52 protein-coding genes and 1 rRNA gene are annotated in these 57,671 nt (G+C 69.2%); 16 read left to right on the top strand and 37 right to left on the bottom strand.

The window, feature by feature from the left end:
* Positions 1-18: 18 nt before the first annotated feature.
* The 4 genes from ACWDV4_RS17420 to hrcA form a co-directional block, all read right to left on the bottom strand.
* On the bottom strand, positions 19-369 hold the full coding sequence (locus ACWDV4_RS17420; RefSeq protein ID WP_449979778.1) for a histidine triad nucleotide-binding protein: 351 nt from the start codon (positions 367-369) through the stop codon (positions 19-21).
* Between the two features lie 71 nt (positions 370-440).
* Positions 441-1,175: a 16S rRNA (uracil(1498)-N(3))-methyltransferase gene (locus ACWDV4_RS17415; protein WP_449979776.1), complete on the bottom strand. Its 735-nt coding sequence runs from the start codon at positions 1,173-1,175 to the stop codon at positions 441-443.
* A 6-nt stretch (positions 1,176-1,181) separates the two neighbouring features.
* On the bottom strand, positions 1,182-2,315 hold the full coding sequence (gene dnaJ / locus ACWDV4_RS17410; protein ID WP_449980071.1) for a molecular chaperone DnaJ: 1,134 nt from the start codon (positions 2,313-2,315) through the stop codon (positions 1,182-1,184).
* 87 nt (positions 2,316-2,402) lie between these two features.
* On the bottom strand, positions 2,403-3,428 hold the full coding sequence (gene hrcA / locus ACWDV4_RS17405; protein ID WP_449979774.1) for a heat-inducible transcriptional repressor HrcA: 1,026 nt from the start codon (positions 3,426-3,428) through the stop codon (positions 2,403-2,405).
* A 190-nt stretch (positions 3,429-3,618) separates the two neighbouring features.
* Between hrcA and ACWDV4_RS17400 the strand changes: the two genes are divergently transcribed.
* Positions 3,619-4,389, top strand: coding sequence for a DUF4870 domain-containing protein (locus ACWDV4_RS17400; protein WP_449979771.1), 771 nt, complete (start codon positions 3,619-3,621; stop codon positions 4,387-4,389).
* Between the two features lie 85 nt (positions 4,390-4,474).
* On the opposite strand, the gene hemW is transcribed toward ACWDV4_RS17400, so the two are convergent.
* The gene (gene hemW / locus ACWDV4_RS17395) at positions 4,475-5,698 is read right to left on the bottom strand and encodes a radical SAM family heme chaperone HemW (protein ID WP_449979768.1); all 1,224 of its coding nucleotides are present in this window, start codon (positions 5,696-5,698) and stop codon (positions 4,475-4,477) included.
* A gap of 18 nt (positions 5,699-5,716) precedes the next feature.
* Between hemW and ACWDV4_RS17390 the strand changes: the two genes are divergently transcribed.
* The 3 genes from ACWDV4_RS17390 to ACWDV4_RS17380 all read left to right on the top strand — a co-directional run bounded on the left by ACWDV4_RS17390 (position 5,717) and on the right by ACWDV4_RS17380 (position 8,637).
* Positions 5,717-6,514, top strand: coding sequence for an enoyl-CoA hydratase family protein (locus ACWDV4_RS17390; protein ID WP_449979765.1), 798 nt, complete (start codon positions 5,717-5,719; stop codon positions 6,512-6,514).
* Positions 6,515-6,654: 140 nt separating this feature from the next.
* A complete protein-coding gene (locus ACWDV4_RS17385; protein ID WP_449980069.1) occupies positions 6,655-7,518 on the top strand; it encodes a hypothetical protein in 864 nt (287 codons plus the stop codon).
* A gap of 216 nt (positions 7,519-7,734) precedes the next feature.
* The gene (locus ACWDV4_RS17380) at positions 7,735-8,637 is read left to right on the top strand and encodes a phytanoyl-CoA dioxygenase family protein (protein WP_449979762.1); all 903 of its coding nucleotides are present in this window, start codon (positions 7,735-7,737) and stop codon (positions 8,635-8,637) included.
* A gap of 131 nt (positions 8,638-8,768) precedes the next feature.
* Here ACWDV4_RS17380 and ACWDV4_RS17375 read toward each other — a convergent pair whose 3' ends face one another.
* From ACWDV4_RS17375 to ACWDV4_RS17360, 4 genes are all read right to left on the bottom strand, one after another.
* Positions 8,769-9,056, bottom strand: a complete 288-nt coding sequence (locus ACWDV4_RS17375) for a GlsB/YeaQ/YmgE family stress response membrane protein (RefSeq protein WP_449979760.1) — start codon at positions 9,054-9,056, stop codon at positions 8,769-8,771.
* A 103-nt stretch (positions 9,057-9,159) separates the two neighbouring features.
* The gene (locus ACWDV4_RS17370; protein ID WP_449979757.1) at positions 9,160-9,717 is read right to left on the bottom strand and encodes an NUDIX hydrolase; all 558 of its coding nucleotides are present in this window, start codon (positions 9,715-9,717) and stop codon (positions 9,160-9,162) included.
* A complete protein-coding gene (lepA, locus tag ACWDV4_RS17365) occupies positions 9,714-11,600 on the bottom strand; it encodes a translation elongation factor 4 (RefSeq protein WP_449979755.1) in 1,887 nt (628 codons plus the stop codon). Before lepA ends, ACWDV4_RS17370 begins: the two co-directional genes overlap by 4 nt.
* A gap of 93 nt (positions 11,601-11,693) precedes the next feature.
* On the bottom strand, positions 11,694-12,230 hold the full coding sequence (locus tag ACWDV4_RS17360) for a DUF4240 domain-containing protein (protein ID WP_449979752.1): 537 nt from the start codon (positions 12,228-12,230) through the stop codon (positions 11,694-11,696).
* Positions 12,231-12,317: 87 nt separating this feature from the next.
* On the opposite strand from ACWDV4_RS17360, the gene ACWDV4_RS17355 reads away from it, so the two are divergent.
* On the top strand, positions 12,318-13,304 hold the full coding sequence (locus ACWDV4_RS17355) for a phosphotransferase (RefSeq protein ID WP_449979750.1): 987 nt from the start codon (positions 12,318-12,320) through the stop codon (positions 13,302-13,304).
* Between the two features lie 147 nt (positions 13,305-13,451).
* Positions 13,452-13,718: a 30S ribosomal protein S20 gene (rpsT, locus tag ACWDV4_RS17350; RefSeq protein ID WP_449979747.1), complete on the top strand. Its 267-nt coding sequence runs from the start codon at positions 13,452-13,454 to the stop codon at positions 13,716-13,718.
* Positions 13,719-13,834: 116 nt separating this feature from the next.
* Here rpsT and ACWDV4_RS17345 read toward each other — a convergent pair whose 3' ends face one another.
* The 10 genes from ACWDV4_RS17345 to pepN all read right to left on the bottom strand — a co-directional run bounded on the left by ACWDV4_RS17345 (position 13,835) and on the right by pepN (position 25,507).
* Complete coding sequence (locus tag ACWDV4_RS17345; protein ID WP_449979744.1) at positions 13,835-14,623, bottom strand: hypothetical protein; 789 nt, start codon at positions 14,621-14,623, stop codon at positions 13,835-13,837.
* On the bottom strand, positions 14,623-15,594 hold the full coding sequence (holA, locus tag ACWDV4_RS17340) for a DNA polymerase III subunit delta (protein ID WP_449979742.1): 972 nt from the start codon (positions 15,592-15,594) through the stop codon (positions 14,623-14,625). The genes ACWDV4_RS17345 and holA overlap by 1 nt, the downstream gene beginning before the upstream one ends.
* A 200-nt stretch (positions 15,595-15,794) precedes the next feature.
* Complete coding sequence (locus tag ACWDV4_RS17335) at positions 15,795-16,493, bottom strand: hypothetical protein (protein ID WP_449979739.1); 699 nt, start codon at positions 16,491-16,493, stop codon at positions 15,795-15,797.
* A gap of 142 nt (positions 16,494-16,635) precedes the next feature.
* Positions 16,636-19,044 (bottom strand): ComEC/Rec2 family competence protein, encoded by a 2,409-nt coding sequence (locus tag ACWDV4_RS17330; RefSeq protein ID WP_449979738.1) that lies wholly within the window; start codon positions 19,042-19,044, stop codon positions 16,636-16,638.
* 71 nt (positions 19,045-19,115) lie between these two features.
* Positions 19,116-19,970: a helix-hairpin-helix domain-containing protein gene (locus tag ACWDV4_RS17325; protein WP_449979735.1), complete on the bottom strand. Its 855-nt coding sequence runs from the start codon at positions 19,968-19,970 to the stop codon at positions 19,116-19,118.
* 154 nt (positions 19,971-20,124) lie between these two features.
* Positions 20,125-20,976, bottom strand: coding sequence for a DegV family protein (locus tag ACWDV4_RS17320; protein WP_449979732.1), 852 nt, complete (start codon positions 20,974-20,976; stop codon positions 20,125-20,127).
* A 103-nt stretch (positions 20,977-21,079) separates the two neighbouring features.
* A complete protein-coding gene (locus ACWDV4_RS17315) occupies positions 21,080-21,709 on the bottom strand; it encodes a histidine phosphatase family protein (RefSeq protein WP_449979730.1) in 630 nt (209 codons plus the stop codon).
* The gene (rsfS, locus tag ACWDV4_RS17310) at positions 21,706-22,104 is read right to left on the bottom strand and encodes a ribosome silencing factor (protein ID WP_449979728.1); all 399 of its coding nucleotides are present in this window, start codon (positions 22,102-22,104) and stop codon (positions 21,706-21,708) included. Before rsfS ends, ACWDV4_RS17315 begins: the two co-directional genes overlap by 4 nt.
* 100 nt (positions 22,105-22,204) lie before the next feature.
* A complete protein-coding gene (nadD, locus tag ACWDV4_RS17305) occupies positions 22,205-22,801 on the bottom strand; it encodes a nicotinate-nucleotide adenylyltransferase (RefSeq protein ID WP_449979726.1) in 597 nt (198 codons plus the stop codon).
* Positions 22,802-22,918: 117 nt separating this feature from the next.
* Complete coding sequence (pepN, locus tag ACWDV4_RS17300) at positions 22,919-25,507, bottom strand: aminopeptidase N (protein WP_449979723.1); 2,589 nt, start codon at positions 25,505-25,507, stop codon at positions 22,919-22,921.
* A 71-nt stretch (positions 25,508-25,578) separates the two neighbouring features.
* On the opposite strand from pepN, the gene ACWDV4_RS17295 reads away from it, so the two are divergent.
* Positions 25,579-25,797: a DUF397 domain-containing protein gene (locus tag ACWDV4_RS17295; RefSeq protein WP_449980068.1), complete on the top strand. Its 219-nt coding sequence runs from the start codon at positions 25,579-25,581 to the stop codon at positions 25,795-25,797.
* Between the two features lie 99 nt (positions 25,798-25,896).
* Here ACWDV4_RS17295 and ACWDV4_RS17290 read toward each other — a convergent pair whose 3' ends face one another.
* On the bottom strand, positions 25,897-26,256 hold the full coding sequence (locus ACWDV4_RS17290; RefSeq protein WP_449979720.1) for a hypothetical protein: 360 nt from the start codon (positions 26,254-26,256) through the stop codon (positions 25,897-25,899).
* A gap of 162 nt (positions 26,257-26,418) precedes the next feature.
* Between ACWDV4_RS17290 and ACWDV4_RS17285 the strand changes: the two genes are divergently transcribed.
* Positions 26,419-27,264, top strand: a complete 846-nt coding sequence (locus ACWDV4_RS17285; protein WP_449979717.1) for a helix-turn-helix domain-containing protein — start codon at positions 26,419-26,421, stop codon at positions 27,262-27,264.
* Between the two features lie 199 nt (positions 27,265-27,463).
* Positions 27,464-28,474, top strand: a complete 1,011-nt coding sequence (gene trpS, locus ACWDV4_RS17280) for a tryptophan--tRNA ligase (protein ID WP_449979714.1) — start codon at positions 27,464-27,466, stop codon at positions 28,472-28,474.
* Positions 28,475-28,539: 65 nt separating this feature from the next.
* Here the strand turns inward: trpS and ACWDV4_RS17275 are convergent, their stop codons facing one another.
* From ACWDV4_RS17275 to ACWDV4_RS17235, 9 genes are all read right to left on the bottom strand, one after another.
* Positions 28,540-29,817 (bottom strand): Cmx/CmrA family chloramphenicol efflux MFS transporter, encoded by a 1,278-nt coding sequence (locus ACWDV4_RS17275; RefSeq protein WP_449979711.1) that lies wholly within the window; start codon positions 29,815-29,817, stop codon positions 28,540-28,542.
* Positions 29,818-29,967: 150 nt separating this feature from the next.
* Positions 29,968-30,525 (bottom strand): TetR/AcrR family transcriptional regulator, encoded by a 558-nt coding sequence (locus tag ACWDV4_RS17270; RefSeq protein ID WP_449979708.1) that lies wholly within the window; start codon positions 30,523-30,525, stop codon positions 29,968-29,970.
* 94 nt (positions 30,526-30,619) lie between these two features.
* Complete coding sequence (locus ACWDV4_RS17265) at positions 30,620-31,069, bottom strand: GNAT family N-acetyltransferase (protein ID WP_449979705.1); 450 nt, start codon at positions 31,067-31,069, stop codon at positions 30,620-30,622.
* Positions 31,070-31,177: 108 nt separating this feature from the next.
* Positions 31,178-32,677 (bottom strand): GTPase ObgE, encoded by a 1,500-nt coding sequence (gene obgE, locus ACWDV4_RS17260; RefSeq protein WP_449979702.1) that lies wholly within the window; start codon positions 32,675-32,677, stop codon positions 31,178-31,180.
* 150 nt (positions 32,678-32,827) lie between these two features.
* Complete coding sequence (rpmA, locus tag ACWDV4_RS17255; RefSeq protein ID WP_449979700.1) at positions 32,828-33,085, bottom strand: 50S ribosomal protein L27; 258 nt, start codon at positions 33,083-33,085, stop codon at positions 32,828-32,830.
* Positions 33,086-33,096: 11 nt separating this feature from the next.
* Positions 33,097-33,411 (bottom strand): 50S ribosomal protein L21, encoded by a 315-nt coding sequence (gene rplU, locus ACWDV4_RS17250; RefSeq protein ID WP_184536331.1) that lies wholly within the window; start codon positions 33,409-33,411, stop codon positions 33,097-33,099.
* 242 nt (positions 33,412-33,653) lie between these two features.
* Complete coding sequence (locus tag ACWDV4_RS17245) at positions 33,654-36,899, bottom strand: Rne/Rng family ribonuclease (protein WP_449979698.1); 3,246 nt, start codon at positions 36,897-36,899, stop codon at positions 33,654-33,656.
* A gap of 134 nt (positions 36,900-37,033) precedes the next feature.
* Entirely contained in the window at positions 37,034-37,768 is a 735-nt protein-coding gene (locus ACWDV4_RS17240; protein ID WP_449979695.1) for a TIGR03936 family radical SAM-associated protein, read from the bottom strand.
* A 212-nt stretch (positions 37,769-37,980) separates the two neighbouring features.
* Positions 37,981-39,969 carry a TIGR03960 family B12-binding radical SAM protein gene (locus ACWDV4_RS17235; protein WP_449979693.1) on the bottom strand — a complete coding sequence of 663 codons (1,989 nt, stop codon included), beginning with the start codon at positions 39,967-39,969 and terminating at the stop codon, positions 37,981-37,983.
* A 1,116-nt stretch (positions 39,970-41,085) separates the two neighbouring features.
* Here ACWDV4_RS17235 and ACWDV4_RS17230 point away from each other — a divergent pair.
* The 3 genes from ACWDV4_RS17230 (at position 41,086) to ACWDV4_RS17220 (ending at position 42,954) form a co-directional block, all read left to right on the top strand.
* Complete coding sequence (locus ACWDV4_RS17230; RefSeq protein WP_449979690.1) at positions 41,086-41,559, top strand: hypothetical protein; 474 nt, start codon at positions 41,086-41,088, stop codon at positions 41,557-41,559.
* An 85-nt stretch (positions 41,560-41,644) separates the two neighbouring features.
* Positions 41,645-42,739 carry a cryptochrome/photolyase family protein gene (locus ACWDV4_RS17225; RefSeq protein WP_449979687.1) on the top strand — a complete coding sequence of 365 codons (1,095 nt, stop codon included), beginning with the start codon at positions 41,645-41,647 and terminating at the stop codon, positions 42,737-42,739.
* Entirely contained in the window at positions 42,691-42,954 is a 264-nt protein-coding gene (locus ACWDV4_RS17220; RefSeq protein WP_449979685.1) for a hypothetical protein, read from the top strand. The genes ACWDV4_RS17225 and ACWDV4_RS17220 overlap by 49 nt, the downstream gene beginning before the upstream one ends.
* Positions 42,955-42,958: 4 nt before the next feature.
* On the opposite strand, the gene ACWDV4_RS17215 is transcribed toward ACWDV4_RS17220, so the two are convergent.
* Both ACWDV4_RS17215 and ileS read right to left on the bottom strand, forming a co-directional pair.
* The gene (locus ACWDV4_RS17215; protein ID WP_449979682.1) at positions 42,959-43,672 is read right to left on the bottom strand and encodes a lysophospholipid acyltransferase family protein; all 714 of its coding nucleotides are present in this window, start codon (positions 43,670-43,672) and stop codon (positions 42,959-42,961) included.
* Between the two features lie 233 nt (positions 43,673-43,905).
* Positions 43,906-47,088 (bottom strand): isoleucine--tRNA ligase, encoded by a 3,183-nt coding sequence (gene ileS, locus ACWDV4_RS17210; RefSeq protein WP_449979679.1) that lies wholly within the window; start codon positions 47,086-47,088, stop codon positions 43,906-43,908.
* 416 nt (positions 47,089-47,504) lie between these two features.
* Here ileS and ACWDV4_RS17205 point away from each other — a divergent pair, with 416 nt between their 5' ends.
* Complete coding sequence (locus ACWDV4_RS17205) at positions 47,505-47,948, top strand: carboxymuconolactone decarboxylase family protein (RefSeq protein ID WP_449979676.1); 444 nt, start codon at positions 47,505-47,507, stop codon at positions 47,946-47,948.
* A 158-nt stretch (positions 47,949-48,106) separates the two neighbouring features.
* Here the strand turns inward: ACWDV4_RS17205 and ndk are convergent, their stop codons facing one another.
* Positions 48,107-48,532 (bottom strand): nucleoside-diphosphate kinase, encoded by a 426-nt coding sequence (gene ndk / locus ACWDV4_RS17200; protein WP_449979673.1) that lies wholly within the window; start codon positions 48,530-48,532, stop codon positions 48,107-48,109.
* A 221-nt stretch (positions 48,533-48,753) separates the two neighbouring features.
* On the opposite strand from ndk, the gene ACWDV4_RS17195 reads away from it, so the two are divergent.
* Positions 48,754-50,310 carry a VOC family protein gene (locus ACWDV4_RS17195; protein WP_449979671.1) on the top strand — a complete coding sequence of 519 codons (1,557 nt, stop codon included), beginning with the start codon at positions 48,754-48,756 and terminating at the stop codon, positions 50,308-50,310.
* A gap of 7 nt (positions 50,311-50,317) precedes the next feature.
* Here the strand turns inward: ACWDV4_RS17195 and ACWDV4_RS17190 are convergent, their stop codons facing one another.
* Entirely contained in the window at positions 50,318-51,169 is an 852-nt protein-coding gene (locus tag ACWDV4_RS17190; RefSeq protein ID WP_449979669.1) for a helix-turn-helix transcriptional regulator, read from the bottom strand.
* Positions 51,170-51,271: 102 nt separating this feature from the next.
* On the opposite strand from ACWDV4_RS17190, the gene ACWDV4_RS17185 reads away from it, so the two are divergent.
* The gene (locus tag ACWDV4_RS17185; RefSeq protein WP_449979666.1) at positions 51,272-52,000 is read left to right on the top strand and encodes an SDR family oxidoreductase; all 729 of its coding nucleotides are present in this window, start codon (positions 51,272-51,274) and stop codon (positions 51,998-52,000) included.
* A gap of 188 nt (positions 52,001-52,188) precedes the next feature.
* Here ACWDV4_RS17185 and ACWDV4_RS17180 read toward each other — a convergent pair whose 3' ends face one another.
* The 3 genes from ACWDV4_RS17180 to ACWDV4_RS17170 form a co-directional block, all read right to left on the bottom strand.
* Positions 52,189-52,578 carry a DUF4233 domain-containing protein gene (locus tag ACWDV4_RS17180; RefSeq protein ID WP_449980066.1) on the bottom strand — a complete coding sequence of 130 codons (390 nt, stop codon included), beginning with the start codon at positions 52,576-52,578 and terminating at the stop codon, positions 52,189-52,191.
* Positions 52,579-52,661: 83 nt separating this feature from the next.
* Entirely contained in the window at positions 52,662-53,933 is a 1,272-nt protein-coding gene (locus ACWDV4_RS17175) for a bifunctional folylpolyglutamate synthase/dihydrofolate synthase (RefSeq protein ID WP_449980063.1), read from the bottom strand.
* A gap of 59 nt (positions 53,934-53,992) precedes the next feature.
* Positions 53,993-56,629: a valine--tRNA ligase gene (locus ACWDV4_RS17170; RefSeq protein WP_449979664.1), complete on the bottom strand. Its 2,637-nt coding sequence runs from the start codon at positions 56,627-56,629 to the stop codon at positions 53,993-53,995.
* A 69-nt stretch (positions 56,630-56,698) separates the two neighbouring features.
* Between ACWDV4_RS17170 and ACWDV4_RS17165 the strand changes: the two genes are divergently transcribed.
* Entirely contained in the window at positions 56,699-57,409 is a 711-nt protein-coding gene (locus tag ACWDV4_RS17165) for a hypothetical protein (protein ID WP_449979661.1), read from the top strand.
* Positions 57,410-57,581: 172 nt separating this feature from the next.
* Here ACWDV4_RS17165 and rrf read toward each other — a convergent pair.
* Positions 57,582-57,671: ribosomal RNA gene (gene rrf, locus ACWDV4_RS17160) — 5S ribosomal RNA — on the bottom strand; the annotation flags it as partial.

Genomic DNA, 57,671 nt, shown 5'->3' with positions numbered 1-57,671 from the left:
GGGGCCCTTCCTAACATCTCAGCCGGCCAGCATCGGGCCCAACGGCGCACCGCCGAGCACGTGGGCGTGCGCGTGCGGAACCTCTTGGCCGCCGTACTCGCCGGTGTTGAACATCAGCCGGAACCCGTCCACCAGTAGGCCCTCGTGTTCAGCCACGTTGGCAGCGGTCTCCAGCACCTCGCCGGCGAGCTTCGGATCCGCCTGGGCCAGGGTCGCCACGTCCACGTAGTGCTCCTTCGGAATCACCAGGACGTGTACCGGGGCCTTCGGGTTGATGTCACGAAAGGCGAGGGTCGTGTCGGTCTCCCGGACCACGGTCGCCGGGATCTCGCCGTTGACGATGCGACAGAACAGGCAGTCGGTCTTCATCCGTCGCATGGTATGCCGGTACGCCGCCGGACACCCGGCAGGAACTCACCCCGTCGGCGCGGTAGGTAGCGTCACCATCGGCCGAGGCGGGCGGACAGTACGGCCAGCGCGGCAACCCCGGCGGTGGAGGTACGTAGCACCTGCGCGCCGAGTCGTACCGGCACCCCGCCGGCGGCTTCCAGCGCGGCCAGCTCGGTCGGCGCGATCCCGCCCTCGGGCCCGACGACCAGCACGATGTCACCGGTCGCCGGCAGCGGCACGGTGGACAACGGGGTCGTTGCCTCCTCGTGCAGGACCAGACCGATCCCCGCCGCGCCGATCCGGCGGGCCACGGTGCTCGTCGACTCGTCCGGAGTGCCGGCGACCACCGGTAGCCAGGCGCGGCGGGCCTGTTTGGCCGCCTCTCGGACGGTTGCCACCCACTTGTCCCGGGACCGAGCACCCCGCTCGCCCCGCCACTGGGTCACCGAGCGGGCCGCCGACCAGGGCACGATCTCGTCGACCCCGACCTCGGTCATCGCCTGTACGGCCAGTTCCCCCCGGTCGCCCTTGGCGATCCCCTGTACGACGACGAGCCGAGGGTCGGCGGCGGCCACGTACTCCCGGGTGGTGATGGTCAGGTCGAGGGTGCCCCGGCCGACGGCGGTGACCACGGCGGAGGCGATGCCCCCCTGCCCGTCGGCGAGCAGCAGCTGCTCACCGACTCGGAGCCGCTGCACCGTCGCGGCGTGGTGCCCCTCCGGGCCGGCGAGGGTCGCCGTGTCACCGGCCGGCAACGCCTCGACCAAAAACAGTGGTTCGCTCACCGGGGATCAGTTGTGGCCGTTGAAGGCGTCCCGCATCCGGGAGAAGAAGCCGCCCTGCTTGCTGAGCTCGGCGACCTCCTCGCCCCGGGTCTTGGCGAACTCGCGCAACATCCGCTCCTGATCGGCGTCGAGCTTGGTGGGCGTACGCACGTCGAGGTGTACGAACAGGTCGCCGCGCCCGGTGCCGCGCAGGTGGGGTACGCCCCGAGCGCGCAGCCGCAGGGTGCTGCCGGGCTGGGTGCCGGCCTTGACGTCGACCGTCTCCTCGCTGTCCAGCGTCTTGATGGTCAGCCGGGTGCCGAGCGCCGCCGCGGTCATCGGCACGGTCACCCGGCAGTGCAGGTCGTCGCCCTTGCGAGAGTAGACGTCGTGGGGACGCTCGTGGATCTCGACGTAGAGGTCACCAGCCGTGCCGCCGCCCGGCCCCACCTCCCCCTGCTGGGCCAACCGGATCCGCATGCCGTCCTCGACCCCGGCAGGGATCTTGACGGTCAGCGACCGGCGAGTACGGACGCGGCCGTCACCGGCACAGGTGGGGCAGGGGCTCGGGATGGTCGTGCCGTGGCCCTGGCACACCGTGCACGGCCGGGCCGAGACGACCTGGCCAAGGAAGGTGCGCTGCACCGACTGCACCTCACCCCGACCACCGCAGGCGTCGCAGGTGGCCAGGTGGGTGCCGGCCGCCGTACCCGCGCCGGAGCAGGTGGTGCAGAGGATGGCGGTGTCGACGGTGATGGGCGCCTCGACCCCGAAGGCCGTCTCGTGTAGGTCGAGTTCGAGCCGGATTATGGCGTCGGAACCGGGCCGGGTCCGGGGCCGGGGCCCACGGCTCGCACCGCCGGCCGCCCCGAAGAAGGCGTCCATGATGTCCTGGAACCCGACGAACGGGCCCGCTCCGCCGGGGCCGGCACCTCCGCCGCCCGGAGCCAGGGGGTCGCCCCCCAGGTCGACGATCTGCCGCTTCTGATCGTCGGAGAGAACCTCGTAGGCGGCGTTGATTTCCTTGAACTTCTCGTGCGCCTCCGGGTCCGGATTGACGTCCGGGTGGTATTGGCGCGCGAGCTTACGGTAGGCACGCTTGATCTCGTCGTCGGAGGCGTCCCGGTTGACGCCGAGAATCCCGTAGTAGTCCTTGGCCACTGCGTTCCGTGTCCTCATGTCTGTCTCGCGTTGCCGTCCGCCGGTCGTCCCAGGTCGGTCGGAGTCGGGGTCAATGCGATTCTGTGGTCAATTCTGGGCCAACAGGTCGCCAACGTAGCGTGCCACGGCCCGCACGGTGGCGATCGTGCCGGGGTAGTCCATCCGGGTCGGGCCGAGTACGCCCAGGCCACCCACGATGGTGCTGCCCGGACCGTACCCGGTGCTGACCACCGAGGTCGAGCGTAGATTGTCGATCTCGTTCTCGTCACCGATCCGCACCCGTAGCGTGCTGCTGGGCTCGGCCTCTCCGATCAGTTTGAGCAGCACGACCTCCTCCTCGAGGGCTTCGAGGATCGGGCGTAGGGAGCCCTGGAAGTCGAGCAGGCCACCTCGGGTGAGGTTGGCCGTACCGGCCAGCGCGATCCGCTCCTCGTGCCGCTCGACGAGCGTCTCCAACAGCACGGTGGAGAGAATGGTCATGCCGCCACGCAGGTGCGGCGCCACCTCCTCGACCAGGGCCTGGACCAGCGGTGGGGTGTCGGCCAACCGACTACCCACCAGTTTCTCGTTGACCAGTCGACGCAGGTCGGTGACGTCGTCAACCGGCATCGGGGCGGGCAACTCGACCAGACGCTGCTCGACCCGTCCGGTGTCGGCGATCATGACGACCATGAGCCGGGTCGTGGAGATCGGCACCAGTTCCAGGTGCCGGACCGACGAGCGCGCCAGGCTCGGGTACTGCACGACGGCGACCTGACGGGTCAGCTGGGCGAGCAGCCGAACCGTACGGTGCACCACGTCGTCCAGATCGACCGCGCCTACCAGGAATCGTTCGATCGCCCGACGTTCGGCCGGGGTGAGCGGTTTGACCCGGGACAGCCGGTCGACGAACAGCCGGTAGCCCCGGTCGGTAGGCACCCGGCCGGCACTGGTGTGCGGCTGCCGGATGTAGCCCTCCTCCTCCAACACCGCCATGTCGTTACGTACGGTGGCTGGGGAGACCCCGAGCTGATGCCGCTCGACGAGTGCCTTGCTGCCGACCGGCTCCTGGGTCACGACGTAGTCCTCGACGATCGCCCGAAGTACGTCGAGCTTGCGGTCATCGAGACCCATCTGCACCTCCTGCCGGCTACGCCTCGTCGGCCGCCGATCCGGCGGCTTGGCACTCGACTCTAGCGAGTGCCAGTCTACGACCAAGTCCCACCGCCTCGCGATGATCACTTAGTGCTTTCTGGCCAGTTGTTCGAAAAACAGTCTGGTACCGGTCTAGTGGCCCTTGTAGCCGCCCCTTAGCGTGAGTTTCATGACAGAACCACCTCGCCCGTCCGACGGGAGCAACTCCGGAGCCCTGCCTCCGGACCCGACCGCGTCCCCCACTTCCCCCGCGTCCTACTCGATGCCGGGCGAGGCTCCCTCCCCCGGATCCACGCCACCGTCATTCGAGCCGCCGTCATCCGCACCGCCGTCGTTCGGAGCACCGTCATCCGCACCGCCGTCATCCGCGCCACCGTCGTCCGGAGCACCCGGGTACGGAGCCCCAACTGAACCGTCGCCGTACGCGTCGCCGTACCAGTCACCTGGCGACATCCCGCCGTCGGCGGACTACCCCGCTGGCGGATATCCCCCGCCCCAGGGCGGATACCCACCCCCTGCTGGCGGCTACCCGCCCCCCGGAGGCGGCTATCCGCCCGCGGGCGGTTACCCACCGCACGGCAGCCCGTACGGTGCGGCGGCTCCGGCTGGCTACGCCAACAGTGACGAGAAGACCTGGGCGCTGATCGCGCACTTCGGCGGCATCCTCGTGGGCTTCATCGCCCCGCTCGTGGCGATGCTGGCCAAGGGGAACGAGTCGCCGACCGTGCGGGCACACGCGGTCGAGGCGCTGAACTTCCAGATCACCTGGGGCATCGCCAACGTCGTCGCGGTCATCATCGCGGCCTGCAGCTTTGGCATCCTGTTCTTCCTGCCACTGATCACCTGGCTCATCTTGATCATTTTTTCGATCCTCGGCGGTGTCAAGGCCAACGAGGGCGTGCTGTACCACTACCCGATGAGCATCCGGATGGTGAAGTAGCTCCGAGACCGGCCGCGCCGGGCAGTCGACGAATCCCGTGTCGGCGGCCCGGGCACGGCCTGCCCCCGGGCGCAGGCCGGACCGGTCAGGGCAGCAGGTCGCGAACGACCGCGTCGGCGAGGAGCCGCCCGCGCAGGGTGAGCACCGCACGGCCGGCGGCGTACGCCGGTTCCTGGAGCAGCCCGTCGGCCATCGCCCGGCTCGCGGCGGCCCGGCCAGCGTCGTCGAGGGTGTCCAACGGCAGCCCGGTGGCCAGGCGCAGCCGCAGCATCACGTCCTCCATCCGCTGATCCGCCAGGGTCAGCGTCTCCCGCCCGTGTCCCGGGGACCTCCCCTCGGCGAGCCGAGCGGCGTACGTCGTCGGATGTTTGACATTCCACCAGCGCACCCCGCCGACGTGGCTGTGCGCCCCAGGGCCGAGCCCCCACCAGTCAGCGCCGGTCCAGTAGAGCAGGTTGTGTCGGCACTGGGCAGCCGGCGTACGGGCCCAGTTGGACACCTCGTACCAGGAGAAGCCGGCGGCGGTCAGCGCGGCCTCGGCGGCCAGGTAGCGGTCCGCGGCCACGTCGTCGCTCGGGTACGGCAACTCGCCCCGACGCATCCGGGCGGCCAGCCGGGTGCCGTCCTCCACGATCAGGGCGTACGCGCTGACGTGGTCGACCCCGGCGGCGGTCGCCTCGGCCAACGAGGCGGCGAAGTCCTCGGCGCTCTCCCCCGGCGTGCCGTAGATCAGGTCCAGGTTGACGTGGTCGAACCCGGCCTCGCGGGCCTCCGCGACGGCGGCCGTGGCCCGGCCGGCGGTGTGCCGGCGGTCGAGTACCGCGAGCACCCCGGCGGCGGCCGACTGCATGCCCAGCGAGATCCGGGTGTAGCCGGCCGCCCGCAGCGCCTTGAGTGACTCCGGAGTCACCGATTCGGGGTTGGCCTCGGTGGTCACCTCGACGTCGCCGGCCAGGCCCCAGGTGCGGTCGATGCCGTCCAGGATGCGGGCGAGGTCGTCGGCGGGCAGCAGGGTGGGGGTGCCACCCCCGACGAAGACGGTGTCCACCCGGGGCGGCGGCTGATCGGCCAGCACTCGACGGGCCAGGGCCAACTCGGCCAGGACCGTGTCGGCGTACCCGTCTCGACTGGCCCCGCCGCCCAACTCACTGGCGGTGTAGGTGTTGAAGTCGCAGTAGCCACACCGGCTGGCGCAGAACGGGACATGGACATAGACCCCGAAACCACGCGCGCCGACCTGGGCGAGCGCGGTGGACGGCAGCATCCCGTCGCCGGGTACGGGTTCACCTTCTGGGAGCACAGCGGGCATGCCACTAGTGTGCGCCGCATGACCGCAGAGCTGACCACTGAGCCCGACCCACTGGTCCGGGTATCGACCGCGCATGGCGTGACCACGCTCACGCTGGACAGCCCGCGCAACCGCAACGCGCTCTCCACCACGCTGATGACCCAACTGCTCGCCGCGCTGGCCACGGCCGTCGCGGACGACACCGTCCGTACGGTGGTGCTCTCCCACACCGGGCCGGTGTTCTGCTCCGGCGCCGATCTGAAGGAGACCGCGGCGGCGTTCGACAGCGGCACCGTTCCGGCCGCCATGCTCGGCGACGTACTGACCGCCATCTGGGAGTGCCCGAAGCCGGTGGTGGCCCGGGTGGCCGGCCCGGCCCGGGCCGGCGGCCTGGGGCTGATCGCGGCGGCCGACATCGCGGTCTGTGCCACCGAGGCGACCTTCGCCTTCACCGAGGTGCGCATCGGGGTGATCCCGGCGGTCATCTCGGCCACCGTGCTGCCCCGGCTGCACCCACGCGCCGCTGCCGAGCTGTACCTGACCGGTGAGGTCTTCGACGGCCGGCGGGCCGAACGGATCGGGCTGGTGACGGTCGCGACGCCGGCCGAAGAGTTGGACGCGACCGTGGCCGCCTACTGCGCCGCGCTGGTCCGGGGAGCACCGGGGGCGCTGGCCGGCGCGAAGGAGCTGCTGCGTCGCCCCACCCCCACCGACTTCCAGACCGACGTGGCCGACCTGACCGACCGGTCCACCCGATTCTTCCGCTCGGCGGAGGGACGGGAAGGAATTCTCGCCCTCCGTGAGAAACGGCCCGCCCGCTGGGTACCAAAGACCTAAGTGGACACAGCAGCGGGCCGGTTTGCCCACCGACAGTTCCGCGCCGACCAGCCGATCGGTGCGGACGGTACGACCAGGTGCTCGGCAACCCGGTCGGTGGCGGCTGGACGCACGTACGATTGCACGCAGTCGAGCAGGGGGTGCCGGTGCGAATTCGGGCAGTGGTGATTGGGGCCGTAGTGCTCGTGCTGATCGTCGGGATTGGCGCATATGTCAGCCTCGGCCCACTCCGGCACCAACTTCCACTACCGTCCCTGATCCAGCGTTGCACGGTGCAGGCTGATGGTCGGGTCCACCTCAACCCGGAACAGATGGCCAACGCGGCCACGATCGCGGCGATCGGGATTCGCCGCAAGATGCCGGAGCAGGCGGTCGTGGTGGCACTCGCCACCGCGTTCCAGGAGTCCGGGTTGGAAAACCTGGCCGGCGGCGACCGGGATTCGATCGGGCTCTTCCAACAGCGTCCGAGCCAGGGCTGGGGTACACCCGAGCAGATCGGTGACCCCCGCTACGCGGCGACCCGCTTCTACACCGCGCTGAAGAAGGTGAAGGGCTGGGAGCGGATGCGGGTCACCGACGCCGCCCAGGCGGTACAGCGCTCGGCCTTCCCCGAGGCGTACGAGAAGTGGGCCGACGAGTCGGCAGTGCTCGCCCGGGCCCTGGTGGGCAACGCGACCGGCGCGGTGAACTGCGTCGTCGGACGGGAGCCGGCGATGCGGGGCAGCGCGGCAGCGGCCGCGCTGGTCGACGGCCTACGGCTGGACTGGGGCCAACTGAAGACGACCACCCCGACCGACCTCATCGGTCTGACGGTGGCAGCCGCCGATGCCCAGGCCGGGTGGCGTTACGCGCACTGGCTGGTCGCCCACGCGGGTGACCACGGCGTGAAGCGGGTGCGCTTCGGTGATCTGCAATGGACGGCGGAGAAGGGGGTCTGGTCCCAGGTAGACGACGGCACCCCCAGCGCCAAGCTGGTTGTCGTCGAGGTGTTCGCCGACCTGTAGCACCCCCTGTTACGAGGCTTTGTCGCTGTTACGACGGGCCGGTCGCACCCTACGGATTCTCACTTTCCGCTACGACACTGTCCCCCTTCGTACCCGGCTGCCCGACTCGATGTCGACTGACCGGAACGCCTGTCTTCGTAGTCGACTGCAAGGAGTTAACATCGGCAGGTTGTGTGGGCCTAGCAACGGGCTCCACCTATGGGGAGGTTGGACACGGTGTTCGATTACGGTGGCCGGACCGGGTACGAACCGATCAGTGATACTGACCGCAAGGAGTTTCACGAGCAGGGCTTCCTGCTTCTGCGCAACGTCCTGACCGAGGACCACCGCGCGGCCCTGGAGGCGGCGGTCGACCGCGTCTACGCGGAGGAGCTGGCGGCTGGTCGTACCACCAAGGACGGCACCCTGCACCTGCTGGGCTTCCTGGAGCGCGACGAACTCTTCGGCGAGCTGCTCACCCATCCGATCGCGTTCCCCTACATGTGGGGGCTGGCCGGATGGAACATCTACACGCACCACAACCACCTGGACGTGACCCCGCCGGCGGCCGAGCCGGAGAAGCCGTACTGGGGTTGGCACCAGGATGGGTACCGGCAGAACTCCGACCCGGAGACGATGGACCCCAACCTGCCGCGTCCGATGTTCTCGCTGAAGGTGGCCTACGTCCTCTCCGACCTCTCGGAGACCGGGCGGGGTGCCACGAAGGTGATTCCGGGCAGCCACCTGTGGAACTCGCTGGACCGGCCGGACGACCTCACCGTGCACAACCCGGACCCGGAGGGCACGGTCGAGATCACGGCCAACCCGGGTGACGCGTTCATCTTCGACCGTCGGCAGTGGCACTCCCGGTCGACGAACCTGTCGACCGTCACCCGCAAGATGCTCTTCGTCGGCTACACCTACCGGTGGATCCGCCCGCTCGATGAACTGCACATCGACAAGGACGGCGAGTGGTGGGCCAACCGCAACCCGGTGCAGCGCCAGCTCTGCGGTGAGGGTACGCACACCGCGAACTACTGGGGCATCAACTGGGACGGCTACATCGACAACGAGATCCCGCTCCGCAAGGAACTCAAGGAACGCGATCTGCTCGATCGCAACATTCCCTGGCTCCGCTGACATTCGCCTTCCGCGGACACGCGTATGCGGGATCTTTTCGCCCATCGGTTCCGGGTTGACGAAAAGATCCCGCAACAACGGCGGGACGCCGGATCAATCGATCCGGCGTCCCGATCAGCGTCACTGTCGAATCAGTAACGACTCACGCTGCGCCGTCCACCGACACCCGCCACCAGGGCCACGGCCAGGGCGGCCAGGACTACCTGGACGAGCAGTTCGGTCCAGTCGATGCCAGCGGTCTGGGTGGCGATACCCATGGCCCGCGCCAGCACCGTACCGAGTAGTGCCGCGCCGACACCGATGAGCATATGCAGCCACATCGGCATGTTCTGCCGGCCCGGAACGATCAGGCGACCAATCGCGCCAACGATCAGCCCGACGATGAGTGCGGTAATGATACCGAGAACGGTGAGTTCCACGACGGTCCTCCTCCGGGGGTGTGCCTCGCTGTTGGTGACGATTAAGTTCCCGACCCCCGTAAATCTCAAACCGGGTCAATAACAGCGAGATACCGGATCGTGATCAGTCGCCGAATCGACGGGCGGTGTCCCGGACCGCCTGATCCATCGTGGAGAAGGCCAGCGGGGGCGGCTCCGCGAGCTGGAACCACTTCATGTCGGACGACTCGCTGGGGTTCAACCTGATCTCCCCGGTGGCGATCCTCGCCAGGAAGAACACATCGAGTACGGGCAGCGTCTCGCCCTGGAAGTCGTAGCCGCCAAGGTACATGCCGACGAGGTCACCCAGCTCGACCTCGACACCCAACTCCTCCCGGGCCTCCCGGACCGCCGCGTCGGATGGGTGCTCCCAGCCGTCGCAGAAGCCGCCGGGAAGTTCCCAGCGCCCCGCCTGCGGCTGCGCTGTCCGCTTCAATGCCAGGAACCGCAGGTCACCCGGATGGCCGTCGAGCACGATCACGCCCCCGGTGGGGCGGGCGTTGAGGAACAACTGGTAGCCGCAGGCGGCACAGCTGGTCGGCGGGGTGGCCGACAGCTGTGCCGCACAGCGGGGGCAGAACGATGCGGTGGGCCCGTACGCCCGCGGGGCCACTGCCGCAGGCCCGTACGCCCCCGGGATCACTTCTTTCCGCCGCCCTTGCCGCCGGCGTCGCCGGAGTCGGAGGTGGAGAGCGCGGCGATGAAGGCCTCCTGGGGGACCTCGACCCGGCCCACCATCTTCATCCGCTTCTTGCCTTCCTTCTGCTTCTCCAACAGCTTGCGCTTCCGGGTGATGTCACCGCCGTAGCACTTGGCCAGCACGTCCTTGCGGATCGCCCGGATGGTCTCCCGGGCGATCACCCGGTTGCCGATCGCCGCCTGGATCGGCACCTCGAACTGCTGGCGCGGGATCAACGTACGAAGCTTGGCGGCGATCGTGACGCCGTAGTTGTATGCCTTGTCCTTGTGCACGATGGCGCTGAACGCGTCCACCGGCTCGCCGTGCAGCAGGATGTCCACCTTGACCAGGTCGGACGACTGCTCGTCGGTGGGCTCGTAGTCCAGCGACGCATAGCCCTTGGTGCGGCTCTTGAGCTGGTCGAAGAAGTCGAAGATGATTTCGGCCAGGGGCAGCGTGTAGCGCAGCTCGACCCGGTCGGCGGAGAGGTAGTCCATTCCCTGCAACGAGCCCCGACGGCCCTGGCACAGCTCCATCACCGCGCCGACGTAGTCGTTGGGGGTCAGCACCGTGGCCCGGACGACCGGCTCGTAGACCTCGGCCACCTTGCCGGTCGGGTACTCGCTGGGGTTGGTGACGACGATCTCGTTGCCGTCCTCCAGGATGGCCCGGTAGACCACGTTCGGCGCGGTGGAGATGAGGTCCAGCCCGAACTCGCGCTCCAGCCGTTCCCGGATGATCTCCAGGTGGAGCAGACCGAGGAAGCCGCACCGGAAGCCGAAGCCGAGCGCGCCTGAGGTCTCCGGCTCGTAGCTGAGCGCGGCGTCGTTGAGCTTGAGCTTGTCGAGCGCCTCCCGCAGGTCCGGGTAGTCGGAGCCGTCGATCGGGTAGAGCCCGGAGTAGACCATCGGCTTCGGGTCCTTGTAGCCGCCCAGCGCCTCACTGGCCGGCCGGGCGTTGATGGTGACCGTGTCACCGACCCGGGACTGCCGGACGTCCTTCACACCGGTGATGAGGTAGCCGACCTCGCCGACACCGAGCGCCCCGGCCTTCTCCATCTCCGGGGAGATGACGCCGATCTCCAGCAGTTCGTGCACCGCGCCGGTGGACATCATCTTGATCTTGTCGCGCGCCTCGATCCGCCCGTCGATGACCCGGACGTAGGTGACCACGCCCCGGTAGACGTCATACACGGAGTCGAAGATCATCGCGCGGGCCGGGGCCGAAGCATCCCCGACCGGCGGCTTGAACTGCCGCACGATCTCGTCGAGCAGGTACGGCACGCCGTCGCCGGTCTTGCCGGAGACCCGAATGCAGTCACTCGGCTCGCAGCCGATCAGGTGCGCCAACTCCTCGGCGTACTTGTCCGGCTGCGCCGCCGGCAGGTCGATCTTGTTGAGCACCGGAATGACGTGCAGGTCGTTCTCCAGCGCCAGGTAGAGGTTGGCCAGCGTCTGGGCCTCGATCCCCTGCGCCGCGTCGACCAGCAGCACCGCCCCCTCGCAGGCGGCCAGTGAACGGGACACCTCGTAGGTGAAGTCCACGTGCCCCGGGGTGTCGATCATGTTCAGGACGGCATGTTCGCCCTGCTGGGCGCCCTCCCGTACGGTCCACGGCATGCGGACCGCCTGACTCTTGATCGTGATACCGCGCTCGCGCTCGATGTCCATCCGGTCGAGATACTGCGCACGCATCTGCCGGGGATCGACCACACCGGTGAGCTGCAACATCCGGTCGGCCAGGGTCGACTTACCGTGGTCGATGTGGGCGATGATGCAGAAGTTCCGGATGCGGCCAGGGTCGGTGGCACCAGGAGCGTTCGCGCCGGGGTCGAGCGTCGGGGGCACAGCGGTCCGTTCTGATCGACTGAGGAGGACGGGTAACGGCCGGCAGGGCACCGGCTGCCTCTATGCTCCCACGCCGGCGGGAGCAAGGTCGGATCACTCCTGGGGCGGTTCCAGGAACAGTGCCGCCAACCGGGGTAACCGCCGTTGCATCTCGTCCTCGTCATCGAAGTCCCAGAACTCGCCAATCTCCGGGTACGCCGCCTGATCCGGGTCCGCCGGCAGGTCGGTGGCGGTCGCGGTGCGGTAGGCCCGCTGGGCGACGCCGAGCATCTCCTCGGCCTCGAACTCCTCACCGGTCATCGCCGCCTGGCGGATCGGCGGCAACTCGGCCAGCGAGTCGGGCTCGGCCACCGCCTTGGCGAAGGTTGCCCGGCCCTGCGTCATCAGCCAGCCGCGAAAGTACTCGAACCCGTCGTCGGAGCAGCCGCCGTTGATCAGGTACGCCGCAGCCCACAGGTCCGCTCGGTAGGAGGCCGCCAGCACCTTACGCACATGGCGGGCGAACCCCACGATGTCGGCGACATCCCGGGCAGCCAGCAGTTCCGTCGCCCGCGCCGCGATCGCCCCGACGTTCCCGTCGGCGCCGGTCCGGGCCTGGTCGATCAAGCTCCAGAAGTCGTCCGTCCGCATAACGGGGCAGTCTGACAGACGACCAGCGGTGGAGACGCGCCGCGCTCTGCGGATGCCGCCGGTGTCCCCGGCGGGCAGGATGGGGAGATGTCCGCGCTCCCGCTACCGGCCGTGCCGTACGACCAGACCGCGATCCGCCCCGACTGGACCGACCTGCCACCGGATCTGCGCGCGCGCATCGAGGGCCGGTTGGGCACCCCGGTCACCGGTGCCCGTACCGCCGGGGGTGGCTTCACCCGGGGCTTCGCCGCCGTACTCGACACCGCCGCCGGGGAGCCGGTCTTCGTCAAGGCCGCAACCCTGGCTGGCCAGCCAGACCTCTGCCACTGGTACGCCCGGGAGGCCGCCGTCACCGCCACCCTGCCGTCCGGGCTTCGGGTGCCCCGCCCTCGCTGGACGCTCACCACGGCCGATCACTTCGTCATCTGCCTCGACGCCGTCGACGGCGGTCGAATGCCCACGCTGCCCTGGGTGCCCGCCGAGTTGGAGGCCACCCTCACGGCGTACGCGGCGGTGGCAGACGCGCTCCGGGAGCCCCCCGCCGAGTTGGTCGCGCTCGGCCTGTCCGGGCTGGCCGGGGTCGCCTACACCGACCTGTCCTGGTGGCGGGAGATCGCCGCCGGCCGGGAACCGGTGCCCGCCGTACCGGCCGGCACCCTGGACCGACTGCCGGAGCTGGTACGCCTGGAGGCGCTGCTGCCCGGATACGCCGCGACCGACACGGTCATCCACAACGATCTGCGGCTGGACAACGTACTCCTCGATCGGGCCGGGGAAGCCTGGTTCTGCGACTGGAACTGGGTGTGTTTCGGGCCCGCCTGGTTCGACCTGGCGGGTCTGCTCGTCACCGTGTACGCGAGTGGCCTGGACGCCGACCGGATCTTCGCCACGCATCCCGCCACCGCCGACGCGCCATCCGACGCCCTGGATGCCACGCTCGCAGCAATGTCCGGATACTGGTTGTGCCGGGCAGCGTCCGGGCCGACCGGGGCGTCCCCACACGTACGCACACACGAACAGTGGAGCGGGGAGATGGCGCTGGCCTGGTTGGCACATCGCCTCGGCTGGCGCTGAACCCGCCGAGCAAGCCGGCATGCCGTTGACCGTGCTTTTGGCCTGGCCTCGGTGACCTGGTAACCTGACTCTTCGCGTAGTGGTGACGCCTTGTTGTCGCCTGCGCGTCAACTAGACCAACCCGAGCTACCAAGACGAGGCTGTCGCGTGGCGAACATCAAGTCCCAGATCAAGCGCAACCGGCAGAACGAAAAGCGCCGGCTGCGTAACAAGTCGGTCAAGTCGTCGCTGAAGACTGCCGTCCGCAAGTTCAACGAGGCCGCCGAGGCTGGCGAGGCCGAGAAGGCCGTTGAACTGATGCGCGATGCCTCGCGCAAGCTGGACCAGGCCGTCAGCAAGGGCGTGATCCACAGCAACCAGGCAGCGAACCGCAAGTCAGCGATCGCCAAGCGCCTGCAGTCGCTCTCCGCCTGAGGGTTCGACTCAAGACTTCGACGGGCACCCACCGAGTTGTACGACTGACTCGGGAGGTGCCCGTCATGCTGTCCTGACCGCTGCCAAGTGGTGCCGTTCACCGCTGTGCGGCCGGCCTATTCGTAGCGGTGTTCGGCCGATTGGTGGGCCAGCCGGTGCCGAAAATCGGGCTGCTCCCACCGCCCGGCCCACTGTCGGATCGGCCGCAGTTTCTCCCGTACCCGGGGCAGCCGGTCGGCCGTGTTCCAGATCAGCGCAGCCCGATGCCAGCTCAGCCCGCCCCGTACCAAATCACTTCGGTCCCCTGCTGCCCCTCGGGCCCCCTTCCGCAACCGGTCGGACACCACGGGTGACACGGCGACGTCGGTGAGGTCGACGGTCCGGCTGCCGACCGGGCCCGATCCGGCGGGACGAAGGTCGGGCGACGGCTGGAAAACAGTCCGACCGGGCACGGCAGCCCGACCGACCACCGGCGTGATCTCCCGGCGGAACCGGTCCTGCTCGGTTTCCGGCACCCGGGCTGCCGCCCGGGCTATCGCCGCCACCGCCGCATCATTGACCTTCACCATCAGGGCGACCACGGCGGGCAGGGCCAGCACGCCCCACCAGCTCACCAACTCGGCCAGACCGAGCAGCACACCAAGGAAGATGGCCCCCTCGAAGTAGGCGAACCGCAGCAGCCCACCCGGGCGGACGTGCCGCAGGCCGAGCACCCGGCAGTACAGCGGACGATACCGGGCGGGATCGGTGGCCTTGCCTACTGTTCGCCGTCCGGGAATCGACACCACCCGCTGCGGCGTCTGCTGCCTCCGCCGCATCGCCTGCAGCCTGTTCGGCGCCGTCCGCTGCACCGGTCGCCGGTCGAGCGAGATCTCGGCCCACCCGGTCGACCTGCCCGAGGTCATCAGCTGCTGCCTCCCTGCCGGGCCGCGGCGAGGGCGAAGACCGCCCGCTCGAGCGCGTACCCCCGATCGTCAGCGCCCCCCTTGACCGCAGCGTTGCACTCGGCGGCAGCCTGCATCGCGTCGACCAGCCCCTCGGGGGTCCAGCCCCGCCCCTGCCGCTGAGCGCGCTCGATCTTCCACGCCGGCATGCCGAGGCTGCTCGCCAACTGATAGGCGCTGCCCCGCCCAGCTGACGCCACCCGAGCGACGGTACGTACCCCGTCGGCGATGGCATCGGCGATTGGCACCGGGTCGACCCCCACGTGCAGCGCCCACCGCAACGCCTCCAGGGCACCGGGTACATCCCCAACCATGGCCGCGTCGGCGACCGTGAAGCCGCTCACCTCGGCCCGGCCCCGGTAGTAACGGGCGACCGTGTCCGCTCCGATCCGACCGTCGGTGTCGGCCATCAGCTGCGCACAGGCGGACGCCAGCTCACGCAGGTCGTTACCGACGGCACCGAGCAGCGCCTCGGCGGCGTCCTCGGTGCACTTACCCCCGGCTCGCCGGATCTCCTCGCGGACGAAACCGACCCGGTCCCGGTGTCCCTTGAGCTTGCCAGCGGGGACCACCATCGCCCCCGCCTGCCGAAGCCCATCGGCGAAGGCCTTGCCCTTGGCCCCACCGGCATGTGTCACCAGCAGGTGGACATCCGGGTCGGGATTCTTCACGTACGCCAGCAGGGCCGCCGCCAGGTCCTTGCGCGCGTCCTGGCCGGCCCGCACGATCAGCACCCGCCGACCGCCGAAAAGGGAAGGGCTGAGCATCTCGGCGATCTCGCCTGGAGTCAACGAACCCGCTTCGTACTCTCGTACGTCCGCCCCCGGGTCGGCCTCCCGCGCCTGGGCAATCGTCGTGGAGATCGCACGGGTGACGAGCAACTCCTCATCACCGAGGACGAGTAGGACAGGTGCCAGGCTGGTGGGGGTCACGCCGTCATACTCGCACGCTGGGCGGCAGGCACCAGACCTGCTCACCCAGCTCCCCGCAGCTGACCCCGCACTTAGCGCAAATCCAGACATTTACCTTAAGTTAGAGCACATTGTCCGACGGCTGCCACCTGCTTCGTTCTCCCGCCTTCAGCCCCTGGTGCCGCTTGGTCGTCTGGTCATGTCCAAGGTGGCGGTGTCGCTCAGACGTTCGCCGGGGTGGCCGGTGCCGTCGGCACGCTCGCTGACGCCGACTGCCGGTCCTGACGGGTCTTGGTCGCCACCAGCGAGGTCAGCAGAATCAGTTCGAAGAGGTTGGTCATGGCGCCGGTGGGCAACGGGAGCGGCACCGCGCTGGCGACGATCATGAGCGCTGCGCCGACCATGAACCACGGCCAGCGCTGCTTGCGGAAGACAATCACCGAGGCGATCAGCTGCACGAGGGCAATCGTCAGCACCATGATCGGGGGACCGTCGGACTCTGCTGGCGTGTACCGCAGGGTGCCGTACTCGAGGGTCGGTTCCAGGGTCAGCTTCGCAAGCTCGGTGACCAGCTCGATAGCTACCAGGGCGAGGGTGAGCAGGATGGCACCGGCCGCCGCGATCCGGGTGCCCGCCCAGCGCACGCCCGCGCGCCGGACCGCGTCCCACGCGAAGATCGTCAACAGCGGGGTAAGCAGTGCGTGCGACCAGAAACGGACCAGGTTGAGGTTCTCCAGCAGGGGCCCCTCCCCGACGACCGCGCCCAGCGCGATCAGGCCGTTGTCGTAGAGCAGTCCGGCGACCACCGGTAGCACCACGACCGAGGGCGTAGCAAAACCGTGGCGCGTGCCGAGCCGGATCAGCCAGGCGAGCAGAACGACGTAGGCGAGCGCGTAGAACGCGAAGAGGAAGACGTCCACCTGAGCGCTACTCCAATCATCGCGTGTCGATGCGCTCAGGGTGCCATCGGCGCACTGCGATTGGTAGGGCAGGTTTCCGCGAAGGTCAACTCCGCATGGAGTCCGGTCCCCGTTCCGAGGTCGAGAGCGGCTGCCGGGGCTGTCACCTGCTGCCCTCTCCCGGCTCCAGCCCCCGTACGGCCACCGCCAATCCTCCGTCGGGCCGGACGACCACGGCCAGGTCACCGTCGGTGTCCGTACGCAGCACCCGAGCCCCGCCCCGGGCCAGTCGAGCGAGAATCGAAGCGTTCGGGTGGCCGTACCCGTTGTCAACTCCCACCGGGACCAGGGCCACCGTCGGTGCCACCGCGTCGAGGAAACCCGCGTCCTGGTAGGCCGAACCGTGGTGGGCGACCTTCAGCACGTCCGCTCGCAAACCACCTGGGGGTGGCTGGTCAAGCAACGCCCGTTGCTGCTCGCTCTCGGCATCCCCGGCCAACAGGATGCGCACGCCCCGCACTCGGGCCGACAGAACGACCGAGTTGTTGTTCGGGTCGGATCGCGTGCCACGCAGTTGCTGTGGCGGCCCGACCGACGTCAGCGCCACCTGTCCGGCCAGGTATGACCAGCCGGCACCAACCGCCGTCACCGGCGTTCCGCCCCGGACGGCAGCCGCCTCGACCGCTTCCCGGCCGGCCGCTGGCTCGGGCCACTGTGGCGTCACCACCGCCGCTACCCGGCGTCCCCGGAAGACGCCGTCCACCCCACCGGCGTGATCCGCGTGGAAATGGCTGACGACCAGCAGGGACACCGTTCGTATCCCGAGCCGACGCAGACACCGGTCGACCGCCACCGGATCTGGGCCAGTGTCGACGAGAACCGCCTGCCCCGACCCCACCGGCAGCACCACAGCGTCCCCCTGGCCGACCGCGCAGACCACCACCACCCAACCCTCCGGCGGCCAACCGTTGGCCACCATCCGGACCGGAAGCGCGCCGACCACCACCGCAGCCGTGACCACTGCCACCAGTCGGCGCACCAGGGGATGCCGAGCGGCCACCAACAGGGCCACGGTGAGCGCGGCCAGCGTCAGGCCGCCGGCCACCCCGTCCAGCCAGGGCAGGGTGCCAGCGGGGAGCCGGGCACCGTACCGGGCCACGGTCACCAGCCACCAGGCCGGCCAACTGCCCAGCCAGGCGGCGAACTCGGCACCCGCCGGCCAGACCGGGGACACCACGGCCGCCACCACCCCGAGCACCGTGGCGGGCGCGATCGCCGGCACCGCCAACAGGTTGGCTGGGACGGCCACCAGACTGATCGTCCCGGACAGTCCTGCCACCACCGGTGCACAAGCCACCTGGGCGGCGGCCGGGACCGCCAACGCCTCCGCCGCCCCGGCTGGTACGCCCCGACGCCGCAACGCGTCCCGCCAGCCGGGCGCGATCAGCAGCAGCCCGCCGGTGGCGAGGACCGACAGCGCGAACCCGGCGTCCCCGGCCAGTTCCGGATCGGCCACGACCAGCACGACAACGGCCGCCCCCAGGGCCGGTAACGCCGCACGGGGCCGACCGAGGGCAAGCCCGAGCAGCCCGACCGCCCCCATGACAGCCGCCCGTACGACGCTCGGCGACGGCCGGGCCAGGATCACGAACCCGACCAGGGCAATCCCGCAGATGGCCGCAGCCAGCCAGGGCCCGGCGCGACCCCAACGGGCGAGCAGCAGCACGAGACCGATCAGAATTGCGACGTTGGAACCGGAGACGGCATTGAGATGTGTCATTCCGGTGGCCAGAAAGTCGTCCTCGACCGCAGGGTCGAGTCGACTGGTGTCCCCCACCACCAGCCCCGGCAGCAGTCCCCCCGGCTCGTCCGGCAGCGGCGCGCAGGCCCGCTGCAAACCCGCCCGCAGTACACCGGCGGCCCGCTGTGCCCAGGAAGGCTCACCGAGTAGTACCGGTGGGGTGCCGACCGACAGCACCGCGGCAGTCAGGTCCCCACCCTGGGGTGTGGCCAGTCGTCCCTCAGTGGTCAGCCGTTGACCGGGCAACAGCTCTCGCCAGCCGGGATCGCTGGCCAGCACCAGGACCCGGGCACCGACGCTGATCCGCCGGCCGCCCACGTCCCGCACCCAGAACGACTCTGCCGCGACCAGGTAGACCGACGGTCGACCAGCGGCACCCCGGACCGCTCGTGGGTCGTCGCGGACCACCAGCTCGGCGGCGACGCTGGCCCGCTCCTGCGCCAGCTCGGCAAGCGGGGTGGCGTCGCGTACCACGAGCCGGGCGGCGGTCGCCGTACTGCCACACACCACACCGAGCAGCACTGTCACGGCGATCCAGCCATACTGGCTGGTCCCGCTCTGGCGGGGCGGACCCGGTCGACGCCGAAGCAGCTGCCCGGCCAGGGCAAGGGCAAGCGCACCGATCGTGGCCAGTACCGCGACCGCCACCAGGACCGGTACGGAGAGATACAGCCCGGCCAGGGCGGTAAGCCAGGTCGCGACCGCCAACCCGGCCAGCCGCAGGTCGGGCGGCTCCTTCCGGGCCGGGGCTGACACGACCGGGACGGACATGGCCGGGGTCGGCGTGACTAACCCGGCCGAGCCGGACGCGGCCGGAACTGAGCCGGGTGCTGCTGGTGCCGTCATACCGTCACCAGGTCCTTGAGGTCCTCGTACTTGGCATCGCCGATGCCGGTGACCTGGCGAAGGTCGGTGACGGCGCGAAACCCGCCGTGCTGCTCGCGATGGTCGAGGATGCGTTGGGCGAGCACCGGGCCGACGCCGGGCAGCGCATCCAACTGGGCCAGGGTGGCCGTGTTGAGGTTGACCTTTCCGCCGCCACCCGCAACCGTGCCCGGATCGGGGGCCGCCCCGGGGCCACCCGGTTGCCCGGCGGCTCCGGGCGGTGCGGTCACCCCGACCAGGATCAGCTCACCGTCGCTGACCTTGCGGGCCAGGTTGAGGAGTGCGATGTCCACACCGGGCAGCACCCCGCCAGCAGCAGCCAGCGCATCGGCGACGCGGGCCCCAGCCGGTAGCCGGACTAGACCGGGACGGCGTACCTTGCCGGCGACCGCGACCACCACCTCCCCCGCTGCCCCGCTCGGACCTGACGGGGCCTGGTACGACGCCGACGGGGCCACTGAGGCTGCCGGCACCGGCTCAGCATGTGGGCGGGACCGCCAAGCCCAGACGGCAGCCCCGAGCACCACCAGTACGGCCACCACGGCCAGCGCCTTGACTCCCCGCCGACCCGGATCGAAGGCACCGGTTCCGAGCAGCCGGGGTACGCCGGCCGGTACGGCCGACGCTGCCTCGGCAGGCGCTGGTACGACCGACGCCATCGCAGCAGGCACTGGTACGACCGACGCTGCCTCGGCGGAAGTTGGCGCTTTGGATGACCGTCCCGGCGGGGCAGCCTGCCGAAGCGGCGGCTCGGTCCGGCCGAGCAGGCGCATGAGCCGCTGCCGAACAATCGTCTCGTCGTCATCGGCCACGTTCGGCAGTCAAGCGCACCGCTGGCCTTCACATCAGCCGCTGACCAGCCGCTGTGGACAACCGACCCGGCTGTGGAAAACGCCCTGATCATGACCTGTTGTGCTAGGGCCCGGTGGAAAACGGTGGGCGTGCAGGAGATGGAGCCGGAATGGTTCAGGCGCGGCGGTGCACCACGACACCGGCCAACCCGGGGCCGGTGTGTGCGGCGATCACCGCGCCCGCCTCGGTGACGTACCGGTCGCGGAGTTGCCGGCCCAGCCGGTCGGTCAGCGTCGCGACGAGTTCCGCCGCCCGTTGTGGCGTACCGAGGTGATGGACGGCGATGTCGACCTCGGCGTCCCCGGCGGCCTGCACCGCGAGGTCGACCAGCCGGGCCAGGGCACGGCTGGCGGTACGTACCCGGTCACAGAGGACGATGGCACCGTCGACGACGTGCAGGATCGGCTTGACCGACAGGGCGGTGCCGAACAGCGCCGTAGCGGCGTTGATCCGGCCCCCTCGACGGAGGAATTCAAGCGTGTCGACGTAGAAGTAGGTGTGGGTCCGGCCGATCGTGTCGACCGCAGCCTCCCGTACCGCCGTCAGGTCCGCCCCGCGCGCGGCGCTCGTAGCGGCCGCAAGCACCGGAAAACCCAGTCCCATCCCGGTCGACTGGGTGTCGACCACCGTGACCCGATCCGTGCCGACCTCGGTCGCGGCCAGTCGCGCCGCGTCGACGGTGCCGGAGAGTTCCGCCGACAGGTGTATCGACACCACGCCGGTCGCTCCCTGGTCCAGCAGGTGACGGTAGGTCTGTGCGAACAGTTCGGGGGCGGGCCGGGAGGTGCTCACCGCGACCCGACGCGCGTCCAGCGCCTGGACGATGTCGGCGGCGGAGATCTCGTCCCCCTCCAACCCGGCTCGCCCGTTCAGCACCACGGTCAGTGGCACCTGGGTAAGGCCGTACGTGCCGCTCAGCTCAGCCGGCAGGTACGCGGTGGAGTCGGTGACGACCGCGACGGGCATGTCGGCACGGTAGCGGATCGCCAACACCGCTGCCCCAGCGGTGACCCTGCGAACGATCGTTGACCGACTCAGACCGCTTGCGCGGGCCGATCACCTGAGCCGCTCAGACCGCCTCTGGTACGACCCGCTGGCTGATCAACCCGACGTTGTGGGCCCGCAGCTGCCAGCCTCGTACGTCGTCATGCCGCAACTCGGTCCAGTGACAGTTCTGCAGCGGCCCCACCGTACGCAGCACCGCCGAGCCCCAGCCGAGCAGGTGACCGCAGCCCTGACGGGCCCCGCCGCCGTGGGTGGCGACCACGATGGTGCCCCCCGGTACGGCGTCCGCCGCGTCCTGTAGCGCGCCGCCGACCCGCTTGCCCATGTCGTCGAGGCTTTCCACCTGGCAGCCCGGGTCCGGCTCACCGGCCCGCCAGCGCGCGTGCTCGGCCGGAAACTGTTCGGCGACCTCGGTCATGGTCAGACCCTGCCACAGCCCGTAGTAGCGCTCGCGTAGCCGGGCGTCGGTGCGTACCGGCAGTCCGGTCAGGGCGGCCAGGGCCGATGCGGTGTCCTGGGCGCGCTGGAGGTCGCTGGCGACGATGGTGTCGGGACGCAATGCGGCCAGCAACGGCGCGGCCAGGGCGGCCTGCTCGCGGCCTAGGTCGTTGAGGGCGACGTCGGTCTGGCCCTGGACCCGGTTGGCGGCGTTCCAGTCGGTATTGCCGTGCCGCCAAACGATCAGTCGGGTCATTCGGCCGCGCCCGCGTCGGCTTCGACGAGGTCACGGTCGACGAACGGGATCGTGGGGCAGTCCTTCCAGAGCCGGTCGAGGGCGTAGAACTCGCGTTCCTCGGTGTGCTGTACGTGGATGACCACGTCGACGTAGTCGAGTAGCACCCAGCGTCCGGCCCGCTCGCCCTCGCGTCGGACCGGCTTCGCCTTCTCCGGTAGGTCGAGCAGCCGTTCCTCGATGGCGTCGACGATGGCCAGCACCTGACGCTCGTTGGGCGCGGAGGCGATCAGGAACGCGTCGGTGATCACCAGCTGGTCCGCTACGTCGATGATGGCGATGTCCTGCGCCTTTTTGTCCGCAGCCGCCTGGGCCGCCGCAGTCACCAGCTCAAGGGCGCGTTCGGAAGCTGTCACCGTTCTCCTTCGATCAACCGTACGTTCCGCCAAGCCTCTCACATGTCGACGGTTCGCGACTTGCCAGTTTCAGCAACGACAGGGACGAAAACCCCCCAAATCACGCCCGATACAGGCCGCGTTTGGCGATGTACTGCACCACACCGTCCGGCACCAGGTACCAGACCGGCTCGCCTGCCGCGACCCGTCGCCGGCAGTCGGTGGACGAGATGGCCATTGCCGGCACCTGCACCAGGCTGACCGTGTCGGCCGGCAGATGCGCGTCGGTGAGTTCGAACCCGGGTCGGGTCACCCCGATGAAGTGCGCCAGCTCGAACATCTGGTCCAGGTCTTTCCAGGACAGGATCTTCTCCAACGCGTCCGCACCGGTGATGAAGAAGAGTTCGACCTTCGGGCCGTACTCGGCGCGCAGGTCGCGCAACGTGTCGACGGTGTAGGTCGGCCCGCCCCGGTCGATATCGACCCGGCTGACCTGGAAGCGCGGATTCGACGCGGTCGCGATGACTGTCATCAGATAGCGGTCCTCGGCCGGACTGACCGGTTCGTCGGCCTTCTGCCAGGGCTGGCCGGTTGGTACGAACACCACCTCGTCCAGCTCGAACCGGTCCGCCACCTCGCTCGCCGCGACGAGGTGCCCCTGATGGATCGGGTCGAAGGTGCCCCCCATGATCCCGACCCGTCGGATGTCCTGTTCCACCTTTTGATCGTATGCCGATCATGCTTGATCACCGGCCGGGCATGTGACAGAAGGCACTGCTCGCCGCCCAACAGCCGGTCCGGCTCACGCACCCGCCGCCCAACAGCCAAGTCAGGCTCAAGACACCTCCGGCTGGGACGTAAACCTGGCCCGCGCCACCAATGCCCGGCGCAGGTCGTCGTCCGCGTCGGTCACCACCCGACGTAGTCCCGGCACCAGGTCGTCGCGGGTCAACAGCGCCCCGGCCAGCTCCCGGGTGCTCTCCGCCATCGCGTAGCGGGGGAAGGCCAGCGCCGCGACCCCCTCGGCCACCCACGGGGTACGCCGATGCATCATCGCCGGCATCTCCGCGAAGTACCGCTCCACATAGGAATCGGTCAGCCCCGTCTGATCGGGTTGCCAGAAACCGGCGGCGTTGGCCTCCACGAGTCGGTTGGAGAGGGTCGTGTCCGAGGTGATCACCTGCCAGGCCCGCTCCTTCGCCGCCGGATCGGGCAACGCGGCTCGACACCGCGCCGCCTGGGCCGCACCGGTCGCGCTCTGGTCTGCGGCCAGTTCCCGGGTAATCTCCGCCTCCCCCACCGTGCCGAGCACAGCGAGCCGGCCGAGCAGCGCCCACCGCAGGTCGGTATCGATAGCCAGTCCGGCCGGCACCGCCTCCGCAGCCAGCCAACCGGCCAGCCGATCCGGACCGGTACTTGTCCAGATCAGCCCTCGGACGGCCGCGAGCTGCATCGATCCGCCGGGCGATGCAGTGTCGAGCACCTGCTGGCAGGCCTGCGCGACGTGCCCCAGTGCCACCTGCCGGGCCGCCGGATCGAGGTAACGGTCGATCAGCGAACGGCTCAGGGTCAGTACGTCCTCCACCACGACGACCTCGGTCTCGGTGGGCAGCGCGGCGCAAATCAACTCGACCAGGTCGGCCACTGGCCGCTCTCCGTCGGTCACCGCGTCGAGCGTCGCGCCCCAGAGCACCGCCCGCGCCAGCGGGTCCGCCAGCGCCGGCAGAAGCTGCGGTACGGCCGCCGCCGACGTGGGATCGAGGCGCACCTTGGCGAAGGTCAGGTCCCCGTCGTTGGGCAGCAGCACGCTGGCCGCCGGTCGACCGGCCAACTCGGGCAGGACGGTCCGTCCCCCGTCAACCTCCGGAACGAGGTCCACCTCGAACCGTTCCCGGAGCCGGGCGTCCCCGGCCGAATCGAAGTCGTAGAGCCCGACACCGATCCGGTGCGGCCGCAACACGGGATGTTCCGGTGCCGCGGTCTGGGTCACCGCCACCTCGGTATAGCGCCCCTGGGCGTCCACGGTCGCCTCGACAGTCAGGGTGTTGACCTGCGCCCGGCGCAGCCACACCTCCGCCCAGTCGGCAAGGTCCAGGTTCGACTGCCGATCGACGCTCGCCACACTCGTACTGGAGTGGGCGAGCGCGGCCAGCAGGTCGGCCAGGGTCGCGTTGCCGAACCGGTGCGCCGCGAAGTGTGCCCGCAGCCCGGCCAGGAACGCCGCGTCGCCGACCTGGGCGACAAGCTGGCGCAGCACGGCTGCGCCCTTGGCGTACGAGATGCCGTCGAAGTTGAGCAGCGCCTGCGCCGCGTCGACGACCTCGACCGGCGCGACCGGATGGGTGGAGGGTCGCTGGTCGGCGGCGTACCCCCAGGCCTTGCGCCGCATCGCGAAGGTGGTCCAGGCGCGGTCGAAACGGGTCGCCTCGGCGGTCACCCGCGTCCCCAGGTATTCGGCGAACGACTCGTTCAGCCACAGGTCGTCCCACCAGCGCATGGTGACCAGGTCACCGAACCACATGTGCGCCATCTCGTGGGCGATGAGGGTGGCGCGCAGCTCACGCTGTCCCTCGGTGACCGCCGAGCGGAAGACCAGGTCGTCCTGGATCGCGACCAGTCCGGGGTTCTCCATCGCCCCGGCGTTGAACTCGGGTACGAACGCCTGGTCGTACTTGCCGAACGGGTAGCGCACCTCGAACAGCTCGTGCAGCCGGTCCAGGCACTGCCGAGTGATGGTGAGGATCTCCTCGGCGTCCTGGTCGAGGTGTTCGGCGAGTGACCGCCGGCAGTAGAGGGCCAGCGGGATGCCGTCGTGCTCGTCGCGTACCACGTGGTAGGGCCCGGCGATCAGCGAAATGAAGTAGCTGGCCAGCGGCTCGGTCTGGGCAAACGCCCAGCGCCCGGCTACCGGAGTGGCCGTCACTGCACCAGTGGCCGCCACTGCGCCGTTTGCGGCGACCAGCCAGTGCGGCGGCGCGGTCACCGACAGGGTGACCGGTGCCTTCAGGTCCGGTTGGTCGAACGCGGCGAAGATGCGTTGTGCGTTGTCCAGGAAGGACAGCGCGTAGAGGTAGGTCTCCCCGTCGGCCGGGTCGACGAAGCGGTGCATCCCCTCGCCACTGTTCGAGTACGCCATCTCGGCCTCGATGGTCAGCGTGTTCTCGGCGAGCAGCCCGGTCAACGGGACCCGGTTGTCGTCGAGGGTCGCCGGATCCAGTTCCGCCCCGTTGAGCCGTACGCCGAGCAGCCGGGTCGGGCGGATCTCGACAAAGGTGGTCGCGCCGACGGCCGCCGCCCGGAACCGGATGGTGGCAATCGAGCGGAAGCTCTCGCCGTCCCCGGTCAGGTCGAGATCGATGTCGTACGACTCGATGGTGAGCAGTGCGGCACGCTCGGCCGCGTCGACACGGGTAAGGCTCGGCATTCGCCTATCCTGCACGATGGGCTGATGGATAGCCTTCAGCTATGACCGATGGCGCAGTGGAGGAACCGACGATGGCGCAACACCCCAAGGGCGACTTCGACCTGTCCCGCGCGGTGTGGCAGCGCGCCGAGGGCGACTCGTCCGAGGGTGCCGTCGAGATCGCGTTCGTGGACGACCTGATCGGGATGCGTAACTCCGCCGAGCCGGACGGCCCGGTGCTGGTCTTCACCCAGGCTGAGTGGGACGCCTTCGTGGCCGGCGCCCAGGATGGCGAGTTCGACCTGGACTGACCAGCCCAGGTAGCACCATGGGCCGGGCGAGGCAGCACCATCGGCGGCCAGGTCAGGTAGCACTACGGACCGGGCGAGGTAGCGCCGTCGGCGGCCAGGTCAGGTAGCACCATCGGCGTCGCCGTCGCCGTCGCCCCAGGCGAGGCCGTCCAGCCCCTCGGCCCGGTGAAAACCGGGGTGCTCCCACACGTCCACGCACACTTCACCGTCGGGACCGATCGCGCCGCAGAACAGCTGCTCGATGTGCTGCCAGGCATCCACGTACGACAGTTGGGTCGTCTCGATCACGATCTCCGGGCAGAGGATGCTCAACGCCTCGGCGTACCGGACCGCCTGTTCCCGCGCATCGGCGAGGGTGGTTGCGCCGAAATCCAGGTGCACGGTGAATCCGTTGGCTGCGGCGGTCTCCCGCACCAGGCTCGCCCGCGATGGGCTGGGCGGCCATCCGTTGTCGTACATCGCCAACCTTTCTGGGGAGTGCGGGCCTCCGTACACGAAGGACAGACGCGGCTTGCGTAATCGAAGCCGTACGCAGTGTTGCAGCGTTCCTGTGTAGACGCAATATCCCTCTACGATTTTGCGCGACGGATTGGTGACGCAGAGATATGAAATGATCGCGGTATGGCCTCGATCATCAAGCGCCGTCGCCTCGCTTCGGCGCTACGTCAGCTTCGGGAGCAGGCTGGTCTGACACTCGAAGACGTCGCCTTCCGGATGGGCATGGCCCAATCGACGTTGTCGCGAATCGAGACCGCCCGGGCCAGCGCCCGCCCGGCCAACGTGCGTGGCCTGCTTCCCATCTACGGCGTACACGGCACCGAGGCCGACGTCATCGTCCAGCTCGCCAAGGACGCTGTCCAGCGCGACTGGTGGTACGTCTACCGGGACCTCATGCCGGACTGGTTCCAGACCTTCGTCGGCCTCGAAGGCGAGGCTTCCGCTATCCAGGTGTTCCAGCCGCAGGTCGTACCGAGCCTGCTGCAGACCGAGGCGTACGCCCGGGCACTTCTCGGAGCAGCCTGGACCAACCGGAAATCCGCCGAGGTGGAGCGCCGGGTCCAACTTCGGCTACATCGACAGCAGGTACTCCGCCGCCAGCCCGGACCGCAGTGCCAACTGGTGCTCGGCGAGGCGGCGCTGCGCTGCCGGGTCGGCACCCCGGAGACCTTCACCGCCCAACTCGACCGGCTCATCCAGCTGATCGACGAAGGGCAGTTCACCATCCGGGTCCTGCCCTTCACCGCCGGGGCGACCGGCAGCGAGCTGGGCCAGATCGTCCTGCTCGATTTTCCCTTTCCCGAGGACCCGCCGGTCGGCTGCCTCGAACACCTCGCCGGCGGGCAGATCGTCGATGAGTCAGCCCAGGTCAACCAGCTCCGGGCCGTATTCGCACACCAACGCGACGCTGCCCTCTCCCCCGAGGAGTCCCGGAAGCTGATCGCCGAGGTAGCGGCCACACCGAGCTGACCTGCTAGGGCACCCAGCTGACCTGCTACGGTTGCACCGTGCGGATGACAACCATGGCCTGCTGGCGGGCGCCCTGACGGGCGGCCCACGCATCCGCGCACCCGAAACCAAAATCGGCCGCCCCCTCCCGGGCGGCCGTTTCGCGTATCTGGTGTCCGTCCCGGGTCGGGCGGTCGGCGTACTCCCCAAGGAGCCACCGATGACCGCCACCATCCCGACCACGGCGACGACCGCCACCCGACGCTTGACCGGCTTCAAACCCACCGGCAACCTGCACCTGGGCAACTTGCTCGGCGCGATCCGGCCGATCATCGCCGGGCAGTACCGGGGCGAGACGATCGCCTTCCTCGCCGACCTACACGCCCTCACCGTCGCGCACGACCCGGCCCGGGTACGCGAACTCACCCTGGAACAGGCGACCATGCTGCTCGCCGCCGGTCTCGATCCGGACCGCTCGCTGCTCTACGTCCAGTCCCAGGTCTCCGAGCACGCCGAACTGCACTACCTGCTGGAGTGTGCGACCGGTTACGGCGAGGCGCACCGCATGATCCAGTTCAAGGAGAAGTCCGCGGGCCAGCAGCAGGTACGCCTCAGCCTGCTCACCTACCCGGTGCTGATGGCCGCGGACATCCTGTTGCACGACGCCCGGGAGGTGCCGGTCGGCGACGACCAGAGTCAGCACCTCGAACTCGCCCGGGACGTGGCCACCCGGTTCAACACCCGGTACGGCCAGACCTTCACCGTGCCTCGGGCGGTGCACCCCGAGGTGGCGACCCGGGTGATGAACCTCGCCGACCCGACCGCCAAGATGGGCAAGACCAGCTCTCTCGACGCGGGGACGATCTTCGTGCTCGACCCGCCCGAGGTGATCCGCCGCAAGGTGCTCCGAGCGGTCACCGACTCCGGCAGCATCGTCGAGTACGACCCGGAGCACCGGCCCGGGGTGGCCAACCTGCTGGAGATCCTCGCCGCCTGCGTGGACGGCAGGCCGGCCGAACTGGCCACCGAATACACCTCGTACGGGCAGCTCAAGCGGGCCGTGGCCGAGGCGGTGACGGCGCTACTGCACCCCATCCAGGTGCGGCACACGGAGTTGACCCGCGACCCCGGCTACGTACGGCGGGTACTGGTCGACGGTGCCGAGCGGGCTCGGCACAGCGCCGCTGACACGGTCCACCGCGCCAAGCGGGCCATCGGCCTGCTCACCTGAAGAGCTGTCCGCTGCCGGTCACCTGCTGGGCAAGACCGCTTCCGGCCGTCCGGCAGGTACAGCTTTCACACCCCGTCAACGGATCCCAAGGTCGACAAAACGGTCGGCGCGACGGTCGGCGACGACGAGGAGACCGCCGTCGCCGCCGTCCTGCTCGACAGGGCACCCGGGTCCGCCTCGGGGACGACATCGGGTCGCCCACGATGCAGGGCGGCGGCCAGCAGCACCGTGCCAAGCGCGATCACACCAAGCACGACGCCGATCCAGGCCACAGCCGGGTAGCCGGCCCCCGCACCGATTGCGAGGCCGCCGAGCCACGGACCCACGGTAATGCCGACGTTGAAGGCCGAGAAGTTCGTCGCGGTCGCCAACGTCGGAGCGTCGTTCGCCAGTGTGAAGACCCGGGTGTTCAGCGCGGGGTTGATGGCGAACCCGAATCCGCCGAGCAGAAAGACCAGCGGAACGGCCAGCATGGGCATCTCGGCGAACAAGCCCAACGCCGCCGAGATAACAACGACTCCAGCCACCCCGACATACAACGTGCGGAACGAGTGCGCATCGGCCGTCCGGCCGCCGATCGTGATGCCGATCAACGACCCCACGCCGTAGAGGGCCAGCACCGCCGGCACCCAGCCCGACGACAGACCGGTGACGTCGGTCAGCAGCGGCGCCAGGTAGCTGAAGATGACCAGCTGAGCGCCCGTGGTCAGCGCGGTCGTGCCGTAGGAGAGCCACAGTCGGAGGTTGGCCATGGCGCGTAGTTCGGTGCTCAGCCGGGTCCGGTTCTCCGGATCAGGCCGACCGCCGGGGATGGTGCCGAGAACAGCGATCATCGCAAGCACGGACAGCGCGGCCACCGCCCAGAAGGCTGCCCGCCACCCGAGATGCTGCCCGATTACCGTACCGGCGGGGAGACCGACGAGAGTGGCCACGGTGAGGCCACCGGCGACGATCCCCATCGCCTTGCCTCGGGCGTTCGGCGGCACAAGACCGACCGCGGTGATGGCGGCCACTGCCCAGAAGCCCGCGTACACGAAGGCACCCACGATCCGGGTTCCGAAGAGCATTCCGTAGCTCGGGGTCAGTGCGCCCACGACGTGGGTCACGGAGAAGAGCCCGAGGAAGGTCAGCAGGGTCGTACGGCGAGGCCAGCGCAGGGTGACCACGGCCAGGACCGGAGCCCCCACCAGCATGCCCAGGGCGAAGGCGGAGATCAGCAGTCCCGCTTGGGGGATGGACACCTCCAGGTCAGCGGCCACCTCTGGGAGCAGACCCGCGAGCATGAGTTCCGAGGTGCCCTGGGCGAATATCGCCAGGCCCAGGACGTAGATGGCAATCGGCATGGCAGAACTCCCAGTTTTGGATGGATCAGTTCACAATTTGGCCAAAAAAAATCGAGGCTGAGATCGTCACGCCGAGACGGCCAGCCCCGAAGGACAGCGAGCGGCCCGAAGGGCAGCGAGCACTACCCAGGAGTCATGGCACGCAAGCGGTCAGAATGCGCAGAGTGCGGTGGTCGCGACCATTTCGAGCGTGGCCCGGTCCGCCCCGGCCCGAGCCGCGACCCGCATCCCACCGATGGTGGCGATGACAAAGTGGGCGAGAGCCTCAGGATCCTTGTCTGTGGCAATCTCTCCCACCCGCCGACCCGCGTCGATCGCCGTATGGAGCGCTGCCAGCCGTCGCTCATGGTCGCGCTGGAGTCGCGCGGCTATCTCCGGGTCACGCGGCGCCAACTCGACCACCGTGTTCACCACCAGACAGCCAGCCGGATCGCCTACCTCGATGTCGATGGCCTGCCGGAACAGAACCTGAATCTTCTCGACGATCGGCAGATCACCTTCCAGCACCTCGAGGATCGCGGCGGCCTTGGTCTCCATATAGCGGTCCAACGCCTTTTCGAACAGGTCACGCTTGCTCGTGAAGGTGTTGTAGATACTGCTCCGCCCCAGCCCGGTCGCCGCACAAAGATCCTGCGTCGAGGTCGCCTCGTAACCCGCGTGCCAGAACGCGCGCATCGCCGCGTCTATCGCCTCGTCCTCGTCGAACATCCTCGGTCGTGCCACGCCGACACCGTAGCACGTTATGAAACGGGCTATCCAAAACTAGCCACGCCGGTCGTACGACGCCGAATGCTCGGCTCACTCAAGCGGGTACGGGCAAGCACTTCTCGAAGCACACGCTGTACGGGTTGTCGACGTACTCGCCGTAGGCCGGGATTTCGGCGTAACCCGAGGAGACGTAGAGCCGGATCGCCGTCGGCAGGTAGCTGCCGGTCTCCAGGCGCAGCACGGTGTGCCCGGAGCACAGGGCCACCTCCTCCAGGGCGGCCAGGATCTGCCGGGACAGACCACGCCCCCGGTACGCCGGGCGGACGTACATCCGTTTGATCTCGGCGGTGTCACCACCCAACGGCTGGATCGCCCCGCAGGCCACCACCCGACCGTCGATCACCCCGACCAGATAGCGGGCGTCGCCGTGCACGACGGTGACCTGCCCATCGAGCCCACCGTCGATCTCGCGTAGCTCCCGCTGCTGGGTGGTAACCAGAGCGGCCAGTTCGGGGTCGGTAGTCGGACGGGATTCGATCAGCACACGGGCAGCTTAACCAGCGAGGATTTCCGCCAAGTTTCCGATGAATGACCTGGTCAACGGGTCGAACGCCGCAGCCGACACCCTCCGGATAGCTACGGCGCGCGGCGGCTACTCGGCGCCGTCCAGAGCGTTGTTCCGGTCGGTCTCGCCGACCGTCTGCACCGCCCCGGACGCGTCCCCGGAGTCCGCCTCGACCTCGTCCGCCGGACGACGGCGGCGGGCCTTACGGGCGGCCAACCGCTCGGCTGCGGTAGCCCGGGTCGACTTCTCCTCCAGCCGGGTGTCCGTACCCCGGGAGCCGGGCACGTAGTCGGCCCCGGCATAGAGCGTGGGCTGCCAGTCGAACTCCCGCTCACCGATCCGGACCAGGCTGCCCGGCTCGGCACCCGCCTTGGCGAGCTGCTCCTCCACACCCAACCGGGCCAGCCGGTCGGCCAGGTAGCCAACCGCCTCGTCGTTGTCGAAGTTGGTCTGCCGTACCCACCGCTCGGGACGAGTACCGCGTACGACGAAGCCACCGTTGCCGTCCGACTCGACGGTGAAGCCGGCGTCGTCCACGGCGGTCGGCCGGATGACGATCCGGGTCGGCTCGGGTGTCGGCGCGGCGGCCCGGGCCTGCTCAACCAGCTCCGCCAGCGCGTACGTCAGCTCGCGCAGCCCCTCCCGGGTCGCGGCGGACACCTCGAACACCCGGTAGCCCCGAGCCAGAAGATCGGGGCGGACGATGTCGGCCAGGTCCCGACCATCCGGCACGTCGATCTTGTTGAGTACGACCAGCCGCGGGCGCTCGGCCAACCCTCCGTACGCCGCCAGTTCGGCCTCGATCGCGTCGATGTCGGCCAGCGGATCCCGCCCCGGTTCGAGGGTCGCCGAGTCCACCACGTGCACCAGCACCGCGCAGCGCTCGATGTGCCGCAGGAACTCCAGGCCGAGCCCCTTGCCGCTGGCTGCACCGGGGATCAGGCCCGGAACGTCGGCGACGGTGAAGGTGTGCTCGTCGACCCCGACCACGCCGAGGTTGGGCACCAGCGTGGTGAACGGGTAGTCGGCGATCTTGGGCTTGGCTGCCGAGATGACCGAGATCAGCGAGGACTTGCCGGCTGAGGGGAACCCGACCAGTCCGACGTCGGCGACGCTCTTGAGCTCCAGCACGACGTCGAGCCGGTCACCCGGCTCCCCCAGTTCGGCGAAGCCCGGTGCCTTGCGCTTGGCGTTGGCCAGCGATGCGTTGCCCCGACCGCCCCGACCGCCCCGGGCCACCTCCAGGGTGGTACCCGCCCCAACGAGGTCGGCGAGCACCTCCCCGTCGAGCGTGCTCACCACCGTGCCGTCCGGCACCTTGACCACCAGGTTGCCGCCATTGGCGCCATCCCGGTTGGAGCCGGCCCCGCCCTTGCCGTTCTCGGCCTTGACCCGGGGGTGGAAGTGGAAGTCGAGCAGGGTGTGCACCTGCGGGTCGACGACGAGCGAGACGCTTCCGCCGTGTCCGCCGTTGCCGCCGTCCGGACCGCCGAACGGCTTGAACTTCTCCCGGTGGATCGAGACACAGCCGTGCCCGCCATCGCCGGCCTGCAGATGCAGGACGACCCGGTCAACGAACGTTGTCACGCCACCAATCCTCTCAGCGGAGCTTGCCCCGCCGTCAGTCCTTCCAGCGGGCCTGGCCCGCCAGCGGTCCTTGCGGCGGGGCCAATCCCCGCCACCAGGACGACGAAACGGGCCGGGACACCAGGTCCACGGCCCGCTTCGGTGAAAGCGCTACTGCTGCGCCGGCACGATGCTGACGGTCTTACGACCGCGCTTGGTGCCGAACTGGACCGCACCGGCGGCCAGCGCGAAGAGCGTGTCGTCGCCACCCCGACCAACCAGGTCACCCGGGTGGAACTTGGTGCCGCGCTGCCGGATCAGGATCTCGCCGGCGCTGACCACCTGGCCACCGTACCGCTTCACGCCGAGCCGCTGCGCCGCGGAATCACGGCCGTTACGCGAGCTGGACGCACCCTTTTTGTGAGCCATCTGGAGACGACCTACTTCCCGCTGGAGATGCCGGTCACCTTTACCTGGGTCAGCGGCTGGCGGTGACCCTGGCGCTTGTGGTAGCCGGTCTTGTTCTTGAACTTGTGGATCCGGATCTTCGGTCCCTTGGTGTGGGCGGCGATCTCGCCGGACACCGCAACCTTGGCGAGCTGCGCCGCGTCGGTCACCAGGTCGGAACCATCGACGAGGAGCACCGCGGAGAGCGTGACGGCGTCACCGGGCTCGCCGGCGAGCTTCTCGACCTCGATCACGTCGCCCTCGGCGACCTTGTACTGCTTGCCGCCGGTCTTGACGATCGCGTACATCGGACGCGGACTCCCTGTCGTTGAGGCTGCTTTCGGGTAACGTGCTGTTCGCGCGGCGGCTCGCCACGAATGCGGCGGCGGGCACGCGAGAACTTGGCGCACAAAAGTGCACCATAGGCCAGCGTACGGCATGCCCCGCCCGCAGCCCAAACCACCCCTCCCCCTCCCCGCCTGGAGGTTAGGAAGGGCCCCTTCTTATGCAAAAAGCGATAAGAAGGGGCCCTTCCTAACCACAGTCGGAATTAGGGGCGGGTACGGCGACGGGCACCACTCCGCCGCGCGCGACGCCGACCGCCACCCGGCTCGGTGTCATCCGGGTCACCGTTCTCGTCCAGCGCGTCGGGATCATCCGCCCCGGCCAGCCGAGCCGCCGGAGCGGGTGCCGCTGAGGCATTCCCGGACTCCACCGCCGAAGAGGCGTCGTCCGTTCCCGTCGACGAGGCGGCTCCGGGCCCCGCCGGTGCGGCGTCGTCAGACTCCGCCGCCGGGGTCTCGTACCGCGACAGGTCGTAGCCCATGGTGTCCTCGTAGTCCGACACCTCGGCAACCGTCCGCTGCGGCTGCACCGTGGTCCGCTCCGACTCCACGACGGTCCGTTCAGGTTCGGCGATGGTCCGTTCCGTCGTGGCACTCTTGCGCCCACGGCGCCGGGAACTGCCGGTGGTCGTCTCCGCCACGGCCGGAGTCGCAGCCGCCGACGACGAGGCCGAGGCGACCGCCTTGACCTTCTCTCCGGCCCCGGCCGCCCGGGCCTTCTCCGGCACCGGCTCGGTGTGGATGATCAGACCACGGCCCTTGCAGCACTCGCAGGTCTCGCTGAACGCCTCCAGCAGGCCCGCGCCGATCCGCTTCCGGGTCATCTGGACCAACCCCAGCGAGGTGATCTCGGTGACCTGGTGCTTGGTACGGTCCCGCCCGAGGCACTCGGTGAGTCGACGCAGCACCAGCTCCCGGTTCGACTCCAACACCATGTCGATGAAGTCGATCACCACGATGCCGCCGAGGTCCCGCAGCCGGAGCTGCCGAACGATCTCCTCGGCCGCCTCCAGGTTGTTGCGGGTGACGGTCTCCTCGAGGTTGCCACCGGCCCCGGTGTACTTACCGGTGTTGACGTCGACGACGGTCATCGCCTCGGTGCGGTCGATGACCAGGTGCCCACCGGAGGGCAGGAAGACCTTACGGTCCAGCCCCTTGAGGATCTGCTCGTCAATGCGCCGCTCAGCGAAGACGTCGGCGGTGCCGACGTGCCGGTGCAGCCGGGCCACCAGATCGGGCGAGACGTGCGTCAGGTACGACTCGACCATGTCGTACGCCCCGTCGCCCTGCACCACGAGTTCGCGGAAGTCTTCGTTGAACAGGTCCCGGACCACCCGGATGAGCAGGTCCGGCTCTTCGTAGAGCAGCACCGGCGCGCCGCCCTCGGTGGCCTTGGCCTGGATGTCCTCCCACTGGGCCTGCAACCGCTTGACGTCGCGGGCCAGTTCGTCCTCGCTGGCCCCCTCGGCGGCGGTCCGGACGATCACGCCCGCCCCCTCCGGCACCAGCTTCTTGAGGATGTCCCGTAGACGCTTGCGCTCGGTGTCCGGCAGCTTCCGGCTGATGCCGGAGGCGTTGCCGTGCGGCACGTAGACCAGGTGCCGACCGGAGAGCGCGATGTGGCTGGTCAGCCGAGCGCCCTTGTGCCCGATCGGGTCCTTCGTCACCTGTACGAGCACCGAGTCACCGGAGCGCAGGGCGTGCTCGATCGAGCGGGCTCGCCCTTCCAGTCCGGTGGTGTCCCAGTTGACCTCACCCGCGTAGAGGACGGCGTTCCGTCCGCGTCCCACGTCGACGAAGGCCGCCTCCATGCTGGGCAGGACGTTCTGCACCTTGCCCAGGTAGACGTTGCCGGCCATGGCCCCGGCCGACGCCCGGCTCACGTAGTGCTCGACGAGCACTCCGTCCTCCAGGACGGCGATCTGGGTACGGTCGTTGCGCTGGCGGACGACCATGACCCGGTCGACCGCCTCCCGGCGGGCAAGGAACTCTGACTCGCTCAGGATCGGCGGGCGGGTACGACGCTGCTCGCGTCCGTCCCGGCGACGCTGCCGCTTGGCCTCCAACCGGGTCGAGCCGGAGACTCCCTGTACCTCGTCGGTACGGCGCGGTTCCCGGATCTTGACCACGGTGGGTACGCCGTCGTCGGCGGCGCTCTCGACGTCACCGGCACCCTTACGACGGCGGCGGCGACGACGCCGGGTCAGCCCTTCGCCGCCCTCGTCCTCCTCGCCCTCTCCCTCGTCTTCCTCGGCCTCACCTTCGGCCTCACCCTCAGCCTCGGCGTGTGCCGGCTCCTCGACACCTTCGTCCTCGGTCTCGTCCGCCGGCCCCTTGCCCCGGCCTCGACCTCGGCGGCCCCGCCGCCGACGCCGCCGGCCGGCAGCCTCGTCCTCGTCCTCCTCGTCGAGGTCGACGGGCTCCTCCTGGACCTCGATGTCTTCCTCTTCGGGCTCGACCGGTACCTCCGGCTCGGTACGGCGGCCCCGCCGCCGACGCCGAGCCGTCTCGGTCGGTTCCGCCACCTCCGGCTCGCCTGCCTCGGCGGGTGCCACTACGGGCTCGACCACCGGGACGGCAGCACGCTGCGGACGGGCCGGCGGCACCTCCGGCTCAGGTGCCATGAACAGCACGGTCGGTGCGGAGAGCGCAGCCCGACGACGACGGGTACGGGTAACCTCCTCGGCCGGTTGGTCGGCCTCCGGAGCCGGTTCACCGCCGGCGGGCACCACCCGGGCCGGGGCGGTCTCCGCCGGCGTGGTCACCGACGGCTGCCCCGAGATCTCGACCGCGCCACCCGGTGCGGCCGGTTCCGCCGTGGCGGGGATGTCCGCCCCGCCCGGCGTCTCGACCGGCGGCGGAACCGCCTTCACTGCCTTCTTACGACGGGTACGGGTCGCTTTGGTCGGCGCTACCCCCGTCTCCGCGGATCCAGCAGCTGCCTCCGCAGCTCCAGTTGCCTCGGCGGACGGGCCGGCCGAGGCCCCAGACGAGCCAGTCGGTGCCTCAGGTGAACCAGCTGCCGCCTCCGACGAGCCAGCCGGCGTGTCGGACGGACCAGCTTCCGTCGCTCCGGTAGTGGCGGCGGACTCGGTTTCGGTCGGCGAGGCAGCTTCCGCGCTGGTCGCCCCGGTTTGGGACGAAGCCCCTCCCTCTTCCTTCCGGTCGGCAGTGGTGGCCTTGCGACGGCGGCGGGTGGTTTTCGGAGCCGCCGTGGTGTCACCGGCCACCGGTGCGATCACCTCGGCTTCCGGCGCCTCGCCGCTGGTAGTCCGGGCGACGGTCGGCGCCTCTACCGGGGCCCCGGTCGGCGCTGGTTCGGAAGCCGTGGGCGAGGTACGGCGGCGGGTGGCGCGGGTCCGCCGGGCGGGTGTGGCATCGGCATTCTCGGCAGTGTCGGCGGCCGGCTGCGAACCGGTCCGCTCACCGCCCTCTGGCTCGTTTTCGAGCATTGGACGATCTCCAGTTCTGGCTTCCCCGGGCGCGGGTGAGCGCTGCCACGCAGGGTTACCGCAAGGTGTTTCCGGCAGCGTGCAGGGTGCACGAACCGCCGAAGTCTGACTAGCTGAGCGCTGGCCGAAACTGGCTAGCGTTCACCGATGGTCGCCCCATCGCGATCCGCCTCCAACGGATCAACGATTTCCCCCTGCGCGGTCAACGTGCCCTGTGCCAGGCGGGTCGCCCTTGGCGGTGCCGGCGGCGCCAGGTCAGCCACCACGCGGAGGCCGGAAAGGACGTCATCGGGTCGAACGGACGGGGTGACCTGCCGCACGACTAGGTCGAGTATCGCACACGGTATGCCTGTGACCCCGGAAGGTGCCTCGGACGGATCAACCACAGCTATCCGGTCGACCGCACCGCGCGCGTCGAACGTCCGTCGGCCCTGTTTGGTCATCCGTTCGACCAGCACCTCAGATGCGGCCTGGAACGCCGTCACGGCCTGCCGGAGGACATCGGGGTCGACACCGAGCAACTCGATCCGCCAGTGGGACGCCTCGATCCGGTCGGCCAGGCTGCCGCCTCGCGCTTCGACCGCATCCAGCACGTCCAGGCCGGGCGAGAGCGCGGCGTCGAGCGCGGTCCGCAGCGCCGCCGGATCCACCGGCTCACGCAGGCCGATTTCGAGATACTCCGCCTCGCTGGCCACCCCGGTGGGGGCCGCGCTGGCGTACGAAATTTTGGGATGGGGGGTGAACCCCTGGGAAAACGCTATGGGTACGCCGGCACGGCGCAGCGCGCGCTCGAAGGCCCGGGCGAAGTCCCGGTGCGAGGTGAAGCGAAGCGGGCCGCGCTTGGCGTACCTGATCCGGATTCGCTGCACGACCGGCGCCTGGCCGCCCTCCGGCTGTGGTTTCCTACTGATCGTCGTGCTCCTCGGAAGTCGGTTGACCGGATCATCCTCCCGCAACCGGTCAGCTTCCCGTCAACCGGCCGGCCGATTATGCATCGGCCGGTCGGACGAATAGGCACCAACCGGATGTCGGACAGCCGGTCTGGTACGCCCCAACCGGTGGTCGAGGCGTACCGGCTAGGTCAGTTACCGGTGCCGGCCGGCAGCCGCAGGCCCTGGTTGACCGGGGTCAACGGCAGCAGCTTCTGCCCGGTGGGCCCGATCTGGATCTCGGTGTCCATCGCGGGGCAGACTCCGCAGTCGAAGCACGGCGTCCAGCGGCAGTCGTCCTGCTCGTATTCCGACAGTGCGTCCTGCCAGTCCTGCCACAACCAGTCCTTGTCCAGCCCGGAGTCGAGGTGGTCCCAGGGCAGGACCTCCAGCTCGTCGCGCCGGCGGGTGGTGTACCAGTCCAGGTCGACCCCGAAGGTGGGCAGTACCTCGGCGGCAGCGTCCACCCAACGCTGGTAGGAGAAGTGCTCGCTCCACCCGTCGAACCGGCCGCCGTTCTCCCAGACCTTGCGGATCACCGCGCCGACGCGCCGGTCGCCCCGGGAGAGCAGCCCTTCGATCAGCGACGGCTCACCGTCGTGGTAGCGGTAGCCGATCGCCCGCCCCAGGGACCGGTCGGCGTTGATCGCCTGCTTGAGCAGTTTCAGCCGGCCGTCGATGACCTCCGGCCGCTCCATCGGTGCCCACTGGAACGGGGTGTGCGGCTTCGGCACGAAGCCACCGATCGACACCGTGCACCGGATGTCCTTGGAGCCGGTGGCCGCGCGGCCGGCCTTGATGACCTCGTGCGCCATGTCGGCGATCTCGAGGACATCCTCGTCGGTCTCGGTGGGCAGGCCGCACATGAAGTAGAGCTTCACCTGCCGCCAGCCGTTGGTGTAGGCGGTCACGACGGTGCGGATCAGGTCTTCCTTCGACACCATCTTGTTGATGACCTTGCGGATCCGCTCCGAACCGCCCTCGGGGGCGAAGGTCAGACCGGTCCGTCGACCGTTGCGGGACAACTCCTGGGCCAGGTCGATGTTGAACGCGTCGACCCGGGTCGACGGCAGCGACAGCGAGACGTTGGTGCCCTCGTACTGCTGGGCCAGCCCGGAGCACATGTCGCCGATCTCCGAGTGGTCCGCCGACGACAGCGACAGCAGCCCCACCTCGTGGAAGCCGGAGAACTCCAGCCCCTGCTGCACCATCTGCCCCACGGTGGTGATCGACCGCTCCCGTACCGGACGGGTGATCATGCCAGCCTGACAGAATCGGCAGCCCCGGGTGCAGCCCCGGAAGATCTCCACGGCGTACCGCTCGTGCACCGTCTCGGCGAGCGGGACCAGGGGCTTCTTCGGGTACGGCCAGGCGTCCAGATCCATCGTGGTGCGCTTGTGTACCCGAAACGGCACATCCGCCCGGTTCGGCACGACCCGCTGGATCCGCCCGTCGGGCAGGTAGTCCACGTCGTAGAACCGCGGTACGTAGACGCTCTCCGTACGGGCCAGTCGCAGCAGCAACTCGTCCCGACCACCGGGCGAGCCCTCGAGCTTCCACTCCCGGACGATCCCGGTGATCTCAAGTACGGCTTCCTCGCCGTCACCGAGCACCGCTGCGTCGACGAAGTCGGCGATCGGCTCGGGGTTGAACGCGGCGTGTCCACCGGCCACGATCACCGGGTCGATGTCGGTCCGGTCGGCGGCCAGCAGTGGAATGCCGGCCAGGTCGATCGCGGTGAGCAGGTTGGTGTAGCCAAGTTCGGTGGAGAACGAGATGCCGAAGACGTCGAAGGCGCGGACCGGTCGGTGCGCGTCAACGGTGAACTGTGGCACGCCGTGGGTGCGCATCAGCTTCTCCAGGTCCGGCCAGACCGCGTAGGTCCGCTCGGCGAGCACGTCGGGCTGCTCGTTGAGCACCTCGTAGAGGATTTGCACACCCTGGTTGGGTAGGCCCACCTCGTACGCGTCGGGATACATCAGCGCCCAACGCACGGTCGCCGCATCCCAGTCCTTCGTCACCGCACCCAGCTCGCCGCCCACGTACTGGATGGGCTTGCTCACCTGCGGCAGCAGCGACTCAAGCTGAGGCCAGACGGAGTTCGTCACCGGCTTGCCCGGCGTGGTCGACGCGACGTTCATGATGCCCAAGGGTACGCGGACCGACGCCGGTTGCCGGCAGGCACCGTACGCTTGCCGTTCGGTACCGAGAGATGCTCGCGTGGCGGTACTAACCTCGTACGGGCGCGAGAGGAGATTGCCGCGATGCCGGAGCCGCAGCCGGAGAACGACCAACCGGCCGCCCAGACCCCGGGGCATTCCACGCCACGGCCCAACACTTCGGATGAATCGGTCATGCCGACCGTTTCCCGAATCGACCCGACCGTCGTTGACGGTCTGAGCCCATCCGACGGGCCAACCACGCCTGCCGGGCCAAGCGCGTCCGACCGGCCGACCGCCTCTGATGGGCCGACCGCCTCTGATGGGCCGACCGCCTCTGATGGGCCGACCGAGTCTGATGGGCCGGCCGAGTCTGATCGGCCGACCACCATTGACGGTCCGCGTGAGCCCGACGAGCCGGCGATCGCTTCCGACCCGCCGGCCACCACGGCTGAGGTCGTGGTGTCCCGCTGGACCGGCTCGGCGCAGGTCCCACCACCTCAGGCCGGCAAGCGTCGGGGGCGGTCCGCCTTCGGCTCGGACAACGTGGTCCCGCCGCCACCTAATCCGACGTTGGCGCTGCCGCTCGATGAGCACGCGACCGAAACCGCCGTACCGGTGGATCCCTGGGCGGACTCCGCCGCCGACCTGTGGGCCGGCCATCCTGAGGTGTACCCGCCGGCCGAGCCGCTACCACCAACCCGGCCGTTACCTGCCGGGCCTCCGCCTGTCTCACGACCACACGCGGCACCGCCTGCGCCACCACCACACGCGGCACCACCTACCTCACGACCGCCTGTACCACCACCACCACCACACGCGGCACCACCTACCTCACGACCGCACGTGGCACTGCCACCGACCCGATCATTTCCGGCGGTACCCCCATCACCCCCGCCAACCGCGCCAGCGCCGCCCCGACAATCGAACCGCGGCCGCCGCGGCGGTTACAGCGCCCCGCCACCCGCCAGTCCTCCGGCGGCCCCACCGAGTTGGCCCACGCCACCCAAACCCCGGCGACGCCGCCGCCGCTGGCCCTGGGTGATGCTGCTGATGATTGCCTGCTGTTGTGGCTGCCCCGCCTATTTCGGCAAACCCATGTGGGACCAATATCCAGCATCGGCCACGCTACCGACGGAGCTGACCGGGCTGAAGCTGCGGGACGATGCCACCAGTAAGCAGACCGTGCAGCAGCTCAAGACGGACATGCGAACGACGAACTGGCTCGCCGAGGGCACCTTTGCCGGCGTCTACACGGACTCTCGGGGCAAGACAGTGACGGTCTTCGGGGTCACCGGATTCCGGTTCAGTCCCGACAAGGATCTCGACACCGAGTTCACCCGGCTGACCAGCCAGTACGGGCTCACCAACATCCGCACGTACGACACCGGCATCCGGGGCGAGCACCAGCGCTGCGGCACCGGTCGGGCGGACGGGACAGCCGTTGTGGCCTGCACCTGGGCCGACCACGGCAGTATCGGTACGGCGCTGTTCACCAAACTGTCCCTGGACGACAGCGCAGAACGGCTGCCCGACCTACGCGACAGCATCATCTCCCGAAGCTGGAATTGAACCGTTCCAAAAATGTGACCGCAAACACACGCTCTGTGGTCAGAAGGGACGCAACGGCCGTCACTGCACGGGGCACAATCTGCTGATGCTGCGGCGTTGGATCTTCGCTGACCAACTCGGCCCGCACTTCCTCGATGCCCCGCACCAACCGGTGCTGTTGGTGGAGTCGAAGGCGGTCTTCCGCCGTCGCCCCTTCCATCGACAACGCGCCCACCTGCTCCTCTCCGCCCTGCGTCATCGTGCGGCCGAACTGCCCGACCAAGCGATACACCTACGGGCCGAGACCTTTCGAGAGGCGCTCCGCCAGTTCGACGATCCGGTCGACGTCTGCCACCCGACCTCGCGGCGAGCCCGGGACCTGGTCCGAAACCTGGACAGCGTCACCATGCTGGCACCGCGTGGCTTCGTCACCAGCCCTGCCGACTTCGCCGGCTGGGCGGACGAGCGGCGTGGAACGCTACGGATCGAGGACTTCTACCAACACGCCCGCCAGCAACATGGCGTGCTGACCGACGACACCGAACCGGTGGGCGGCCGGAGATGGAACCTCGACGTCCGCAATCGACAACAGCCGCCGAGAAACCCGGCACGGCTCGACATACCGTCGCCACCGATCCCGCAGGAGGACGAGATCGACGCCGAGGTCCGCCGCGACCTCGACACGTGGGCGGCGGAAGGCATCCAGTTCGTCGGGCATGACGGCCCCCGGCTGTTCCCGGCCACCCGCGCCGAGGCGCTCGTCCGGCTACGCCACTTCATCCGGTACCGACTACCGATGTTCGGGCCGTACGAGGACGCCATGCTCTCGACCGACCCGTTCATGGCGCACAGCGCCCTCTCCTCCTCGTTCAATTTGGGGCTACTCGACCCGATGGAGGCGATCCGCGAGGCCGAGCAGGCCTATCGCGACGGCTTCGCCCCGCTCTCCAGTGTGGAGGGGTTCATCCGTCAACTGCTCGGCTGGCGAGACTTCGTCTGGAATCTCTACTGGTACTTCAACGCCGGTCACCGCGCCGGCAACCATCCGCTCGGCCGCTCCGTACCCGAGTGGTTCACCGACCTCGACGCCGATGCGGTGCGGGCCCGCTGCCTCATCTTGCCGGCACCAGCCAGTACGCCGATCCCGGCAAGATGGCCACCAAGCCGTACGCGGCCGACGGGGAGTACATCAAGCGGATGAGTGACTACTGCGCGAGCTGCCGCTACGACCCGAAACTCGGGCTCGGCGGCGACGCGTGCCCCTACACCGCCGGGTACTGGATGTTCGTGGATCGAGACCAGGCGCGACTGCACGGAAACGTCCGGATGCTCCGTTCGGTACGGCAGCTCGAACGGCGTGCCGACGTGTCGGCGATGGCCGCCCAGGAGAAGGAGCGTGGCTCCCGCGCCCCCTGACCGGTCAGCCGACCTCGGGGCCCGGTTCGGTCGGCGTCGCACCAGGGGCTGACTCGCCCTTGCGCGGGGCGTACCGGGGAACATATTCCTGCCCGGTCAACCGCTGGATCTCCGCCATGATCTCGTCGGTGATCTGACGCAGGGAGGTGCGGTCGTCGGGACGGTCGGTGAAGTCGAGCGGCTTACCGAAACGCACCGTGACCGGCCCGGTAAAGGGCCGGGGCAGCACTTGTCCGATCGGCTGGACCTTCTCGGTGCCGAGCACCCCCACCGGGATCACCGGAACGCCGGCGGCCAGTGCCAACCGGGCAACGCCGGTACGCCCCCGGTAGAGCCGCCCGTCCGGGGATCGGGTGCCCTCGGGGTAGAGGGCGACGAGATCGCCCGCCTTCAGCACCGGGATCGCCCCATCGAACGCCGCCAGGGCGGCCCGTCCGCCACGCCGCTCCACCGGGATCGCGCCCAGCCCGGTGAGGACCGACTTGCTCACCCAGCCCTTCAGCCCTTTACCGACGAAGTATTCCGCCTTGGCCCAGAACGCGAGGTGACGCGGGACGGCGGCACCCAGAAAGAGTTCGTCGGCGACGGAGAGGTGGTTACCGGCGAAGATGGCGCCGCCGGTCTGGGGCACATTCTCCAGCCCTTCCACTTTCGGACGCCAACCCAGCCGCATCGCGTTACCGACAGTGAGCTTGCCGATGGTGTAGAGCAGCGGCACGCGGCCTCCCCTGGTAAGCGCCGGCCCGCCGGTCGCGACGGCCCTCGCCGTCGCAACGATGTTAGGACAGCATCCTGTAGACCCGGGCATCGCCAGTGGCGTCTCCCGGTTTCGCAGTTAGGAAGGGCCCCTTGTTATCGCATTTTGCCTTGCAAGGGGCCCTTCCTAACCGGCTAGACGCGGCGCACCGCGACGGTACCCACCTAGACGCGGCGCACCGCGACGGTACCCACCTAGACGCGGCGCACCGCGACCGTCACGGACTGGCCCTCGCCAGCCTCGCCGGTGAACCCGTCGACCGCGTCAGCGAAGGTCACCGAGTCGGCGAGCACCTCCCGGGCCAGGAAGTCCCGGTACGTCTGCACGGCTGCCAGCACCTCCGGCGAGGCGGCGAGCGTCACCTCGATCCGGTCCGACACGTCCAGGTCGGCGTCCCGGCGGGCCTGCTGCACCACCCGTACGACGTCCCGGGCCAGCCCCTCGGCCGCCAGCTCGGCGGTGACCGTGGTGTCCAGCACCACCACCCCCTCGCCACCCGGCAATGGAGCCGACTGCTCCGCGTCGGCGGCGACCAGGCGCAGCTCGTACTCGCCTTCGGCCAGCCGTACGCCGGCCGCGACCGGCGCGCCGTCGACGAGTGACCAGTCCCCCGCCTTCACAGCCTTGATCACCGACTGCACCTGTTTGCCGACCCGGGGGCCGAGCGCCCGGGGCACCACGGTGAGCACCTGCTGGCAGTGGCTGCCCAGGTCGGTGGTGAAGTCCACCGCCTTGACGTTGACCTCGTCGGCGATCAGGTCGCCGAAGGGGGCCAGGGTGTCCGCTGCCGGGCTGGCCACGGTCAGCGTGGACAGCGGCAGCCGTACCCGCAGCCCCTTCGCCTTGCGTAGCGACAGCGCGGCCGAGCACACGTCTCGGGTGGCGTCCATCGCGGCCACCAGGTCGCGGTCGGCCGGGAACTCGTCGGCCGACGGCCAGTCGGTCAGGTGTACCGACCGCTCCCCGGTCAGCCCGCGCCAGATCTCCTCCACGGTCAGCGGCGCCAGCGGGGCCACCACCCGGCAGACGGTCTCCAGCACGGTGTAAAGCGTGTCGAAGGCGTCCCGGTCGCCGGTCCAGAACCGATCCCGGGACCGGCGCACGTACCAGTTGGTCAACGCGTCGAGGAACGCTCGCACGGTGGTGCAGGCGCCCGAGATGTCGTACGCGTCGAGCTGGGCCTGCACCGTGGTGACCAGTTCACCGGTCTTGGCCAGGACGTACCGGTCGAGCAGGTGGCTGGAGTCGGTACGCCGGGACGCGGAGTAGCCTTCCGCGTTGGCGTAGAGCGAGAAGAAGTACCAGACGTTCCACAGCGGCAGCAGCACCTGGCGTACCGAGTCGCGGATCACCGTCTCGCTGACCACCACGTCACCGCCGCGCAGCACCGGTGAACTCATCAGCGTCCAGCGCATCGCGTCCGAGCCGTACTTGTCGAACATCTCGTAGACGTCCGGATAGTTGCGCAGGCTCTTGGACATCTTGCGCCCGTCCGAGCCGAGCACGATGCCGTGCGCCATCGCGTTGCGGAACGCCGGCCGGTCGAACAGCGCGGTGGCCAGCACGTGCATCGTGTAGAACCAGCCCCGCACCTGCGGCAGGTACTCGACGATGAAGTCCCCCGGGTAGTGGTGCTCGAACCACTCCCGATTTTCGAACGGGTAGTGCACCTGGGCGAACGGCATCGAACCGGACTCGAACCAGCAGTCCAGCACCTCCGGCACCCGGCGCATGGTCGAGCGCCCGGTCGGGTCGTCCGGGTTGGGCCGGGTCAGCTCGTCGATCACCGGCCGGTGCAGGTCGGTCACCCGTACGCCGAAGTCGCGCTCCAGCTCCGCCAGCGAGCCGTACACGTCGACCCGGGGATAGTTGGGGTCGTCGGACTTCCACACCGGGATCGGCGAGCCCCAGAACCGGTTCCGGCTGATCGACCAGTCCCGGGCGTTGGCCAGCCACTTGCCGAACGAACCGTCCCGGATGTGCGCCGGGGTCCAGTTGATCTGCTGGTTCAGCTCGACCATCCGGTCGCGGAAGTTCGTCACTGCCACGAACCAGGAGGAGACCGCCTTGTAGACCAGCGGGGTGTCGCACCGCCAGCAGTGCGGGTACGAGTGGGTGTAGGTGTCCTGCCGCAGCACCACCCCCCGGTCCTTCAGCTCCCGGATGATCGGCTTGTTGACGTCGAAGACCTGCTCGCCGACGTACGGCGGGACGAGCGCGGTGAACCGGGTGTGGTCGTCGACGGTGACGATGGTGGGGATGCCGGCGGCGTTGCAGACGTTCTGGTCGTCCTCACCGAAGGCCGGGGCGAGGTGCACGACCCCGGTGCCGTCCTCGGTGGTGACGAAGTCCGCCCCGAGCACCTGGTAGGCGCATTCCCCGGCCTGCTCGACCAGGAAGTCGTAGAGCGGCGTGTAGCGGCGGCCCACCAGGTCCCGGCCGGAGACCGTGCCGACCTGCTGGTAGCCCTCCAGCTCCTTGGCGTACGCCCCGAGCCGCGCCGCGCCGACGACGTACCTTTCGCCGCTCGGCTCGCTGTCGGACGAGCTGTCGGACGAGGCCGTGCGCTCCAGCACCGCGTACTCGATGTCCGGGCCGACGGCGAGCGCGAGGTTGGACGGCAGGGTCCACGGCGTGGTGGTCCAGACGCCGACCTTGAGCGGCCCGCGCAGCAGCTCCGGGGCGTTCTCGTCGGCGGCCAGCTCGAACCAGACGGTCAGCGTCGGGTCGTGCCGGTCCCGGTAGACGTCGTCCATCCGGGTCTCGGTGTTGGACAGCGGCGTCTCACACCGCCAGCAGTACGCCAGCACCCGGAAGCCCTCGTAGACCAGGTCCTTGGCGTGCAGCGTCTTGAACGCCCACATGACGCTTTCCATGTAGTCCAGGTCGAGCGTCTTGTAGTCGTTGCTGAAGTCGACCCAGCGGGCCTGCCGGGTGACGTACCGCTCCCAGTCCTGGGTGTAGGTCAGCACCGAGGTGCGACACGCGTCGTTGAACCGGTCGACGCCGAGGTCGAGGATCTCGGCCTTGGTGGTGATGCCGAGCTGCTTCTCGGCCTCCACCTCGGCGGGCAGACCGTGGCAGTCCCAGCCGAACCGCCGCTCGACCCGCCGGCCCCGCATCGTCTGGTAGCGCGGAATCACGTCCTTGGCGTAGCCGGTGAGCAGGTGCCCGTAGTGCGGCAGCCCGTTGGCGAACGGCGGACCGTCGTAGAAGACGAATTCGTTGTTGCCGTCCGGGCCGGCGTCCCGACTTTCGACACTCGCCTCGAAGGTCTTGTCCGCAGTCCAGTGGTCGAGCACTCGATTTTCGACCCCGGGCAGGTCAGGACTGGCCGGCACGCCCGTGCCGTCGGGGACGTTCTTGGGGTACGCCATCGCTGGTCGCTCTCCTCGTGCAGCTCACTGTCCGTGGTCTGCGAGGACGAGCCACACGGTACGCCGACCGGCGTGCCGCGAGCCCGCGGTACCACCCCGCTTGACGGTCGAGATCGACCGCCCGCTCGTTGGCCGGCTGTGACGGGCCGGACCCGTCCGGTTCTACTCGGGCCGGCTGACCACCGCGCGCGGTGGATCCGTCCTTTTCTTCCGGAGGCTCACCGGTGATGGCCGGGTCATCGCCTTTTCGATGTTCCAGCGTACTCGACGCCCCGGCGACCCCGCCGCCGAGTAATCACCCAACCGTTGACGGGCTCGCTCCGAGCCGGACATGACCGGGATCACAGTGGCCTCCGGTCACGAATCCGGCCGACATCCCGTCCTCCCGAGGTAGTCAACGGGCAGAGGAGAGGCTCATGGAGCAGCGAATCGACATGGCAGCGGTGGCGCCGGCGGGGTTCCAGGCGGTACTCGGGTTGGAGAAGTACGTCCGCGCGAACGTTGAGCACACCGTCCTGGAGCTGGTGAAGCTCCGGGCGTCGATGATCAATGGGTGTGCCTACTGCGTCGACATGCACAGCCGGGACGCCCTGGGGGCGGGCGAGTCGAGTCGACGGCTGTTCGCGGTCGCCGCCTGGCGGGAGGCCCCCTTCTTCGACGAGCGGGAACGCGCCGCGCTGGCGCTCACCGATGCGGTGACCCGGCTGGGTGAGCACGGCGTGCCCGACGAGGTGTGGGAGCAGGCCACCAAGGTGTGGTCGGAGAAGGAGGTAGCCGACCTCGTTCTCGCCATCGCCACCATCAACGTGTGGAACCGAGTCGCCGTGACCTCGCGAACCCAGCCGCCGGTCACGGTCTGACCACTGCCGGGTCTCTCGGCAGCGGTACGGGGGTGAGCTGGCCGGCTGGTCGTCATGGACCGGCCGGCCAGTTCGTCAGATCGACGCAGCTCAACTCAGCTCGACTCGGCTCGACTCGGCTCGGCTCGGCTCGTCAGCTGAGCCCAGTTCGGGGAAGGTCAGCCCAGCTCGGGAAACCAGAGGGCGATCTCGCGCTTGGCGCTGTCGACCGAGTCCGAGGCGTGCACCAGGTTCTCGCGGTTGGACATGGAGAGATCCCCCCGGATCGTGCCGGCGGCGGCCCGACGCCCGTCGGTGGCACCGATCAGGCCGCGTACCACCTCGATCACCTGGTCACCGGAGAGCACCAGCGCAACCAGCGGGCCGCCGGTCATGAAGGTCTTCAGCGGCGGGTAGAAGTCCTTGTCGACGTGCTCGGCGTAGTGCTGGTCGGCCAGCTCGGCGTCCATGCCCCGCAGCACCATGGCCTCGACGTTCAGGCCTTTACGCTCGAACCGGCCGAGAATCTCGCCGACCAGGCCACGCCGGACCGCGTCTGGCTTGATCAATACGAGCGTACGCTCGTCCGAGCTGCTGGTGGACACGCTGATTCCTCCTGGTGGGGTGGGGGGTACGGCTTGGACGATGTCAGCCTATCGACCCGAACTGACCTCGGGTGCGGCGGTCGCGATCATCCCCGATCACCCTGGCTGAGATCCTCGCGATCACCGCCCGGTTACGACGGCGCGCCCACTATTCGTACCGTTCTTACTTCCCATCGGCTGCGGGCCGGGCCTAGCCTTGGCAGTAACCAGGGAGGTCCACTGTGGCGAATGGCAGAAGCCGACCGATCGCACCCGTACGCAAGCTCATCGCTGCGGTACTGGGCACCGTCGCCACCTTCGTGACCCTCTTCGGCCTCGGCATGACCAGCTGGTCCATCGTCGCCCTCGGGGTCGCCCTGCTGGTCCTGGCTGTCGCCCTGGTCGTGGTACGCACCGGCGGCCGGGCCTGGGTCACCGGCATCGCCCATGTGCACAGCGCCTCCGAGCCACCCACGGCATACTCCTTCGGCCGATGCGAGCTGCAGATCGTCATCGACGCCCCGGGACTGCCACCCCGATCCAAAAAGATCATCGAGCCCCGGGTGCCGATCGCCAAGTGGCCCGTCGCGGGGCAGACGCTACCCATCAAGATCGCCATCGACGACCATCGGCACCTTCGTATCCTCTGGGACGACGTGCCCACCCACACCGAAGCCGCTGCTGCCAACGAGTTGCCACCCGAGTTCGACGACCTGGAACCACTGGCCGACGACGTTCTGCTCGAAGAGGACGCGCCGCCATGGGCACGCCCCCGGCCGGACGACGGCTACCCGAGCAGCCCGCCGCCCAGGGGCCCAATGCCCGTCGACCTCACCGACGACCTGGGGGGTGGGCTACGGGAGCGGGAAGACCCGGTGGTCGTACGTCAGACCGCCGGCGGCACGATCGTGCTGGAGGGCACCCTGGTCGAGACCCCCACCCCGCCTCCCCTGCCGCGTCGCCCACGGACGAGTCCCGACCTCGACGAGCCGGGCCCGACACCGGCCTCCCGGCAGGAAGTCGACGAGGTCCGGCTCGACGAAGTCCAGCCCGACACCCGACGCGATGAAGTCGAGCCCGACGATGTCCAGGCCGATGACGTCCAGCCCGACAGCACCCGGCGCGACGCAGTCGAGCCCGACGATGTCCAGGCCGATGATGTCCAGGACGACAGCACCCGACGGCATGACGTCCAGGCCGAACCGGGTTCGGCGACCGATTCTGGTAGCTCCCGGGACTCCGAACTCCACGACGACGACCTGGCCGACCTTGTCGACCTCGTCTCGGCCTACGACACCGATCCCACACCGGAATCCGACCGGCCCGACCCGGCCGACGACGAGGATGTGATCCTCGCCGACCTGATCGGTCCCACCTCGGGAGCGGCGGCGGGCGCAGCCGGCCCGTTCCAGGGGGTCGGCATCACCCTGCTGGTCACCGACCTCGACCGATCAGTCCGGTTCTACCGCGACATGCTCGGCTTCTTCGAAATCGACGGGGGCGAGGGCAACGCCGTACTGGCCTCCAACTCCACCCGCCTGGTGCTCCGAGCCATCCCGGAAGCCGCCCCGATCAACCGCCGACTCGTCCACCTCAACCTGGAGGTGGACGACCTCGAGGCGGTCTACGAGAACCTCAAGGACAAGGGCGTCCGGTTCACCTACGCGCCTCGGGCGGTGAACCGGGGAGCCAAGCTGGAGTTGTGGGCCGCCGCGTTCCGTGACCCAGACGGGCACGGCATCGCCCTGACCCAATGGCGGGACCGTCCGGTCGGCCAACCGGGACCAGCACAGGTCTAACCACTGCTCAGGTGGTCTGGTCGGCCATCCACTGGGTGCCCACCACACCGAGCAACGCCAGGGCCTCCGCCGAGGGGCTACCCGGCACAGCGCTGTAGATAATCAGCCGCTGCCCGTGTCCGGCGATGTCCAACACCTCGCACTCCAGGGTCAACTCACCCACCATCGGGTGACGGACCTGCTTCGTGGTCGAGCCCCGCCGTACGCACACCCGCAACTGTTCCCAGCGGCGCACGAACTCCGGGCTCGCCGAGCGCAGCCGGGCGATCAGCTGATGGATGCCCGGGTCCTCCGGGTACAGCGCCGCAGCCGCCCGCAGTTCGGCCACGCACTCGTCGGCGAACGCGGAGGACTGTGGTTCGCTCAGGGCCAAATCGGAGTGCTCGCCGGTGAACAAGTTCCACACGATGTTGCGCCGGTCGGTCGGCCACGCGGACGGGTCTCCCAGCAGGGCGGCGGCCATCCGGTTCCAGGCCAGGATCTCGTACTTCATGTCGATGACATAGGCGGGCGTGTCGTCGAGCCGGTCGAGCAGGTGTAGCACGCCAGCGGGCACGTCGGGGCTCGGGCCGCTCGGCGGGGCGGGAACCTCACCGACCAGGTGGTACAGGTGGGCACGTTCCGCGTCGTACAGCCGCAACGCCCGGGCCAACGCGGACAGCACCTGACGGGACGGCCGCGGACCGCGCGCCTGCTCCAGCCGGGCGTAGTAGTCCACCGAGATGCCGGCGAGCCGGGCCACCTCCTCACGACGCAGGCCGGGGGTACGACGCCGGGTTCCGGCGGCCAGTCCCACATCGCCGGGCTGCACGCTGGCCCGCCGACTGCGCAGGAACTCGGCTAGTTGGGGGCGGTTCATGCCGTCCATTCTCGGTGGTTCGCCGATGCTCAACCAGGGACCGCCAATCCGTGGTTGAGCCGGTCTCTCCTCACTGGGTCGAACGCGCCGCAGGCTGGGCGCATGAACGAACCGAAGATCGCCCTCGTGACGGGGGCCAACAAGGGAATCGGCCACGAGATTGCGCGTGGGCTGGGCGCGACCGGTGTCACCGTGTTGGTTGGCGCACGCGACGTGGAACGCGGCACAGTTGCCGCTGAGAAGCTGGCCGCCGAGGGAATCACCGCCGTGCCGCTGCAACTGGACGTGACCGATCCGGTGTCGGTCTCGGCCGCCGCCGCCCGCATCGAACGGGAATACGGCCGGCTGGACATCCTGGTCAACAACGCCGGCATCCTGCTCGAAGGCGGTCAGAAGCCCAGCCAGGTGCCGGTGGAGCTGCTGGAACGGACCTACGCCACCAATGTCTTCGCCGTGGTGGCGGTGACCAACGCGCTCCTGCCGCTGATCCGCCGATCGGCGGCCGGGCGCATCGTCAACCTCTCCAGCGGCCTGGGTTCCCTCGCCATCACCAGCGACCCGCAGGGCCCGTACGCGCTGTTCCCACTGCTTGCGTACAACTCGTCCAAGAGCGCGGTCAACGCGGTCACCGTCTCGTACGCCAACGAACTGCGGGACACGCCGATCAAGGTGAACGCGGCCGACCCCGGATACTGCGCGACCGATCTGAACGGGCACGCCGGACCGCGTACCCCGGCTCAGGGGGCGATCGCCGCGATCCGGCTCGCCACCCTGCCTGACGACGGCCCGACGGCTGGTTTCTTCAGTGAGGAGGGCGCCGAACCCTGGTGACCCTCACCTGTACAGGCAGTCTGTGACTTTCACCTGTCCAGACAGTAAGGCCGCCGGACGAATCCTCCCGTCCGGCGGCCTTCGCCCGTGGGGCCCGTGACCTTCGCCTTAGGGCCGGCGACTCCCACCTGGTCCCGCCTTGGGGCGGCGACTCTCGCCTGGTGCCGCCTTGAGCCCGCGGCTCTCGCCTAGGCCAGGATGACCCGCCGGACATGCAGCGCGTAGACCCAGGCCAGGCCGAACATGAACCCCAGCACACCCAACGACCAGTGCAGGAACCCGGAAAGCATCAGCAGGCCCTGCAGTACGGTCGCGACGTGCCAGGCCCAGGGCCGACGCATCATCCCGGCAAGCACCACCGCCGCCACCGCCAGGGCGACGATCACAGCAACCGCCATGCCGCTCAGGTCCCCGCCGACCAGCCGGATCGGCTGGATGGCCAGCAGTAGGACGAGCGCCTCCAAACCCAGGGTGGCGGCACCCAGGCTCCGCGCCGCCCCGACCGGATTCTTCAGCCCCGACCGGCGGCCGCCAACCCCGGAGGAATCGCCCGACGAATCCTCCGACGCGTTCTCCAGTACGGCCTGCGGGTCGTCCGACGCGTTCCCCGGCACGGCCTGTGGGTCGTCTGGTGCGGACTGCGATCCGGTCACTTCGGTGCTCACTTCTTCAACAACCGTCGGGCGTCGGCGACGGTCACCACCGAACCGGTGACCAGCACCCCCACCCCGCTCAATTCGCCCTGGACGTCGGTTTCCGCGAGCCCGACGGCGACTTCGATCGCGTCGGGCAGTTCCGGTGCCACCTCGACCCGGTCCGGCCCGAACACCTCCCCGGCCAGCCTGGCCAGCTCTTCGGCCGGCATCGCCCGTGGCGAGGTGTTACGGGTGACCACGATCGCGTCGACCACCGGTTCCAACAGTTCCAGCAGGCTCTCGGCGTCCTTGTCGGCCAGCACACCGACCACGGCGACGAGGCGGCTGAAGGCGAACTCCTCCTGCAATGCGGTGACGGTGGCGGCCATCCCGTGCGGGTTGTGCGCGCCATCGAGCAGGATCGTCGGCGCGCTGCGGACCCGCTCCAACCGCCCGGGGGAACTCGCCGCCGCGAAGCCCTCCCGGACCGTGTCGACAACGATCTGCCGGTTGGCCCCGGCACCGAGGAACGCCTCCACGGCGGCCAGTGCCACCGCCGCGTTCTGCGCCTGGTGCGCCCCGTGCAGCGGGATGAAGACGTCCTCGTACACCCCGCCCAGGCCCTGCAGGGTGAGCACCTGACCGCCGACGGCGACCGCCCGGCGCAGTACGCCGAACTCGCTGCCCTCCCGGGCCACGGTGGCCCCCACCTCCACGCAGCGTTCCAGGATCGGCCGGGCGGCCTCCTCCTCCTGCGCGGCCAGTACGACGGTGGCACCGGGGTGGATGATGCCGGCCTTGGCCAGCGCGATGTCCTCGACGGTGTCGCCGAGCCACTCGGTGTGGTCGAGCCCGATCGGGGTGAGTACGCATACCCCGGCGCTGAGCACGTTGGTGGCGTCCTCCGCCCCGCCCAGCCCCACCTCGACGACGGAGACGTCGACCGGGGCATCGGCGAAGGTCGCGAACGCCAACGCCGTGGTCATCTCGAAGTACGTCAACGGCTCGCCGGACTTCTGGTCGACCAGTGCGGCCAGCGGGGCGACCTCGCGATACGTCGCGACGAACCGCTCCTCGCTGACCGGCTCACCGTCGAGGCTGATCCGCTCCCGTACCGTCTCCAGATGCGGGCTGGTGTAGCGGCCGGTGTGCAGCCCGAACGCCCGCAACAGTGAGTCGATCATGCGAGCGGTCGAGGTCTTGCCGTTGGTGCCGGTCAGGTGGATCGATGGGTAGGCCCGTTGTGGGCTGCCGAGCAGGTCGAGCAGTTGCTCGATCCGGCCCAGGTCAAAGACCATCCGGGTGAAACCCCGCTCGGACAGCTCCGCGTCGATCCTGGCGAATTCCGCGCGATCGGTCACGACGACAGTGCCTCCAATGCGGTGGTGATCCGGGCGATGTCCGCTTCAGCAGCGGCCAGCCGGTCCTTGATCTTGTTGACCACCGGTTCGGGGGCTTTGCCCACGAATGCCGGGTTGTCAAGCTTCGCCCGGGCCTGGGTCACCTCCTTCTCGGCAGCCGTCAGGTCCTTGGTCAGTCGGGCCCGCTCGGCCGCGATGTCGATGGACCCCCGGGTGTCCAGGGCCACGGTCACCCCACCGGGCACCGCCAGCGTGGCGCTGGCCTGGAACTCCGTCCCAGCCTCGTCGAGCCGAACCAGGGACCGGATCAACGACTCGTGCGCGGCGATGCCGGCAACGGTCAACCCATCCAGTCGGGCCGCCACCCGCTGGGCGGGCCGCAGCCCCTGGTCGGACCGGAACCGGCGGATCTCGGTAACCACCCGCTGAAGCGCGACCACCTCCGCCTCGGCTGGGTCGTCGACCAGCGCCGGCTCGGTCACCGGCCACGCCGCGACCATCACCGTCGAGTCGTTGTCCGTGGCCGAACCCGAGGTCAGGGCGGTCCACAGCTCGTCGGTGACGAACGGGACGATCGGGTGCAGCAGGCGGAGCAACTGGTCCAGCACATGCCCCAGCACCCGCTGGGTGACTGCCGCCGGCTCACCCCCACCAGCGAGTACGGGCTTGGACAACTCCACGTACCAGTCACACACGTCGTCCCAGGCGAAGTGGAAGAGCACGTCGCAGACCTTGGCGAACTCGTACGCCTCGAACTGCTCGTCCACCTCGGCGATCACGTGCTGTAGCCGGGACAGGATCCACCGGTCCACGGTCGACAGCTGGCTCGGCTCGGGCAGCGGGCCCTCGACGTGGGCACCGTTCATCAACGCGAACCGGGTGGCGTTCCACAGCTTGTTGCAGAAGTTCCGGGAGCCCTGGACCCAGTCCTCGCTCACCGGCACGTCGGCACCGGGGTTGGCACCCCGGGCCAGGGTGAATCGGGTCGCGTCAGCACCGAACCGGTCGATCCAGTCCAGCGGGTCCACCACGTTGCCCCGTGACTTGGACATCTTCTTGCCGAACTGGTCCCGGACCAGGCCGTGCAGCACGATCGTGTCGAACGGTGCCTGGCCGTCCATCGCGTACAGCCCGAACATCATCATCCGGGCGACCCAGAAGAAGAGGATGTCGTAGCCGGTCACCAGCACGTTGGTCGGATAGAACTTGGCCAGGTCGGGAGTCCGCTCCGGCCAGCCCAGCGTGGAGAACGGCCACAGCCCACTGGAGAACCAGGTGTCCAGCACGTCCGGGTCCTGGTGCCAGCCCGGTCCGGTGGGCGGCTGCTCGTCCGGCCCGACGCAGACCGTCTCGCCGTCCGGGCCGTACCAAACCGGGATCCGGTGACCCCACCAGAGCTGGCGCGAGATGCACCAGTCGTGCATGTTGTCGACCCAGGCGAAGTAGCGCTTGGTCATGTCCTCCGGCTCGACGCGCACCCGGCCGTCCCGGACCGCGTCGCCGGCTGCCTTGGCCAGCGGGCCGGTGTTGACGAACCACTGCAACGACAGCCGGGGCTCCACCGTCGTACGGCACCGGGAGCAGTGCCCCACCGCGTGCACGTACGGCCGCTTCTCCGCCACGATCCGACCCTGCTCGCGCAGCGCGGCGACGATCGCCGGCCGGGCCTCGTAGCGGTCCAGGCCCTCGAACGGTCCGGGCGCGGTGATGACGCCCCGCTCGTCCATGATCGTCAGGGACGGGAGGCTGTGCCGCTGCCCGATCTCGAAGTCGTTGGGGTCGTGCGCCGGGGTCACCTTCACCATGCCGGTGCCGAACGACGGGTCGACATGCTGGTCACCGACGATCGGAATCCGTCGGCCAGTCAGCGGCAGCTCGACCTCGGTGCCGATCAGGTGCCGGTAACGCTCATCGTCCGGGTGCACCGCCACCGCGGTGTCGCCGAGCATCGTCTCGGCCCGGGTGGTGGCCACCACCACGTCGTCGCTGTAGCGGATCGAGATCAGCTCACCGTCGTCGTCGGTGTGCTCGACCTCGATGTCCGACAGCGCGGTCAGGCAGCGCGGGCACCAGTTGATGATGCGCTCCGCACGGTAGATCAGGCCGTCGTCATACAACTTCTTGAAGATCGTCTGTACGGCGTGGGACAGGCCCTCGTCCATGGTGAAGCGCTCGCGGTCCCAGTCCACCGAGTCACCGAGCCGGCGCATCTGGCCCAGGATCCTGCCGCCGGACTCCGCCTTCCACTGCCAGACCCGCTCGACGAACTTCTCCCGTCCGAGGTCGTGGCGGGAGAGCCCCTGTGCCGCGAGCTGACGCTCCACGACGTTCTGGGTGGCGATGCCGGCGTGGTCCATGCCCGGCTGCCACAGCGCCTCAAAGCCCTGCATCCGCTTACGCCGGATCAACGCGTCCTGGACGGTGTGGTCGAGCGCGTGCCCCATGTGCAGGGAGCCGGTCACGTTTGGCGGGGGAATGACAATGGTGTACGGCGGCTTGTTGCTGTCGGCCGACGCTCGGAAGTGACCGGCGGCTACCCACTGCTCGTACCGTCGCAGCTCTACCTCGCCCGGCTGGTACTGGGCGGACAGGGTCGGGGGCACGTTGTGGTGGTTATCCAGTCTCTCGGTCACCCGTAAAGTCTACGGAGCGCATTCCAGGAGCCGGCGCGCACCACCACTGCTTGCCGTACGGTGACGGCTATGTCCGACGCGTACACCCCTGGGGGCCGTCCGGCCACCGATCCGCTACCGGTGGATGTCTCCCACGAGCCGGCCGACCCGGCCACCGAGCCCGACGAGTTGGTGGCCTGGCGGGAGCCCGACGACGATGACCGCCCACCGGTCCGTGGCGCTTCGCGCCGCCGTCGGATCCTGCTCGGGTCGGCGTTGCTGGTGAGCCTGGTCGCGGCTGGCGGGCTGGGCGCTGTCGGTTGGCGCGTGGCTGACCAGAAGGACGCTCAACTGGAAGCACCGGCACAGGTCGCCGGACTGGTCCGGGACGACAGTGAGCGGGCTCGAACCACTGCCGACTACCTCCGTAGCGGCTTCGTTGCCGACATCGAGGTGGACCGGAGCATCGGGGCGGTCTATTCCGATCCCGCCGATGCACAACGTACGGTGCTGCTCTTCGGCGGTACGACCTTGTTGCTGCGTCCGGAGCACGACCTGGACACGCTCTTCGAGTTGTTGTCAGACGAGGGTGGTGCCGTTACCGGGATCCGTGAGGTGCCTGCCGGGAAGCTGGGCGGCACCATGAAATGCGGTACGACCAGCGCCGAGGACGGTGATCTGACCGTCTGCGGGTGGGCTGACCACGGCAGTGTGGCTCTGGCGATGTTCTCGGGTCGGGACGTCACCGAGTCCGCCGGCCTGTTGCGAAAGATCCGGGAAACCATTCAGACCCGCGACTAGCCCTTATCCACGCGCGCTCGTTCTCGCGTTGATCAAGAGGTTTAGGTCAAGTTTCCTTGGCAAGGTTGACCCGAATCTCTTGATCAACGCCGAATCATTGCGAAGGTGACAGTTGTGGTCGGGGGAAACAGTTGTAGGCCACCCGAAATCGGGTGGCCTACAACTAGAAGAAGTCCGGCGGTGTCCTACTCTCCCACACCCTCCCGAGTGCAGTACCATCGGCGCTGGAGGGCTTAGCTTCCGGGTTCGGAATGTAACCGGG

Source organism: Micromonospora sp. NPDC003197, assembly GCF_053590565.1.
Note: the sequence above shows the minus strand (reverse complement) of the source record. Positions and strands in the feature narration are given on the sequence as shown.

What these genes read in the sequence shown, in the direction of transcription:
- ACWDV4_RS17420 (WP_449979778.1), bottom strand. Translation starts at nt 369, where the DNA reads ATGAAGACCGACTGCCTGTTCTGTCGCATCGTCAACGGCGAGATCCCG.
- hrcA (WP_449979774.1), bottom strand. Translation starts at nt 3,428, where the DNA reads ATGGGTCTCGATGACCGCAAGCTCGACGTACTTCGGGCGATCGTCGAG.
- ACWDV4_RS17400 (WP_449979771.1), top strand. Translation starts at nt 3,619, where the DNA reads ATGACAGAACCACCTCGCCCGTCCGACGGGAGCAACTCCGGAGCCCTG.
- hemW (WP_449979768.1), bottom strand. Translation starts at nt 5,698, where the DNA reads ATGCCCGCTGTGCTCCCAGAAGGTGAACCCGTACCCGGCGACGGGATG.
- ACWDV4_RS17390 (WP_449979765.1), top strand. Translation starts at nt 5,717, where the DNA reads ATGACCGCAGAGCTGACCACTGAGCCCGACCCACTGGTCCGGGTATCG.
- ACWDV4_RS17360 (WP_449979752.1), bottom strand. Translation starts at nt 12,230, where the DNA reads ATGCGGACGGACGACTTCTGGAGCTTGATCGACCAGGCCCGGACCGGC.
- ACWDV4_RS17355 (WP_449979750.1), top strand. Translation starts at nt 12,318, where the DNA reads ATGTCCGCGCTCCCGCTACCGGCCGTGCCGTACGACCAGACCGCGATC.
- ACWDV4_RS17345 (WP_449979744.1), bottom strand. Translation starts at nt 14,623, where the DNA reads ATGACCTCGGGCAGGTCGACCGGGTGGGCCGAGATCTCGCTCGACCGG.
- ACWDV4_RS17330 (WP_449979738.1), bottom strand. Translation starts at nt 19,044, where the DNA reads ATGTCCGTCCCGGTCGTGTCAGCCCCGGCCCGGAAGGAGCCGCCCGAC.
- ACWDV4_RS17320 (WP_449979732.1), bottom strand. Translation starts at nt 20,976, where the DNA reads ATGCCCGTCGCGGTCGTCACCGACTCCACCGCGTACCTGCCGGCTGAG.
- ACWDV4_RS17315 (WP_449979730.1), bottom strand. Translation starts at nt 21,709, where the DNA reads ATGACCCGACTGATCGTTTGGCGGCACGGCAATACCGACTGGAACGCC.
- pepN (WP_449979723.1), bottom strand. Translation starts at nt 25,507, where the DNA reads ATGCCGAGCCTTACCCGTGTCGACGCGGCCGAGCGTGCCGCACTGCTC.
- ACWDV4_RS17295 (WP_449980068.1), top strand. Translation starts at nt 25,579, where the DNA reads ATGGCGCAACACCCCAAGGGCGACTTCGACCTGTCCCGCGCGGTGTGG.
- ACWDV4_RS17290 (WP_449979720.1), bottom strand. Translation starts at nt 26,256, where the DNA reads ATGTACGACAACGGATGGCCGCCCAGCCCATCGCGGGCGAGCCTGGTG.
- ACWDV4_RS17285 (WP_449979717.1), top strand. Translation starts at nt 26,419, where the DNA reads ATGGCCTCGATCATCAAGCGCCGTCGCCTCGCTTCGGCGCTACGTCAG.
- trpS (WP_449979714.1), top strand. Translation starts at nt 27,464, where the DNA reads ATGACCGCCACCATCCCGACCACGGCGACGACCGCCACCCGACGCTTG.
- ACWDV4_RS17275 (WP_449979711.1), bottom strand. Translation starts at nt 29,817, where the DNA reads ATGCCGATTGCCATCTACGTCCTGGGCCTGGCGATATTCGCCCAGGGC.
- ACWDV4_RS17270 (WP_449979708.1), bottom strand. Translation starts at nt 30,525, where the DNA reads ATGTTCGACGAGGACGAGGCGATAGACGCGGCGATGCGCGCGTTCTGG.
- rpmA (WP_449979700.1), bottom strand. Translation starts at nt 33,085, where the DNA reads ATGGCTCACAAAAAGGGTGCGTCCAGCTCGCGTAACGGCCGTGATTCC.
- rplU (WP_184536331.1), bottom strand. Translation starts at nt 33,411, where the DNA reads ATGTACGCGATCGTCAAGACCGGCGGCAAGCAGTACAAGGTCGCCGAG.
- ACWDV4_RS17245 (WP_449979698.1), bottom strand. Translation starts at nt 36,899, where the DNA reads ATGCTCGAAAACGAGCCAGAGGGCGGTGAGCGGACCGGTTCGCAGCCG.
- ACWDV4_RS17235 (WP_449979693.1), bottom strand. Translation starts at nt 39,969, where the DNA reads ATGAACGTCGCGTCGACCACGCCGGGCAAGCCGGTGACGAACTCCGTC.
- ACWDV4_RS17230 (WP_449979690.1), top strand. Translation starts at nt 41,086, where the DNA reads ATGTGGGACCAATATCCAGCATCGGCCACGCTACCGACGGAGCTGACC.
- ACWDV4_RS17225 (WP_449979687.1), top strand. Translation starts at nt 41,645, where the DNA reads ATGCTGCGGCGTTGGATCTTCGCTGACCAACTCGGCCCGCACTTCCTC.
- ACWDV4_RS17220 (WP_449979685.1), top strand. Translation starts at nt 42,691, where the DNA reads ATGGCCACCAAGCCGTACGCGGCCGACGGGGAGTACATCAAGCGGATG.
- ileS (WP_449979679.1), bottom strand. Translation starts at nt 47,088, where the DNA reads ATGGCGTACCCCAAGAACGTCCCCGACGGCACGGGCGTGCCGGCCAGT.
- ACWDV4_RS17205 (WP_449979676.1), top strand. Translation starts at nt 47,505, where the DNA reads ATGGAGCAGCGAATCGACATGGCAGCGGTGGCGCCGGCGGGGTTCCAG.
- ACWDV4_RS17190 (WP_449979669.1), bottom strand. Translation starts at nt 51,169, where the DNA reads ATGAACCGCCCCCAACTAGCCGAGTTCCTGCGCAGTCGGCGGGCCAGC.
- ACWDV4_RS17185 (WP_449979666.1), top strand. Translation starts at nt 51,272, where the DNA reads ATGAACGAACCGAAGATCGCCCTCGTGACGGGGGCCAACAAGGGAATC.
- ACWDV4_RS17175 (WP_449980063.1), bottom strand. Translation starts at nt 53,933, where the DNA reads ATGGTCTTTGACCTGGGCCGGATCGAGCAACTGCTCGACCTGCTCGGC.
- ACWDV4_RS17165 (WP_449979661.1), top strand. Translation starts at nt 56,699, where the DNA reads ATGTCCGACGCGTACACCCCTGGGGGCCGTCCGGCCACCGATCCGCTA.